Source organism: Anabaena cylindrica UHCC 0172 (assembly GCF_034931625.1).
Taxonomy (GTDB): Bacteria; Cyanobacteriota; Cyanobacteriia; order Cyanobacteriales; family Nostocaceae; genus Anabaena; species Anabaena cylindrica_A.
Map to the genome: position 1 here is coordinate 1 of NZ_JAYGGY010000089.1, position 57,671 is coordinate 57,671.

Annotated in this window: 44 protein-coding genes and 5 tRNA genes (1 of these 49 running past the window's edge); 27 read left to right on the forward strand and 22 right to left on the reverse strand. The window is 40.1% G+C overall.

The features are described from left to right. The first annotated feature begins 191 nt into the window (after positions 1-191). The 3 genes from hflX to gshB all read left to right on the forward strand — a co-directional run bounded on the left by hflX (position 192) and on the right by gshB (position 3,381). Positions 192-1,928 carry a GTPase HflX gene (hflX, locus tag VB713_RS19165; protein WP_323313163.1) on the forward strand — a complete coding sequence of 579 codons (1,737 nt, stop codon included), beginning with the start codon at positions 192-194 and terminating at the stop codon, positions 1,926-1,928. A 170-nt stretch (positions 1,929-2,098) separates the two neighbouring features. Beyond that, positions 2,099-2,362, forward strand: a complete 264-nt coding sequence (gene grxC, locus VB713_RS19170) for a glutaredoxin 3 (protein ID WP_323313105.1) — start codon at positions 2,099-2,101, stop codon at positions 2,360-2,362. A 38-nt stretch (positions 2,363-2,400) separates the two neighbouring features. After that, positions 2,401-3,381 (forward strand): glutathione synthase, encoded by a 981-nt coding sequence (gshB, locus tag VB713_RS19175; RefSeq protein WP_323313106.1) that lies wholly within the window; start codon positions 2,401-2,403, stop codon positions 3,379-3,381. 134 nt (positions 3,382-3,515) lie between these two features. Here the strand turns inward: gshB and ftsZ are convergent, their stop codons facing one another. From ftsZ to VB713_RS19190, 3 genes are all read right to left on the reverse strand, one after another. Beyond that, positions 3,516-4,805 carry a cell division protein FtsZ gene (ftsZ, locus tag VB713_RS19180; protein WP_323313107.1) on the reverse strand — a complete coding sequence of 430 codons (1,290 nt, stop codon included), beginning with the start codon at positions 4,803-4,805 and terminating at the stop codon, positions 3,516-3,518. A gap of 1,050 nt (positions 4,806-5,855) precedes the next feature. Then, a complete protein-coding gene (locus VB713_RS19185) occupies positions 5,856-6,773 on the reverse strand; it encodes a cell division protein FtsQ/DivIB (RefSeq protein ID WP_323313108.1) in 918 nt (305 codons plus the stop codon). Positions 6,774-7,183: 410 nt separating this feature from the next. Next, the gene (locus VB713_RS19190) at positions 7,184-7,492 is read right to left on the reverse strand and encodes a hypothetical protein (RefSeq protein ID WP_323313109.1); all 309 of its coding nucleotides are present in this window, start codon (positions 7,490-7,492) and stop codon (positions 7,184-7,186) included. A 413-nt stretch (positions 7,493-7,905) separates the two neighbouring features. Here VB713_RS19190 and VB713_RS19195 point away from each other — a divergent pair, with 413 nt between their 5' ends. From VB713_RS19195 to VB713_RS19215, 5 genes are all read left to right on the forward strand, one after another. Further along, entirely contained in the window at positions 7,906-8,736 is an 831-nt protein-coding gene (locus VB713_RS19195) for a photosystem II manganese-stabilizing polypeptide (protein ID WP_323313110.1), read from the forward strand. Positions 8,737-9,345: 609 nt separating this feature from the next. Continuing rightward, positions 9,346-10,122 carry an RNA polymerase sigma factor SigF gene (locus tag VB713_RS19200; RefSeq protein WP_323313164.1) on the forward strand — a complete coding sequence of 259 codons (777 nt, stop codon included), beginning with the start codon at positions 9,346-9,348 and terminating at the stop codon, positions 10,120-10,122. Positions 10,123-10,287: 165 nt separating this feature from the next. After that, the gene (locus VB713_RS19205) at positions 10,288-11,148 is read left to right on the forward strand and encodes a hypothetical protein (RefSeq protein ID WP_323313111.1); all 861 of its coding nucleotides are present in this window, start codon (positions 10,288-10,290) and stop codon (positions 11,146-11,148) included. A gap of 166 nt (positions 11,149-11,314) precedes the next feature. Then, positions 11,315-11,566, forward strand: a complete 252-nt coding sequence (locus tag VB713_RS19210; protein ID WP_323313112.1) for a hypothetical protein — start codon at positions 11,315-11,317, stop codon at positions 11,564-11,566. Between the two features lie 154 nt (positions 11,567-11,720). Next, positions 11,721-13,652 (forward strand): hypothetical protein, encoded by a 1,932-nt coding sequence (locus tag VB713_RS19215; RefSeq protein WP_323313113.1) that lies wholly within the window; start codon positions 11,721-11,723, stop codon positions 13,650-13,652. A 216-nt stretch (positions 13,653-13,868) separates the two neighbouring features. Here VB713_RS19215 and VB713_RS19220 read toward each other — a convergent pair whose 3' ends face one another. The 3 genes from VB713_RS19220 to VB713_RS19230 form a co-directional block, all read right to left on the reverse strand. Beyond that, complete coding sequence (locus VB713_RS19220; protein ID WP_323313114.1) at positions 13,869-14,150, reverse strand: hypothetical protein; 282 nt, start codon at positions 14,148-14,150, stop codon at positions 13,869-13,871. A gap of 21 nt (positions 14,151-14,171) precedes the next feature. Beyond that, positions 14,172-15,218, reverse strand: a complete 1,047-nt coding sequence (locus VB713_RS19225) for an ABC transporter permease (protein WP_323313115.1) — start codon at positions 15,216-15,218, stop codon at positions 14,172-14,174. Positions 15,219-15,372: 154 nt separating this feature from the next. Continuing rightward, positions 15,373-15,891: an adenine phosphoribosyltransferase gene (locus tag VB713_RS19230; RefSeq protein WP_323313116.1), complete on the reverse strand. Its 519-nt coding sequence runs from the start codon at positions 15,889-15,891 to the stop codon at positions 15,373-15,375. Between the two features lie 418 nt (positions 15,892-16,309). Between VB713_RS19230 and VB713_RS19235 the strand changes: the two genes are divergently transcribed. Both VB713_RS19235 and VB713_RS19240 read left to right on the forward strand, forming a co-directional pair. Continuing rightward, a complete protein-coding gene (locus VB713_RS19235; protein WP_323313117.1) occupies positions 16,310-16,936 on the forward strand; it encodes a DUF3038 domain-containing protein in 627 nt (208 codons plus the stop codon). Beyond that, positions 16,933-18,366, forward strand: a complete 1,434-nt coding sequence (locus tag VB713_RS19240; RefSeq protein WP_323313118.1) for a DUF4335 domain-containing protein — start codon at positions 16,933-16,935, stop codon at positions 18,364-18,366. The genes VB713_RS19235 and VB713_RS19240 overlap by 4 nt, the downstream gene beginning before the upstream one ends. Before the next feature lie 76 nt (positions 18,367-18,442). Here VB713_RS19240 and VB713_RS19245 read toward each other — a convergent pair whose 3' ends face one another. After that, positions 18,443-20,713, reverse strand: coding sequence for a transglycosylase domain-containing protein (locus tag VB713_RS19245; RefSeq protein WP_323313119.1), 2,271 nt, complete (start codon positions 20,711-20,713; stop codon positions 18,443-18,445). Between the two features lie 442 nt (positions 20,714-21,155). On the opposite strand from VB713_RS19245, the gene VB713_RS19250 reads away from it, so the two are divergent. After that, positions 21,156-21,608, forward strand: a complete 453-nt coding sequence (locus VB713_RS19250; RefSeq protein WP_323313120.1) for a hypothetical protein — start codon at positions 21,156-21,158, stop codon at positions 21,606-21,608. Between the two features lie 221 nt (positions 21,609-21,829). Here VB713_RS19250 and lspA read toward each other — a convergent pair whose 3' ends face one another. Continuing rightward, positions 21,830-22,300 (reverse strand): signal peptidase II, encoded by a 471-nt coding sequence (lspA, locus tag VB713_RS19255; protein WP_323313121.1) that lies wholly within the window; start codon positions 22,298-22,300, stop codon positions 21,830-21,832. A 213-nt stretch (positions 22,301-22,513) separates the two neighbouring features. Continuing rightward, positions 22,514-23,101 carry a biotin transporter BioY gene (locus VB713_RS19260; protein ID WP_323313122.1) on the reverse strand — a complete coding sequence of 196 codons (588 nt, stop codon included), beginning with the start codon at positions 23,099-23,101 and terminating at the stop codon, positions 22,514-22,516. Between the two features lie 497 nt (positions 23,102-23,598). Between VB713_RS19260 and pstS the strand changes: the two genes are divergently transcribed. The 4 genes from pstS (at position 23,599) to pstB (ending at position 27,708) form a co-directional block, all read left to right on the forward strand. Further along, positions 23,599-24,777: a phosphate ABC transporter substrate-binding protein PstS gene (pstS, locus tag VB713_RS19265; RefSeq protein ID WP_323313123.1), complete on the forward strand. Its 1,179-nt coding sequence runs from the start codon at positions 23,599-23,601 to the stop codon at positions 24,775-24,777. 212 nt (positions 24,778-24,989) lie between these two features. Further along, entirely contained in the window at positions 24,990-25,940 is a 951-nt protein-coding gene (pstC, locus tag VB713_RS19270; protein ID WP_323313124.1) for a phosphate ABC transporter permease subunit PstC, read from the forward strand. Positions 25,941-25,954: 14 nt separating this feature from the next. After that, entirely contained in the window at positions 25,955-26,836 is an 882-nt protein-coding gene (gene pstA / locus VB713_RS19275; protein ID WP_323313125.1) for a phosphate ABC transporter permease PstA, read from the forward strand. A 65-nt stretch (positions 26,837-26,901) separates the two neighbouring features. Further along, on the forward strand, positions 26,902-27,708 hold the full coding sequence (gene pstB, locus VB713_RS19280; protein WP_323313126.1) for a phosphate ABC transporter ATP-binding protein PstB: 807 nt from the start codon (positions 26,902-26,904) through the stop codon (positions 27,706-27,708). Between the two features lie 167 nt (positions 27,709-27,875). On the opposite strand, the gene VB713_RS19285 is transcribed toward pstB, so the two are convergent. From VB713_RS19285 to VB713_RS19295, 3 genes are all read right to left on the reverse strand, one after another. Next, positions 27,876-27,946, reverse strand: a tRNA-Gly gene (locus VB713_RS19285). Positions 27,947-27,997: 51 nt separating this feature from the next. Continuing rightward, a complete protein-coding gene (locus VB713_RS19290) occupies positions 27,998-29,230 on the reverse strand; it encodes a hypothetical protein (RefSeq protein ID WP_323313127.1) in 1,233 nt (410 codons plus the stop codon). Between the two features lie 309 nt (positions 29,231-29,539). Next, complete coding sequence (locus tag VB713_RS19295) at positions 29,540-33,064, reverse strand: response regulator (protein WP_323313128.1); 3,525 nt, start codon at positions 33,062-33,064, stop codon at positions 29,540-29,542. 910 nt (positions 33,065-33,974) lie between these two features. Between VB713_RS19295 and VB713_RS19300 the strand changes: the two genes are divergently transcribed. Further along, positions 33,975-34,610, forward strand: a complete 636-nt coding sequence (locus VB713_RS19300; RefSeq protein ID WP_323313129.1) for an N-acetyltransferase — start codon at positions 33,975-33,977, stop codon at positions 34,608-34,610. A gap of 497 nt (positions 34,611-35,107) precedes the next feature. Beyond that, positions 35,108-35,689, forward strand: coding sequence for a hypothetical protein (locus tag VB713_RS19305; protein ID WP_323313130.1), 582 nt, complete (start codon positions 35,108-35,110; stop codon positions 35,687-35,689). A gap of 336 nt (positions 35,690-36,025) precedes the next feature. On the opposite strand, the gene VB713_RS19310 is transcribed toward VB713_RS19305, so the two are convergent. From VB713_RS19310 to VB713_RS19320, 3 genes are all read right to left on the reverse strand, one after another. Next, on the reverse strand, positions 36,026-37,177 hold the full coding sequence (locus VB713_RS19310) for a histidinol-phosphate transaminase (protein ID WP_323313131.1): 1,152 nt from the start codon (positions 37,175-37,177) through the stop codon (positions 36,026-36,028). Positions 37,178-37,262: 85 nt separating this feature from the next. Then, positions 37,263-37,913, reverse strand: coding sequence for a YqiA/YcfP family alpha/beta fold hydrolase (locus VB713_RS19315; protein WP_323313132.1), 651 nt, complete (start codon positions 37,911-37,913; stop codon positions 37,263-37,265). A 29-nt stretch (positions 37,914-37,942) separates the two neighbouring features. Then, the gene (locus VB713_RS19320) at positions 37,943-39,178 is read right to left on the reverse strand and encodes a FecR family protein (RefSeq protein WP_323313133.1); all 1,236 of its coding nucleotides are present in this window, start codon (positions 39,176-39,178) and stop codon (positions 37,943-37,945) included. Positions 39,179-39,480: 302 nt separating this feature from the next. On the opposite strand from VB713_RS19320, the gene VB713_RS19325 reads away from it, so the two are divergent. Continuing rightward, complete coding sequence (locus VB713_RS19325) at positions 39,481-40,689, forward strand: hypothetical protein (protein WP_323313134.1); 1,209 nt, start codon at positions 39,481-39,483, stop codon at positions 40,687-40,689. A 95-nt stretch (positions 40,690-40,784) separates the two neighbouring features. Here VB713_RS19325 and VB713_RS19330 read toward each other — a convergent pair whose 3' ends face one another. Then, positions 40,785-41,603, reverse strand: coding sequence for a sulfurtransferase (locus VB713_RS19330; protein ID WP_323313135.1), 819 nt, complete (start codon positions 41,601-41,603; stop codon positions 40,785-40,787). Between the two features lie 32 nt (positions 41,604-41,635). Between VB713_RS19330 and VB713_RS19335 the strand changes: the two genes are divergently transcribed. The 3 genes from VB713_RS19335 (at position 41,636) to VB713_RS19345 (ending at position 45,657) form a co-directional block, all read left to right on the forward strand. After that, a complete protein-coding gene (locus tag VB713_RS19335; RefSeq protein ID WP_323313136.1) occupies positions 41,636-42,559 on the forward strand; it encodes a tRNA (5-methylaminomethyl-2-thiouridine)(34)-methyltransferase MnmD in 924 nt (307 codons plus the stop codon). A 278-nt stretch (positions 42,560-42,837) separates the two neighbouring features. Next, on the forward strand, positions 42,838-44,193 hold the full coding sequence (gene glmU, locus VB713_RS19340; protein WP_323313137.1) for a bifunctional UDP-N-acetylglucosamine diphosphorylase/glucosamine-1-phosphate N-acetyltransferase GlmU: 1,356 nt from the start codon (positions 42,838-42,840) through the stop codon (positions 44,191-44,193). Between the two features lie 492 nt (positions 44,194-44,685). Next, entirely contained in the window at positions 44,686-45,657 is a 972-nt protein-coding gene (locus VB713_RS19345) for an orange carotenoid protein N-terminal domain-containing protein (RefSeq protein ID WP_323313138.1), read from the forward strand. 95 nt (positions 45,658-45,752) lie between these two features. Here the strand turns inward: VB713_RS19345 and VB713_RS19350 are convergent, their stop codons facing one another. From VB713_RS19350 to VB713_RS19360, 3 genes are all read right to left on the reverse strand, one after another. After that, positions 45,753-46,706 carry an isoaspartyl peptidase/L-asparaginase gene (locus VB713_RS19350; RefSeq protein ID WP_323313139.1) on the reverse strand — a complete coding sequence of 318 codons (954 nt, stop codon included), beginning with the start codon at positions 46,704-46,706 and terminating at the stop codon, positions 45,753-45,755. A 77-nt stretch (positions 46,707-46,783) separates the two neighbouring features. Then, a complete protein-coding gene (locus VB713_RS19355) occupies positions 46,784-46,945 on the reverse strand; it encodes a DUF2256 domain-containing protein (RefSeq protein ID WP_323313140.1) in 162 nt (53 codons plus the stop codon). Between the two features lie 227 nt (positions 46,946-47,172). Continuing rightward, positions 47,173-50,082 carry a GAF domain-containing protein gene (locus tag VB713_RS19360; RefSeq protein ID WP_323313141.1) on the reverse strand — a complete coding sequence of 970 codons (2,910 nt, stop codon included), beginning with the start codon at positions 50,080-50,082 and terminating at the stop codon, positions 47,173-47,175. Positions 50,083-50,201: 119 nt separating this feature from the next. Between VB713_RS19360 and VB713_RS19365 the strand changes: the two genes are divergently transcribed. After that, complete coding sequence (locus tag VB713_RS19365; protein ID WP_323313142.1) at positions 50,202-51,335, forward strand: quinone-dependent dihydroorotate dehydrogenase; 1,134 nt, start codon at positions 50,202-50,204, stop codon at positions 51,333-51,335. A gap of 145 nt (positions 51,336-51,480) precedes the next feature. Here VB713_RS19365 and VB713_RS19370 read toward each other — a convergent pair whose 3' ends face one another. Continuing rightward, entirely contained in the window at positions 51,481-52,203 is a 723-nt protein-coding gene (locus tag VB713_RS19370; protein ID WP_323313143.1) for a hypothetical protein, read from the reverse strand. Positions 52,204-52,673: 470 nt separating this feature from the next. Here VB713_RS19370 and VB713_RS19375 point away from each other — a divergent pair. The 5 genes from VB713_RS19375 (at position 52,674) to VB713_RS19395 (ending at position 54,953) form a co-directional block, all read left to right on the forward strand. Continuing rightward, a tRNA-OTHER gene (locus VB713_RS19375) sits at positions 52,674-52,811 on the forward strand. Positions 52,812-52,847: 36 nt separating this feature from the next. Then, positions 52,848-52,975, forward strand: a tRNA-OTHER gene (locus tag VB713_RS19380). A 29-nt stretch (positions 52,976-53,004) separates the two neighbouring features. Next, positions 53,005-53,146: transfer RNA gene (locus VB713_RS19385), tRNA-OTHER, on the forward strand. Positions 53,147-53,175: 29 nt separating this feature from the next. After that, positions 53,176-53,300 (forward strand) — tRNA-OTHER (locus VB713_RS19390). Between the two features lie 51 nt (positions 53,301-53,351). Then, complete coding sequence (locus VB713_RS19395) at positions 53,352-54,953, forward strand: TROVE domain-containing protein (protein ID WP_323313144.1); 1,602 nt, start codon at positions 53,352-53,354, stop codon at positions 54,951-54,953. A 231-nt stretch (positions 54,954-55,184) separates the two neighbouring features. Here the strand turns inward: VB713_RS19395 and VB713_RS19400 are convergent, their stop codons facing one another. Together VB713_RS19400 and VB713_RS19405 are read right to left on the reverse strand one after the other, a co-directional pair. Continuing rightward, positions 55,185-55,922 carry a Uma2 family endonuclease gene (locus tag VB713_RS19400; protein WP_323313145.1) on the reverse strand — a complete coding sequence of 246 codons (738 nt, stop codon included), beginning with the start codon at positions 55,920-55,922 and terminating at the stop codon, positions 55,185-55,187. Positions 55,923-56,259: 337 nt separating this feature from the next. After that, positions 56,260-57,671: the end of a type ISP restriction/modification enzyme gene (locus VB713_RS19405; protein ID WP_323313146.1), read on the reverse strand. The gene runs 1,588 nt beyond the window's last position; only the last 1,412 of its 3,000 coding nucleotides appear in the window; its start codon lies beyond the right edge, outside the window — the gene reads right to left on this strand; it ends in the stop codon at positions 56,260-56,262.

Consider the following 57,671-nt stretch of genomic DNA (forward strand, 5'->3'; position numbering starts at 1 on the left):
GTACCCTACGGGAAGCAAGCTACAGAATGACACTTTTAACCCGTTTTTAGTATATTTTAGGCGAACCTATCTATTTGGGAAACCTGGACAAAACCTTCCTCCCTCACAAGATAGAGCGTGCAACCCAAAGCTTGTTGTAAAATAGACAATAGAACAATTAGGGGGGGCCAGTTAACTGGTCATATACGTCTATAGAGACTATCTTCGGTAATCTTCAAGGTTTGAAGTCCAGCCATCTGAAACAACTACAGAGGCTGTACCACCAGCGTATATCGGGCGATCGCATTACAACATCTGAGTTCGCCCAACGTCTGGCAGCAATTAGCACAGAACTAAATCAACCTGTATGTGCCTACCTCAACCGTCGCGGACAAGTCATCCGAGTAGGGGTAGGCACTCCGCGTCAAACCCAAATTCCACCGCTAGAACTGCCTCGTTACGGTGCAGAACGTCTGAGTGGTATTCGTTGTATAGCCACCCATCTCAAGCCAGAACCACCGAATGAATCGGCATTGACGGCAATGGCACTACAGCGATTGGATGCTCTGGTAGTGTTGAATATTACTGGTACGGGATTTACAAAACGGGGTGGTGGGGCGACTGGATATGTGAAAGAAGCTTATTTAGCTCATTTAGTAGCTAGTAGCAAACAGCTAGTTTTAACTCAGTCTGCGGGAATTAGCACCCCAGACTCAACTTCCTATTCCAGCATATCGCCACCTTTGAGTTTAGATGCGATCGCTGAACAAGATTTTCTGGACTTGGTAGAAAGTCTAGAAGAGGAATTTAGTAGGGAATATACTGCTCAGGAAGTAGACGCAGATCATGATCGGGTTGTGATTGTGGGCGTAATCACTGATAGTACCACTGGTCAACAATTCCAGGACACCATCGCCGAATTAGTGCGGTTAGTGGATACAGCGGGTGGAGATGTTTTGCAAATACTACAACAAAAGCGATCGCGCATTCATCCCCAAACCGTCATTGGTGAAGGTAAAGTCCAAGAAGTCGCCCTCACAGCCCAAACCTTAGGCGCTAACCTTGTCGTCTTTGACCGCGACCTCTCACCGGCTCAAATCCGCAACCTAGAAGCACAAATTGGTGTTAGAGTCATTGACCGTACAGAAGTAATTTTAGATATCTTTGCCCAACGCGCCCAATCTGGTGCTGGTAAATTACAAGTAGAACTAGCACAGCTAGAATATATGCTGCCACGACTCACCGGTCGGGGTAAATCCATGTCCCGACTAGGGGGTGGGATTGGGACACGGGGTCCTGGTGAAACAAAACTAGAAACAGAAAAACGGGCTATTCAAAAGCGGATATCCCGACTACAACAAGAAGTTAACCAGTTGCAAGCACATCGTTGTCGGTTACGTCAAAGACGACAACATCGGCAAGTTCCTTCTGTTGCTGTTGTGGGTTATACAAACGCTGGCAAGTCTACCTTGCTCAACGCCCTCACTAATGCCGAAGTTTACGCAGCCGACCAACTTTTTGCCACCCTCGACCCCACCACACGCCGCTTAATTATTCCTAATGCGGATACCAATGAACCCCAAGAAACCCTCATTACAGATACAGTAGGGTTTATTCATAAATTACCACCCTCCTTAATGGATGCCTTTCGCGCCACTTTAGAGGAAGTTACAGAAGCTGATGCCCTATTACACTTAGTGGATTTGTCCCATCCTGCCTGGTTGAGTCATATTCGCGCAGTTAGGGAAATTCTCGCCCAAATGCCCATAACTCCCGGCCCGGCGTTGGTTGCTTTTAACAAAATTGACCAAGTTAGTAGCGAGGCACTAGCTTTAGCTAAAGAAGAGTTTCCTCTAGCAATATTTATCTCCGCTAGTCAGCGTTTAGGTTTAGAGAACCTCCGCTATCGCCTATCCCAGTTAATTGCATATGCCGTTGATGATGGGTAAATAGTTTTACCTAAGTTTCATCAGCCTTAAACCTGGGTGGGGAAGTTGATTATGACTGATCTACTCAGGTTTAATGATGAATTATGGAGTTTTCCTCTCACCTCAACGTCTTCTCACTCTCAGTGGTAACGGTCTAAAATTAAAGAGTATTTGATTAAATTGAGAAGTTTATGACTGCAAAAGTAGAAATTTACACTTGGGCTACCTGTCCGTTTTGTATACGGGCTAAAAACTTACTGAAAAATAAGGGTGTTGATTTTATTGAATACTCTGTTGATGGAGATGAAGCCGCAAGAACGATAATGGCTGAGAAAGCAAATGGCAGACGTTCTGTACCCCAAATTTTTATTAATGATGATCACATTGGTGGTTGTGATGATATTTATGCTTTAGAGAATCAAGGCAAATTGGATGATTTGCTAACTGCGGGGTAGATGCAGTTACGCAAAATTTAGTGATTGAGGTATAAAGGGTGAAACTGGCTTTTATTATTGATCCCATCCATCAACTTGACCCATGCCATGATACAAGTGTTGCGCTCATGGAAGCAGCGCAAATTCTCGGTCATGAGGTGTGGATAACTCAAGCCAATTTACTGAATGTTGTGGATAGCAAGGCTTGGGCTGTTCTACAGCGGGTAGAACTTGTACCAATAGAATTGGTCGAGGGACGTTGGGTAGCAGCGAGTTCTTGGTATAAGTTAGATCCTAGCATCTTAACTCCCTTGGAATCAATGGATGCTGTTTTCATGCGGACAGATCCACCTGTGAATGATTCCTATCTCTATGCGACCTACATTTTGGATTATATTGACCAAAATAAAACTTTAGTGGTTAACAGTCCCAATGGTATCCGCAGTGCAAATGAAAAAATGTATGCACTTCAATTTACCGAATGTATTCCCGAAACAATTGTCAGTGCTAACAAACAAGTTATTCGCCAATTTGTAGAAGCCAAGGGAGCAACAGTTCTCAAACCACTGGGAAATAAAGCTGGGGAGGGTATTTTATTTTTGCAATCAGGCGATCGCAATTTTAACTCTATTGTTGAACTCAGTACCCTCCAAGGTCGAGTCCCAGTCATGGTACAAAACTATTTACCAGCAGCGAAGGAGGGAGATAAACGGATTATCTTGCTCAATGGTGAACCGATTGGGGCGCTTAACCGCCTTTCCAGTGGTAGTGATTTTCGCAATAATATGGCCACAGGCGGTACAGTCGCTCAAACCGAAATTACCCCCAGAGAGCAGGAAATTTGCGCCCTTGTAGCCGATAAACTACGTCAAGACGGCTTAATTTTTGTCGGTATTGACGTGATTGGTGGCTATTTAACAGAAGTCAATGTCACCAGTCCGACAGGAATTCGGGAAATTGACCGTTTAGATGGCACTCGTCTTGGTCATCAGGTCATTCAATGGCTGGAGCATTCACTGCAAACAAAACAAATCCAATAAAGCTTGGGGTAGCAACCAAATTGCTTACCCCTATCCTAGTGAAATAAACCCTAAAACTAACCCAGAAATCGTATACAGTACTCAGTCGAAACTGAGACTGCAAATTTAATCTAAAATCTCAAATCTACAATCACTTAATTTTTGGGTGGAGTCCTCCGTCTTTGAAGAAAATCAGGAATATCTAACGAGGGTTTTTCTTTCGGTTCGGGAGTTGGGTTGGGTTGATTTACAGTTGGTTGTGGTGCAGGTTTCCTGGAAGTTGTGGTAGGAGTTACTACCCTGGTGTTAGCTACAGTTTGTTGTGCCGTGGCTTGGATTTCACCAGTAAAACCAGTAGCAATAACGGTAATTCTCACTTCTCCTTGGAGTCTGTCATCAATTACTGCTCCAAAAATAATATTGGCATTGGGATCAACCACTTCATAGATTGTTTCCGCCGCAGCATTCACCTCATGTAACGTCAAGTCGCTACCACCAGTGATATTGAAGACAACTCCTCTAGCTCCTTCAATAGAACATTCTAGCAATGGAGAGGAAATTGCTGCGATCGCAGCTTCTCTAGCTCTAGATTTGCCAGAACTAACACCAATCCCCATTAGAGCCGATCCTGCATCTGCCATTACTGCCCGGACATCGGCAAAGTCAACGTTAACCAAACCAGGAATCGTAATGATATCAGAAATACCTTGTACCCCTTGACGCAACACATCATCCGCGTAGCGAAATGCTTCTTGTACAGGTGTTTGTTCAGGAATCACCTCTAACAGCTTGTTGTTGGGGATAATGATCAGGGTATCAACTCGACTTTTTAATCCTTCTACCCCTTGCTCTGCTTGGCTGGTGCGTCTTCGTCCCTCGAACACAAATGGCCGGGTAACTACACCCACAGTTAGAGCGCCCATTTCTTTAGCTATTTCGGCGACAATTGGAGCTGCACCAGTACCAGTTCCGCCCCCCATACCGGCAGTAATAAATACTAAATCCGCACCTTCTAAAGCCGTAGCAATCTCATCACGAGATTCTTCTGCCGCCTTTTGACCAATGGCAGGATTACCCCCTGCACCTAAACCCCTTGTTAGCTTTTGTCCAATTTGTAACCGACTAGGAGCGCCCGCTAAGGTAAGAGCTTGGGCATCGGTATTAATTGACCAAAACTCCACCCCAGAGACATCAGACTCTATCATGCGGTTAACAGCATTGCCGCCGCCACCACCCACACCAATCACTTTAATATTGGCAACTCGGCCGGGAACAATTTCACCAATGCGGTTATTTTCCGTCATCTTCCTACTATCATGATTTTGTCCGAAGTTCAGCCCAGCGCTATTAAAGGGATTGTTGGAGTTAACTGCTAAAGATAATCCTGGTTGTCCCATAGCTTGGGCATTTTTATAGGTAAGTTCTTGGTTATTATCAAGTGTCATTGGATTTATAAAGAGGTAGATAAACGACTTTTTCCGGTGTTATTCACCTAAGAGTCAACTATGGTTTCATACTGCCACAATCTCTGGAAATGTTTTTATTGTTCCCACTGCTGCCAAACCGAATCGGATTGGAAGTGCGATAATTAGCTATGGGAAAAGCTTTAAGCACAAGAGATTTGCTAAAATCAGCAATGCTCTTTACATGAAAAGCTTTCTCACAGGAGCAAGCTATGCTGCGGACGGCGTAGCCATCGTGCAACTAATTTTTAGAGAAGTATAACTACATTGTCAGAAGATCAATCTATATAACTTGATCTAGAAATATTTTTCAACTAAATCCGACAGGGCTAGTCATCTTTTACCAGAGCAAGGTAATTCTTGCAAGCCTACACTAACCTGAAAATAGTTACAGTGTAAGCAGTTGACTGCTATGTTGCTGATTTTCGTCCCGGTATGTCCTTAGTCTGCTCAATATCCTCCCAGTGTTTCTACTAAAATTTTTTATTAGTAATCAATTTTACAACTTTCGTTGCATCTTTCTTAGTTAATTACTAAATTTTCTTTCGTGAAATGAATGTATATCTTTACCCCCGGTACTAATTAAAATACGTAAAAAAGCTATTCTATCTGATTTTAGAGTTGATTTACTAAAGATTATAAAGTAGTTGTTATACACCTTAGCAGAGGAAAAGCAACTCCACACTCAAAATGATCAGCAGACCAAAAGAGTTGTCAGGATAGACGATAGGACAGATGATCTGCGTTAATCAGATGGTATCAATTGAGTATCTGTTACTCTCCAACGTTTGTCTATCATTTATCCTGCTATTTTTATCAAAATTTAATACCAATTTTTGTTTCGGTGGCGCGGACTGTGAAAATAACAAATATCTTTAGGTATAGAAAAGTAGTTGATTTCTAAATAGTAGTTGCTCAATCACATGGTCTAGTGCAGGATGGCGAAAATAACTATCCAGTGAAAAAAGTTTAAAAAGCTGATAAAACTTGCTTTCTTTGCTCCTACCTTATGCCTCCTTGCACTAAAGCTACTTAGGGATTTTGGGGATTGATTTTCGTTTTTTGGTTCACTTGTACTAATGGGTAGTCAGGATTTTTGAGATCAATGTAAGCTATTTGTCCAGGATTGAATTTTGTAGGTAAATGCTGCATTTGAACAAGGACTTTGATTTTTTCAGATAATTGGGCATTGGGAAGACCGAAATGTACATTTCCTAGTTCTGTTTTCAAAATCAAATTTGTGGGATCTTGACAATCAATTTCTGTTACCTTCACAGAACTTTGACTGACAGCTTGATAAAGTTGAGTCCAATAGGGACGGTATTGTTCTGGTAAACCAATAACTTTGAGACTAGGCAATTTGGCAGTGGGATTAAGTGAAGTGTATTTTTCCAAAGGCATCCAAACACCAGTGGCATCTAGTAAACCCACATCACCTTGTTGGTTCTGCTTACTGCTATTTTGCAGACATGGTTGTGGTGGGATTTCGTCCGATTTTCCCGAAGTTCTAGACTGAGGATCGCAACTGGTTGTTCTTTGTCCTGGGAAGGTGTAAGTCATTGCTACTGGCAATCTTTCCTGAATTTCGATCATCAACCCAGGAGGAAATAAACGACGGCTGACAGTTGCTTGTGCGATCGCTGGTTGTTGCTTCAAAGTTTCGGCAATTGCAGACGGTTCAAGTCGCCATAAAGATTGGGGGTAGGATAGGGCTAAAAGTGACTGAATTTTCTGCTCCGTCAATAATTGCTTACCTGATGTCATAACTATTTGTGTAGGAGCTTTTAACACCCACATGGGCTGGATTGTTACCCAGAGCAATCCACCTGCTAGACCACTAGCGGCTAATGTTCGCCAGATGGTTTGGATAATTTTCATCCGCCGCTGCCGACGTAATTTTTGACGGCGCTGGGCTAAATCCTTACGGGAAACTGAGACTATACCGGCCATTAAAACCCCTTTCTGGTTTCAGTCCAATTCGTTTAGATGCGCTCGGCTGATCAACTAATTTTATTGAGAATTTTATTGAGAAAATATCTGGAAACCTTTGATACTCTATCAGGTTTAGGCAATGCTTAATGGCATTCTCATAATCATCATGATTGTGCGATTGCGCGGAGCGCTGTTTCGTTAGATGCCCAGAGAGCTTTTGTCCGTTCACTTCGTTATTTTCTCTACGAGATGCTACCGTCTTGCTTCCTTGGAGGGTGACACCGCAGTCATCGCCTTAATGATGGCATCAACCTCAAGCATTCCCTTGAGAGTTGATTGTAGCCATAAGTTTAGTAACTTCCACCTCAAAACTGATTTTTAATTTACCATTCCCAGGATTTATCCCTATCCTGCGGGTTCTCAGTGTTTTAAATCACAGGATTTTCTTCCTCAATTTTCAGTAAAAATGCTTGTAGTCGCATCCGTTCAATATAAGGCCAACCACCTTCCGACTCAATATCTTTGAGAAGAGAGTAAAGTCTTTGACGGTTATCAGGCAAACTATCTTGAAAAATGCCATCACGAATCTCTCTATGTAGCTTTTCTAACTGTCGCAGCAAAGCTAACAGTGCAGTAACATCTCCTTGACAAGCTTGGGCTGAATCTTGCACAGCAGCGGTAATTACCTGTAATTTCTCGGTAAATTGCTCTGATTCAGAATTCTTATTGTTGCTCATGCAAATCTCTCCATGTATACAAGGTAAACTCAAATTTACCCAAGATTTTGGGTTTTCTATTGTTTGTCGGTCTTAATTTAGTCAGCTGCCACTCTAGACCGAAAGTGAAAGCCCTGCGTTGAGAGTTCTGGTTCAGATCACAGAATCAAGCGGAAAGCCGAGAAGCCACTTGGCTTTTAGACAGTGGAGGAACGGCGACACTAGCGATTTTATAGAGCATCCAGCAAACGTGCCAAAGGAAAGCGATCGCTTCTAAAACAAAGCAATGAAGTGTAGCACAACCTCTACTGCAACTAAATGGGATCGATAAATTATTACTTCCAATTAGAGTGCTTTGATTTTGAGTTAAAAAAAATCGTATGATCTGGCTGAGTTGACAACTTTAGATATTAATTTTCACATTGAGGTTGACCATGAGGTATCGCGCTTTAATTATTGCATTCTTGGCTTTATGCTTAGGGCTAATCACTGCTTGCAGTGACGCTCCCTCCTCTAGCACCAGAGATTTACTTACTTACGAACAAATTCGCGGCACTGGCTTGGCGAACAAATGCCCCCAACTGTCAGAAACAAGCCGTGGTTCGATTCCTCTGGATACCAGCCAGTCCTACACCATTAAAGAACTGTGCTTAGAACCAACTAGTTACTTGGTCAAAGAAGAACCTGCTAACAAACGACAAGAAGCAGAATTTGTACCGGGCAAATTGTTAACTAGATATACCTCCACCATTGACCAAGTACAAGGTGACATCAAAATCAACCCAGATAATAGTCTCACCTTTGTAGAAACAGATGGTCTTGACTTCCAAGCTATCACTGTCAAACTTCCTGGTGGTGAACTGGTTCCTTTCTTGTTTACAATCAAAGACTTGGTTGCACAAACACAACCCAATTTGACCAGTATTAACACTTCGACGGACTTTGAAGGCACTTTCAAGGTTCCTTCTTATCGTGGTGCAGCTTTCCTAGATCCCAAAGGTCGTGGTGTCGTTTCTGGATATGATAATGCTGTGGCTCTCCCCGCCCAAGCGGATGCTGACGATTTGACCCGCACTAACGTTAAGCGTGCGGAAATCCTCAGTGGCAAAATTTCTCTACAAGTCGCCAAAATAGATAGCTCTACTGGCGAAATCGCTGGTACTTTCGTGAGTGAACAGCCCTCTGATACAGATTTAGGTGCTGGTGAACCCAAAGAAGTGAAGATTCGTGGTTTATTCTACGGTCGAGTTGAAAATCGCGGCTAAATTCTCTTGATTACAAGAGTTAACATTATAAAATTTAACCCAATTGCCCTCCTTTTTTCAGAGGACAGTTGGGTTTTTTAACGGAGACAAAAACTCCCATCTGCTTCCCAACACCTCTAGTTTCCTCAGTAAATCAACATAAATTAACTAGAATTGTTTAAAAATTCAATAAATTGAATGGAATGAATTACGTACTATTACAGAGAAATAACTTTTGCTGATTGAGAATAACAATGCTGATGATGCATGGATACTTACAAGTAAATATAATATTGTATTTGCTAAATTAAGTACGATCTCGGTTTGACATTAAGGGCAGAATTGTATAGTTTGATTCTAGAGGTTCATTATTTAATACGATACACCACATACAAAATTTCATTGAAGAATAACAAAAAACCAATTCAGCTATAAATCACACTAAATTTTCAACCCATCCTAGATATGACTGAATCGCCAAACATTGTTACTTCTGTTTCTTGCCAGAGGATTGTTGATCTGGACAGAGGGCGATATTCTGCTTACCGCAGGCATCGCTAATACAAAACGCTACAGCCATGTTTGAGAACAATTACTCAACTTAACCATTTATTGAATCCCCAATGTGCCATGCCTACCACAGCCACGAACGAACTGAAACATGAAATTTCACAGTTGTTGAGAGAGTATCAGACATCTCCCTCAGAACGCCTCCGCAATCAACTAGTGAAACTAAATTTTGGACTAGTGAGAAAAGAAGCTCACTACTGGATCAATCAATGTCAAGAGAGCTATGACGATTTGCTCCAGGTTGGCTGTTTGGGTTTAATTAGAGCTATTGAAAAATTTGAACTTTCTAAAGGAAACGCTTTTAGTTCTTACGCCATTCCGTATATTAGAGGGGAAATTCAACACTACCTTAGAGATAAAGGTGTGACTATGCGGATACCCCGACGGTGGTTGGCTCTACAACAGCAAGCAATTGGGGTTTCCCGTTCTTTACGTGAAAAATACAACCGCCAACCTACAGACGCGGAAGTAGCAGCAGGATTAGAAATTTCCCACAGCGAATGGCAAGAAATTAAATTAGCCTGGGTTAATCGCTCTCCTTTAAGCCTAGATGTACCTGTGTTGGATGGAGAAGAGGGTGCTACTTGTTTAGGTGAGTTAGTTCCAGATCCTCGTTACCGGAGTTTTCAACTAGCCCAAGAAGACCAAATGCGTCTGCACCAAGCACTAATACAGCTAGAAAACCGGACTCGTGAAGTTGTAGAGTGCGTATTTTTGCAGGATTTGACACAGAAACAAGTTGCTGAACATTTGGGTATTAGTGTTGTTACCGTTTCCCGGAGAGTCAAAAAAGGGCTGGACTTGCTCAAACAACTCATGGGTACAGCAGAAGATTAACTGCAAAGAAGCTTAAACTGTGGTTTTGCTGGAATGACAGTGTTAAAAACAACCCTCGAAATGTCAAAATGTAGGTTATAAAGAAACAGACTTCGCCTTTAATACTAAATTTTAGGCGTGTTGATTTCCACAAGTAAACTTTCCTATAGCTTTCGAGAACAGCTAATGGGTATAAAAACACAAATTACAACTGCGGCTATTTTAACTTTAGCGATCGCTGGATGTACTTCAGGCGAAACACCAGAAGCTACTAACACTCCTAGCCCCGCTAACCCCGCGCCAACCTCTGAAGCGACAGCGCCCAAACCACCGGCAGATTCAACCTTTGTCAATCCGGTAATACCTCCCCCAGCTAATCGAAATGCGATCGCTAATGGTGGCATTATTCAATCAACTCAAATCCAGCCACGTTTGCTGGAGATCCAAAAAGGGCGGACTGACCCCTTTGCCCAAATAGTCGCAAATCCAGCGGCTCAAATGTCTAGCAATTCAGTCCCAAAAGCAGTTCCTAAATTGCCTCCCTTACCGACTCCAATCCAACCACAAACCAATCAAAATAGAACTCCAGGTCAAACAAACAATCCAGCACAGGCAAGACAACAAGGCAACCCTAATGGCAAAGTTGCTATTCAAACAAGGCCTAAACCTATATCAGCCCCAGTTCTGCCTAAGTTGCAACCTCAAGTTATCACCAAAGCACCCATAGTGCCTGTATTACCACCCCAACCACAACCAGATTCCGCAAGAGCGGTTTTAGTAAGTGGTGTGATTTTAATTGGTAAACAACCCCAGGCAATTATCAAAGTACCAGATGAACCAACGAGTCGCTATGTACAAAGTGGACAACGCTTGGCAAATGGTGTTTTGATTAAACGCATTGAAATGAACCGAGGTTCTGATCCCGTTGTCATTTTGGAACAATACGGTATTGAAGTAGCTAAATCAGTGGGAGAAAAACCTGCCAACTCTGATCCATCAAAGACTGCTGCTGCTGGCAATCCTATTTCAATGGTTACACTGCTTTAAAATTTTGTGATCATCTAAACCCTGACGGTGAATTAAATGCGGCTATCAATCTGAAAAAACAGATTAGCTTAACCGTGTCTCCCTCATTTGGGAGTGCCGTACACGGGGTTTAAAAAACCAAAAATAAAGTTTAATTACCGGATATTTCCGGTTTTATATTATTTTTATGGAGCAGACTCAGGAAAAAATTGAATTTGCTAATTTGCCTTTAGCTGTATATCGGGAAATAGCAGCCCATTTGCGTCAGGTAGAAGGGGTAGAAGTGGATTTAATTCCCCAAACATCTTCACAATTTGATTACAATCAAAGCCAAATTAGTAGTTTGTCTATTTCGTGGACACCAAATACCAACGAGGAAAGAGTTAAGCAAATTTTAGCATATTATCAAAACCTCTATGGTGTTTCTTCTTTGTCATAGTATTAGCTGGGAATTTTAAATAATATTGATGGGGTGTTTCTCTGGAACACCCTTTTTTAGTATTGTAGTTACAGTAGAGCATTCTTTTTTCCGTAATCTTTTTTGTCTCACGCAGAGTCGCAGAGGCACGGAGAGGAGGAATTTTATTGTAGGTATGGTTATTGTAGGTATGGTTAATATGAATCCAGAATACGAAATCCGCGTTAAACATTTTGCTGTTTTGAAAGAGAAATATCAAGCAAGTAATTATGAAGATTCTTCTCCTTCTAGTCCACTTTATTTTATTCTCAGAAAGGCTGATTTAGGAGTCGAAATTCAGGATTTAGAATATATTTGGTTACAAACAGAACAACTTTCAAAAACGGTTGAATTTATTAGAAATGAACAAAAGCACAGAAGCAAAGAAAGGATAATATTAGGAGGAGATTTTACAAAGTTAAAGTCAAAATATCAAGTTATTAACTCCAATATTGAATGGACAGCAAGCCCTTTATATTTTATACTCTGTAAAATTGACTCAGGTGATTTTTTAAATGAGAAAGAATCTAATTGGTTAATATCGCACGGGTTTAACAAAACAAAATCAATTGCTATTGAAACTCGAAGATTTTTTAATCTCAAATCTAAATATAAAGCTAATCAATATCAAGATTCTTCTCCTGATAGTCCACTTTTCCCTATTCTCAAAAAAATAGACATTCTAGAACGTTTAACAGAGTCAGAATATAAATGGTTGCAAGATAAACAACTTTTAGACACTTTGGGGTTTGTTGAAAAACAAGAAGCACAAAGAAGAGATGAGTTTATTGAGTTAAAGGAAAAGTATCAAGCTACTAAATATGAAAATAAATCTGTATCCAGCCCATTATATCCAATTCTCAACAAATTAGCAGGAGACGAAAAACTAATTGATACGGAAATTGCTTGGCTAAAGGAACAAGAACTAATTGAAACTATTGCTATTGCTGAAGAACAGGAAAAAACACGAGAATTTGCAGCTTTGAAGTTTAAGTATAAAGCGACAAAATGTGAGGACTTATCACCAAACTGCCATCTTTATAAAGTTCTAAAAATAATTGATTCAGGTATTTTATTAGCAGAACAAGATGTTAATTTTCTCAAAAAGCGTAATTTGCTGGAAACACTTAAAATTTCTAATGATAAATATGTTGATTTCCTAAAAACAAAAATAGGAGATTTAGATTTTTTCGTAGATGCAAATATAACATGGTTACAGAATAATGGATATGGGCATATTATTAACATTGCTTACGACGAATATGCTGATAAGCTACAGTCAAAAGTAGCGGCATTAAAATTATTGAAGGATACGGAAATAGATTGGCTAAAAACGAATGGTTATCAAGATGTTATCATTTTGATGGAAGCAAAACATTTTGATGCACTCAAATCAAAGTATCATCTTTCAAATTATCAAAATAAATTATTAAATAGTCCTTTGTATGCTATTTTGCAAAAATTAGAAAAAGCTGAGAGAATAGAACCTAAAGATGTTGCTTGGTTACAAGAAAATGGCATTTTTTATGATAAGATCTGGACTAAATACCACAGTATCGAAGCAGATTTTTATCAACAAGAGTTTAAACGCACTAGTAATAAATGGAATTTAGCAAATGCTAGTAGTCATTTACGCAAAGTAGATAAACCAGAATTAGCATTACAGTTAACAAATAACTTACTACTAGAGCAGATTTCAGATAATAAACTCAAGTCAGCTTTATTAACTACTAGAGGTGGAGCATTTAGAGATGTTGATAAATTAGATGCTGCGGAAACTTGCGCTCGTCAAGCTATGAAGTTTCAGCCAGATAGTCATCATCCCTATACATTAATGGGAGCTATTTGTTATCAACAAGGTAAATATCTTGAAGGTGATAACTGGTTTAAAGAAGCAATTAAACGTGGTGCTAATCCAAGAGATACTGATTCAGAAATTAAGTCAGTTTTGAAAAAGACGAAGGACGAAAAACAGCGTCATGAGCTAGTTTATTATCTCTTGAGAAAAGATTCAAAACGATATGCTTGGGCTAAAGATTATCTAAAAAAACAGAAGGATAAGAAATAACAATTTTCAATTTAATTTTTGTAGTAGAGACGTTTTATATAGCGTTTCCTAGTACCGTGCGGCGTAAGTGAATGAACCATTTTTAAGCCTTGTAATTAATCAAACTTTCGTAGCTTTTAATGGTCATCTTATTTACGCCGTGTTGTACTAGTCTCATGAAGTACAAAATCATCTGCGTTCCATTCTTACTAATTGCTCCCTTGTTTACCTAAAAAATTAACTATGCTGCAAAAATTCAATCTTAGGTAATAAAGGATCACTCACAATTCCTGTACCAGCAAAACCCCACCGTTTTACTAAACTTCCTACTTGTGTACCTGTAACTGATTCGACAGCTAAACGATTGGCTAAATCAGCTGCATGGGTGTTCAAATAACTGAGAGCATCAAAATCTTCTTTAAACAATAATAAATATCCTGATGTGTTATCATCAACACGCGCTGTAAGATATTTGCCATCTGTTCTTGACCGAATAATATAATAAACTTCAGAAAGCATAATTCTGGTGATTGGTGATTACTAATTCAAATCTTCTAATTTGATTCTTGGATCTGCTGCTTTTAACATTAAGTCAGCAATTAAATTACCGATAATCAATAAAACTGCGCTCATTACTAAGCTGGCCATGACTAAATATTGATCTTTCGCTAAAACGGCTTGTAAAGTTAATTTACCTAAACCTGGCCAATTGAAGAAGTTTTCTGTAATAAATGCACCGCTTAATAAACCTGCTAGTTCAAACCCTAATAAAGTAATTAAGGGGTTAATTGCATTCCGCAACGCATGAACATAAATAACGCGGTTTTCTGGTAATCCTTTAGCGCGTGCTGTTTGGATATAATCTTGACGCAATACATCCAATAATTGACCACGCATGATGCGTTGTAACCCGGCAAAACTGGTGATACTTAGGGCAATTAACGGTAAAATCATATGCCAACTAATATCTAAGATTTTACCAAATCCTGTGAGTTCAGCGTGATCGATGCTGGTCATGTTACCCACTGGGAATAATGGGGTGGTTATTTGGGCGAAGAATAATAGAAATAAGGCAGTGATAAAACTAGGGAATCCTTGTCCAGCATAGCTTAACACCTGCAAAATCTTGTCTGTGGGGCGATTTTGCTTAACAGCAGCGAGTGTACCCAAGGGAATAGCGATCGCCCAAGTTATAATTAAAGATGCGATCGCTAACAACAACGTCGCTGGTACTCTTTCCCATAACAACGACGATACAGAACGTTGGTAAACAAAACTTGTCCCAAAATCACCCTGAGTAATAATTTGTTTTAACCAAAATACAAATTGTTCTGGCCAAGACTTATCTAACCCAAATTGTTGCCGTATTTCCTCAATCCGTTCTGGTGAAATTTTGGGGTTTTGTCTCAGTGTATCTACATAATCCCCTGGTGACAACTTCATGATAAAAAACGACAAAGCCGACGCTAAAAAAATAGTTAATAGCGCTTGCAATAATCTTTTAATTACATAAATAAATGTCTCATTTGTCACTAGTCTCACTAGTGCATTCCGAGTTGTCTCCAAGGAAATTTTCGTAGATGTCATAATTTGCCAGTTATCACTTATTGAAAACCAATAATTAACAATCAAGAATTCAGGAGTCAGGAATCAGAATTCAATTCTGTGCAAATGCTTGCTTCTTCGCAGGAGTATAAACGGGTTTAAATCCTCCACTAATTTATTCTGACTCCTTCTCATTTCAATATTCAACCAAGGAAATAATCGGCACATCAGGCAGATGTTTCCGCCCTTGTAAATCCCGTAGCTCGATAATAAACCCAAACCCCACAAGTTCGCAGCCAATCTTCTGTACCAACTTAGCCGTTGCGCTTGCAGTTCCACCCGTAGCAATCAAATCGTCTACAATCAAAACCCTACTACCTGGATGTAAAGCATCCTGATGTACTTCCAAGCTGTCTGTACCATACTCTAGTTCATAATCAATACTATGAACTGCCGCTGGTAACTTTCCTTTTTTGCGGACAGGAATAAAACCAGATCCTAATTTATAAGCTAAAGGTGCGCCGAAAATGAACCCCCGCGACTCCATTCCCACAACACAATCAATCTGAAATTCAGATTCAATACATTTTTGTGTTAAAAGGTCAATAGTATAGCGCAAACCCTCTGGATCACGCAGTAAGGTGGTAATATCCCTAAATAAAATTCCTGGTTGAGGAAAATCTGGTATGTCACGAATCAGAGACTTTAAATCCATAAAACAGTGATTAGGTAATTGGTAATGGGTAATTGGTAATGGGTAATTGGTTAGGAGTGTTTTCTAGCCTCTACTTTTGAGTTCCCAGTCCCTAGTCCCCAATCCCCGATTCCAGATACCTGGAAAATCGTACACTATAATGTCATACGCTGGAGATTGAGGCTTGTGTTTCGTCACTTGTTGACAATAACTTAAAATTTCATCCCAGCTGATGTATCTTGGCTACTAAACCTTAAGCAAGTAGGTGATCTGATGGTTTAAAACTTTCATTACAGTATAGGGAAATATTTGAGTAACGAAAGTAAGTATTGTATATATTGAGATGTTCATGTCATCACCAGCCTAAGTGCTGGTTTGACTATCTATCTTAAATTTTGTTTCACTCAGTTTGTTGGCAGCGCACAAGGTATTTTAGAGAATGAATGTTTCCGCAAGTTTAACGCCGTTTGATAGTCCAACTCCTGAGGCAATGCCCATGATTTTGGATACTTTACCAGATCCTGCGATCGCAGGACAGGGATGCCCCCGAAGAACTGCTTTGCAAATAGACCTCATGTTACTGGCAATTGAAGCCTTAGAGCTTGGCGGTTCTGAAGCTATCCTCGCTTTTGCCCAAGAGTTAGACCTGACAGGAATTATTAAAAATCGGGTAAACTTATGGCGAATGAGAGCTTCTAATCCCTTACGAAGAGCGCATATCCGCCGCCCGTTAAGTATCATAGAAGCGAAAGCTTTAGTAGTGATTGCTTGCTACATAGCCCGACGATTAACAGTTGTCATCCGTCAGTTACTAATGATATATCAGCAATTGTCTGAAAAACAGATTCCACTAGAACAAAATCTACGTCTAGCTAATTACCTAGAACGATTTAGAGCGCATTTTAAAAGCCGGATGAATTCCAGACGGTCTGTTTTATTAACCCTAGATTCTGATGAAAAATTAGATGAACTGGCTATAGATTTATTAGGAAAATTACTATTCTGCACAGGTACAGCTGGAATGCAGCGGTTCTGGATTTCTCTTTTTGACGGTGAAGTAGAATGAATATTCAACGTAAATACAGTTTACCTAATTGCACGCTGCTCTTAGAAGGGTTAAGTGATGTCACACTATCTGGACACTTTCAAGAACTGCGCCCAGAGCTATCTATATTGGTCAATGCAGAATGCTATTTATCTAGTTATACTCAGCCCATAGCCGGAGGGCGGGAATTTTTTGAAAGCTTGGTGAGAGCAGTAAGTGCCTATGCTCAAGAATTTTTAAGTAGTGTACCCAACCCCCAAGCACATAACCATGAGTCAGAGTTAGTAGAGTTGCAAAAAATTGATAGCAATCGACATAAGTTGATTGTGCATTCAGAAATTCCTGCCGAAGGTTTTGAGTCTAAATCAAATGATCTTAAACAGCCATTTATTCAAGTTGATTTGAATACTGTGCAGTTGTTTGATTTAGTTGAAGCGGTAGATCAGTTTTTTGCTGACACCCAAACTTTACCAGAATTATCACTGGAACTACAACCTGTCACCAGACGTTATGGTGGTGCTAGTCAAGCGGTATTAAAACAAGCAGTACCAGCGACTGTAGGATTATCAACTTTAGCAGTAGCTGCGATCGCTTTCAGCCTAATTCCTCCTCCCCAAGTACGTCCACCAGAACCAAAGCCAGAGGAACAGTCTAGTACCACAACACCCACAGCTTCACCTACAACCACAGCCACAACCACACCTACAACCACACCAACTACAACACCAACATCCTCACCCTCGCCGACAGCAGCGGTTATTAAAGATTTAGAAGCACTTCTCAATTCAGTTCCAGAGATTACAGATCCTTCCCAGCTACGTGCATTGAATCGCCGGGTTTATAACCAAATTCACCCAGCTTGGAAAAATCGTTCTGAATTGACAGAGAATTTAATCTATCGTTTGGGTGTAGCTGCTGATGGCAGTATCGTCGGTTATAAAGCTGTCAACAAAGGATCAAATGAAGCCGTAGACAAAACCCCACTGCCAAATCTACTATACAATCCTGCTAACCGTAATATTGCTAACGAACGCATCGCCCAATTCCGAGTAGTCTTTACTAAACAAGGCATCTTAGAAGTTAGTCCTTGGCTGGGATATGCGAGAAAACCAGAGGTAATCGGCGAAAAAATCACTGACGCAAATACAGTCAAAGATTTAAACCAAAAGCTTTATAATACAATTCGCCAAAATTGGAGCGTTACACCCACTTTTAACAAAGATTTGAGATATCGGGTAGCAGTAAACAAAATTGGTGTAATTGCTGACTATGAACCACTCAATCAAGTCGCCTTTGACTTTTTTAGAGAAACACCATTACCACAGATGTTCCAATCCGAATACGGATCAAATACTGCTGCTCCTAATAACAAAGACCCCCTAGCTCACTTCCAAGTAGTATTCAAATCTAACGGAACATTGGAAGTTAATCCTTGGCAGGGATATAAGTAATTGGGGACTGGGGACTGAGGACTGGGGACTGGGGACTGGGGACTAGAAAAACTCTCTCTAATCACCAATCACCAATTTATTTAGTAATTCTCCCCATATAATTTCCCCATAACTGAGCGGCTTGAGCGCTGCTACCAGATGTGGGGGAATTATTGTCATTACCTAACCAAATACCAGTTACAAGTTGCCGACTGGGAATAAAACCAATAAACCATAAGTCCACGTTTTTATCAGTTGTACCGGTTTTACCCCCTTCACCCAGTCCTAGGGAAGCACTGCGACCAGTACCTCTAGTGATGACACCACGCATTAATCTCACCATCTCATCAGCAACTCCTGGCTTCAGGACTCGCCTGTTGCCATCTGGATCTTGGTCGAAGGAATAGATAACACGACAGGTTTTTAAATCCTGACGATCTTCACAATCGCTGCTGTCTAAAATCCTGCTGATAGCATGAGGAGGATTCCACACACCACGATTGCTAATAGCACCAAAAGCTCCAGTCATTTCTAAAACATTGACGACACTTTGACCTAGAACTAAACCAGGAACTGGATCAAGTGACGATTTTACCCCTAGACGCTTGGCCATATCCACTACTTTATTTAATCCAACTTCTCTGGCAACTCTTAACGCAATGGGGTTTTCAGAGAGAGCCAAACCGGTGGCTATATCTAAACTACCACCAGCACCAGACCGGCATGGTCTGTAGGTAAAACCTTGCCAAGTTAAAGGAGCGCAAGAATAACTTCTTGATGATGATATTCCTTGTTCAATTGCAGCAGTGTAAGCAAAAATCTTGAAAGTGGAACCAGGTTGTCTTTGAGCTTGAGTAGCACGATTAAACTGACTTGTTCTGTAATCAACTCCCCCTACCATTGCCAAAATACTGCCACTTCTAGAGTCTAGAGTTACCATCCCACCTTGTGAAAACCGAAAACTTGAACCTGCGTTACTAACTGAATTTCGTAGCGCTGATTCTGCCTGGGCTTGAATGGCTGGATCTAACTGGGTTTCGATGATATAGTTGCCCTCTCTTGCGGCTCCTTCCCCTAAAATTGATTCCAGTTCTTGAAAAACGTAATTATAAAAGTAAGGAGCAATTGTCTGAGCTTGCCTTTCGCAGACTTTGGGACTAACTTGGACGGTAGATCGTCTGGCGCGATTGGCTTCTTCAGGGCTAATTTTGCCCATTTCCAGCATTCGTTTAATCACACGATTGCGATAATCAGCTGCTCCTAGTTTCTTTGGTCCATCTCCACAAAAATCGAAGGCGTTGGGAGCAGGTAAGATACCTACCAGCGTTGCTGCTTCTGAGAGAGTTAATTCTTTAGCTGACTTCTCAAAGTAATATTTAGCCGCATCTTCAAAGCCGGAAGTATCTGCACCTAAAAATACCCGATTTAAGTAAGTAAGTAAGATTTCATCTTTACTGTAAAAGGTTTCTAGTTTAAGTGAGACAATTGCTTCCCGCACTTTACGTCCTAAGGAATCTTGTCTACCTACATAATCGCGGAATAAACTACGGGCAGTTTGCTGGGTAACAGTACTAGCTCCTTGTTGGACATCACCTGTGCGGCTATTGATAAGTACGGCTCGCAAAATTCCTAAAGGGTCAACCCCAAAGTGCCAATAATAACGACTATCTTCAGAAGCGACGACAGCGGCAGGTAAATAAGGGCCAAACTCTGACAACTTTTTCAGGTCTACGTGAGCAATATTCCGAGGCTCTCGGAGTGGGGTAGAGCCATCACGAGCATAAACAATTACAGGGGCTTGAGTAGCTGTTGGTAGGGGTCTGACGGTGAATTGAGTCCATTCAACACCAATTCCTAGCGCCAATAAGGCGCTGACACTGCCAACACCATAAAGACCCCAGGTCGCTGCTTTGATATACCAGGCTGGAGGATAGACGTATTGCAATCGGACAGAGGCAGCAAGTTCTGGTGGACCCAACGTAAAAACATCACCATGACGCAGTTCGAGAGAAGTGACTCGTCGCTTACCAATATAAATGCCATTGGTGGAATTTTCGTCTTTGATGGTGAAAGTTGGGGTTCTTTGACTGGAATCGCGGGACAGGGACAGGTGAATTTGACTAACTACTGGATTGCGGACAACGATATCGGAGGATTTGGAGCTACGACCGAGAATATAGCGATCGCCCAAAAGGGGGTATATTTCCGCTTTATCCGCTCCCGCATCCTGCACCCAGAGTTCCGGTACTTTGGCATTAGGCTTGAGCGCCAGTTTGGAAAAATCAACCCTAGCTTGAATGGTATTTACTGCTTGAGTCAGTTGACCAAGTAAAGTTTGTGGCTTTTGAGGAGGTTGCGGGGAACTCATCGGCTATATCACATCACATCTATATAGTGAAGACAAAATTGTAGGGATCGCAATTTTAATGCTAGTCTGACACCATTTTACTCACAAGCCAAAAATAAATTGTTTGTACTGAATTTTTATGTAACTTATTATACAAACTTATTCATGACTGACAAAATTAACTGGTGATTTTTTGCACTAGTCTAAATATATATATATTCTTGCTACTCCAATCAAATGCTTATTTTATCTGAAAAAGCTATTTGCATACATTCAACTACTATATTTATTTTTGTATTGATAAAAACTACCATGAAATTAACAAAAGTTTTAAATATTACCTCTACTCAAGATGACTACCACATTACCCCATATTTTACATCTTCATTTAGACAGATTTTGTCCAATAAATTGTCTGATTTAATTAGCGAAGTGTTCCGTTGACCTTGAGGTTAATTTCAGAATGAAGGGAAAATCTCTGACCTTAATTGGTACAGCCATAACTTTGGCATTTACCAGCAATGTTGCTATGGCTGAATCCAGTAAATCCCTGTTCACCGAATCAAGTAACTCATCTATTAGTTCGCCAACGGAAATTAAAATGTCACCAGAAGGGATGAAAATTCTCTGTGAATATTTCCCTCTGAATTCCCGTTGTCCAGGTGGTATACCGCTTAATGCGAATGTTCCTTCTTTTGTTCCAGCAGTAGAAACTAGTCCTGGAGAAAACAACGTCAATCCTGATACAAATATAGTACCAGAAACACCAACTTCCCCAGAGTCTAATAATTCTAGTCAATCAACTCCTGCACCAGAAAGCCCTTCTGCACTTGAATTTGGTAATTCAGGTAGCACTACTGAACAAACAGAAGGTGTCTCTAAGCAAGTACCCGCATCTGATATTCGCACTCCTTAATGAACAAGTTTCGCTACGTTAATTTGTTCAACTAAGGGATTGTTAAAACACTTGTATTAAAAAATAATCTCTATCACTAAATCAACGGATTTTTGAATGTCAAAAATGCAATGGGATTAGCGATAGAGATTTAAATTATTGAGTCAGAAGTGGGATATGAAATTTGTAAGAAAGTTTAATCAACTTGAGGATGTTTGATTTGAGATTAGTTCCTGTTAGGTTCATCTCCGCTGAGAAGTTGATGTTTGTGGCAATGAGGCAATTAACAAACAAACAATACCAATACTAATAAAAGAATCTGCCATATTAAATACAGCAAAGTTAATGAGGCGAAAGTCGAGAAAATCAACTACGTAGCCTAAGAAAAATCTATCAATACCATTACCCATAGCTCCACCTAAAATTAAACCATAACCTAATTGCTCCCAAAGAGTTAAGACTGGGCCTAGCGATGCGATCGCAATCAATACTAAACTTACTCCTAAGGATAGCCAGCGCAACCACTCTACTCTTCCACTTAACAGACTAAAGGCTGCACCAGTGTTTGTGACATAAGTGAAGTGAAAGATCCCTGGAATTAATGGTAGTGTTTGTCCTAAAGCAAAGGTTTTCACTACCCAGTATTTTGTCAGTTGGTCTAGAGAAAAAGCGAACAAGGCAGAAATCCAAAAGAGGCGATTTTTTAAACGCATGGTGAATTAGTCATTAGTCATTAGTCATTAGTCATTAGTTATTGGTCATTAGTCATTAGTCATTAGTCATTAGTCATTAGTCATTAGTTATTGGTCATTTGACAGACCACTAGTACCACCGTGAAGTCAAAAGTCAAAAGTCAAAACGAATACAGCGTAAGTTTTTCAGAGATTTAGAATGGTTGGTTTATTTACGCCGTGCTGTACTAGTGACTAATAAAACATTATATGTCTTAGCACATAAGCTACTATAGTGACGGCACAAACTACAACTAATTGTCCTGGTAGTGAAAACCAGGAATATTTTAGAATCGCTTGTATTAAAGGTAAATTTTCTGCACCTCTGCCCGGAAAAAGATAGCTGATCATCAAATAAGCAATACCGCAGATGTGTACTGTTAATAATCCACACAAGCAACTAAAAGCCAGTGTTTCTAAACGAGGTCTAGCTTTAAAGGCAAAATAACCACAAATCCAAGCACCTGGAATAAAGCCCAGTAGATAGCCAAATTGAGATAGCTTCACATAACCGATACCGCCTCCTTCGGCAAATACAGGCAATAAGGTTAATCCCATGACTAAATAAGCAATTTGCGAAAGCGCACCAGCATTTTTGCCTCCTAAACAACCTACCAACAGCACTGCGCCAATTTGATAGCTAACACCTAATGAAAAAGTTTTGATTCCTTGCTGACTCCAACTCCAAGGAAAGGTAGTACCATAGGCTTCTAGGAACGTGCCACCCATTGTCAGGAGTAAGCCAATCATGGACCAAAGTAATTGATTGGAAGCAGCAAACATTTATCAGGCAACAGGGAAAAAGGCCAAAGAAAAAACTAACAGCTATCAGTATAAGCGAACGTTACTAATCTGTAAGAATTCAGGAGTCAGGAAGAACAAAGAAGGAAAAAGGAAGAAGAAAATTTTTCCCTCTGACCGTTTCTTGTTTCCTGCGCTATCAAATATCCTGAATCCTTACACTAATCTAGGTTTTAAATATCCTAACTGCTTAAAAGCATAAACCTATCACGTTTTGCAAGTAATTTAGATATATTTAACGTAACTTGATTAAAAAAATAAATATTGCCGAAGAATTACCAGTAATTATCACGAAAAATTTACATTAAACCAGTATAATATATGTCACATATTAATCAGGTAAATCTTCATTATTCATTTACGAAAACAAAGACTTATTAACTTATTAACCTTTTGTTTACCTTTTGTTTACCTTGAGGCGAAACATTTAGAGGTATCTTAGAGGCGCTCATCCGGCAATTTACGAAATTTTGACACTTATGCTATTGCGTCTAATTCCAGTAAAAAATAATTGTTTTACAGCTTCAATAACCGTATTAGCACTGACATTAGGTCTAGCGGCTTGTGGCGGAGATTCAACTCCAGATAATGCAGCTAACACTGAAAATTCGGGGACTACTCAAAACACTACTGCTTCTAGTCCAGCAAAACTGGATCTTGGTGGAGAAGTTACCCTGACTGGCGCTGGTGCATCTTTCCCTGCACCACTTTATCAAACCTGGTTTGCTGATTTAAACAAAAAATATCCGAATTTAAAAGTTAATTATCAATCTGTGGGTAGCGGTGCTGGTGTTGAGCAATTTACCGCAGGTACGGTAGATTTTGGTGCTAGTGATGTGGCAATGAAAGATGAAGAAATCGCCAAAATCCCCCAGGATAAGGGTGTGATGTTGTTACCTGTGACTGCTGGAAGTATTGTCCTAGCGTACAATCTACCAGATGTGGCTGAACTTAAATTACCACGAACAGTTTATACTGATATCCTCCTAGGTAAAATTAAGTCATGGGATGATCCAGCGATCGCTAAAGCTAACCCTGATGCCAAGCTGCCAAAACAACCAATCGCCGTTATTTATCGTGCTGATGGTAGTGGAACTACAGGTGTATTTACCAAGCATTTAAGTGCCATTAGCCCAGAATGGAAAACCAAAGTCGGCGAAGGTAAAAGTGTAAAATGGCCTGTGGGTGTAGGTGGTAAAGGTAATGAAGGTGTTACCGCCCAAATCAATCAAACTCAAGGATCAATTGGTTACATAGAATATGGTTACGCTAAACAAAGTGGACTAAAGTTTGCGGCTTTGGAAAATAAGAGTGGCCAATTTATTGTAGCCAGCGAAGATTCAGCTTCTAAAACCCTGGGAGCTGTAGCCCTTCCAGAAAATCTCCGTGCTTTTATTTCTGACCCAGAGGGTGCAGAATCCTATCCCATTGTGACGTATACATGGCTTCTTGCTTACAAGAAATATACTGATGCAGCTAAAGCCAAAGCAATGGAAGCAACCATTGAATATGCATTAACTGATGGTCAAAAGCTGGCTGGAAAATTGGGCTATGTTCCTCTCCCTGCCAATGTGATTGCTAAAGTGGCTGCTGTTGCTGATCAAATCAGCCCTGACTACAAAATTGCTGTTGGTGGTTCTACCAGTGCAAGTAAGTAGTATCACTCTACCGTTTTAGCCTCAAATACCAATTTAATTGATTAGTCAGTTGGGAACCCTGATTAGAAACAGTAATTTGCAGTAGTCCTACATTCTCGACAATTTGGAGACAGACTCCGATCTGGAAAACCAGATCAAATCTTAGTTACGAATTGTTGCAAGTATGGTTCCCGCTCACATTCTTTCTGATTTTATTTTTACAGTCGGTATTCATGACTACCAACTCTCAGAATCTCCCATTAGCAATGAAACAACGCTCAGAGATAGATAAATCTCTAGATCGGGGTTTTGTTTGGTTGACAAAGATTTTTGCCCTAGCGATCGCAGCTACTCTACTATGGATTGCTGCACAAGTCGCTATTGAAGCTTGGCCTGCTATTCAAGAATTCGGTGTCGGTTTCTTATTTAAGAGCAGTTGGAACCCTGTTAATAATGAATATGGGGTTTTACCCGCAGTTTATGGAACTATCATCAGTTCCTTAATTGGACTACTAATAGCTATTCCCATCGGTGTTGGTACGGCTATTTTATTAAGTGAGAATTTTTTACCGTCTCAGGTGCGTCTAGTACTAGTTTTTTTAGTAGAACTACTAGCAGCTATTCCCAGCGTTGTTTACGGAGTCTGGGGCATTTTTGTCCTCATTCCCATTATCACTAACGTAGGCAAATGGTTACACACCTATCTGGGCTGGATACCACTTTTTAGCACCCCACCCACAGGGCCAGGGATGTTACCAGCAGCAATGATATTAGCAATTATGACATTGCCAATTATCACTGCTATCTCCCGCGATGCCTTAATTTCCCTTCCCCCTAGTTTACGTCAAGCCGCAATTGGACTTGGTGCAACTCGTTGGGAAACAATAGTGCAAGTTTTAGTTCCGGCTGCCTTCTCTGGCATTGTCAGTGCTGTCATGTTAGCACTTGGTCGGGCTATGGGTGAAACAATGGCTGTGACAATGTTGATTGGTAATTCTAACAACATTAGTATTTCTTTGTTAGCACCATCGAACACGATTTCGTCTCTATTAGCGAATCAATTTTCTGAAGCTAGTGGTTTGCAAGTTGCAGCTTTAATGTATGCAGCTTTAGTTCTCTTTGTCTTGACACTAGTAGTGAATATTCTGGCAGAGTTTATTGTTGTCCGGGTTCAGCGGCTTTAGTTGTAGGTGAAATTATGACTTCGAGTTTTCCCGAAAGGAGCCTAATTCGCTCCCCTTCGTCTACCCGAACATTGTTTAATACGGTGATGACCGTAGTGGCATTTGTTTGTGGAGCATTGGCGCTGTTACCTCTATTGGCTGTACTCTCTTATGTAGTAATTAAAGGATTTAGTAGTTTAAGCCTCAATGTATTTACCCAACTACCACCAGCACCTTTTGGAGAAGAGGGAGGATTTGGTAACGCCATTTTAGGAACACTAATGATGGTAGGCATTGGTGCTATAATTAGCATACCCTTTGGGATATTAGCAGCAATTTATTTAACAGAATTTAGCTCTGGTAATTTGGCTAAATGGATACGTTTTGCGACAAACGTATTGAGTGGAGTTCCTTCAATTATTGCCGGCGTATTTGCCTACGGAATTGTAGTTTTGACATTAGTAAAACTGAACTTAGGATCTTATTCTGCTCTTGGTGGTGGTTTTGCGTTAGCAATTTTGATGTTACCAATTATTGTTCGCACCACAGATGAAGCTTTACAGTTAGTATCCCAAGATTTACGACAAGCATCCGTAGGATTAGGAGCAACTAAGTTTCAAACAGTTATACAAGTAGTTTTACCAGCAGCTTTACCGGCAATTGTAACTGGTTCTACTTTATCTATAGCTAGAGCATCTGGAGAAACAGCACCATTACTATTTACGGCGCTGTTTTCTTCCTTTTGGCCAAGCGGTTTATTGCAACCAACAGCTTCTCTGGCTGTTTTAGTCTATAACTTCGCAATTTCACCATTTCCAAATTGGCAGTCATTAGCTTGGGCTGCTTCACTAATCTTGGTTTTGATGGTTCTGATTACAAGCATCATTGCTCGCTGGGCTACCAGGCAAAAAGCCTAACAAAATTCCATCAATCCATCAATTAGGATGCAAAATCATCCTTCAAAATTATCCCTAAACTATTTATGGCTACTAACACTAGTACGATGAATGGAACTGACTCGGTTTTACGTACAGAAGACCTGAATATTTATTACGGTAACTTTCTGGCTGTACAAAATGTTTGGATAGATATCCCCAAAAATAAGGCGACAGCTTTTATTGGTCCTTCTGGTTGTGGTAAGAGTACATTACTCCGCTGCTATAACCGTCTTAACGATCTCATTGAATCGTTTCGAGCAGAAGGTAAGGTTTATTTTGGTGATAAGAATTTGTATGCACCAGAGATAGATCCGGTCGAAGTACGTCGTCGCATTGGCATGGTCTTTCAAAGACCAAATCCTTTTCCCAAATCAATTTTTGACAATATTACTTTTGGAGCTAAAATCAACGGCTACAAAGGTGATCTCAATGAATTGGTAGAACGCAGTTTGCGACAAGCTGCTTTGTGGGATGAAGTCAAAGATAAACTTAAACAAAGTGGTTTATCTCTATCAGGTGGACAACAACAACGTTTATGTATTGCTAGAGCGATCGCAGTTCAACCAGAAGTTATACTCATGGATGAACCTTGTTCGGCTCTTGACCCCATTTCTACTTTGCGGGTTGAAGAACTAATTCATGAACTTAAAGAACATTACACAATTGTGATCGTTACTCACAATATGCAGCAAGCAGCACGAGTTGCTGATAAAACAGCCTTCTTTAATGTTAAAACTTCCGATAAAGGTGGTCGCACCGGCTATTTAGTCGAATATGAAACCACAGAATTAATTTTCAATAACCCACAACAAGAAGATACTAAAGCTTACATTAGCGGTAGATTTGGTTAAATATTTATTACAGTTCTGGCACAATTACTTTGAGTGATTATTAATTGTGCAGAACTACTTGTATCCATCTATCACTGGGAATCGTGACAGTGATATTTTTTATTGCAAAAACTTACTTCTCAACAAATCCGAAGATCAGTGCTGTTTTTAAGTTCTAATTTTGACAAAGCGGGTGGCGGGAATCGAACCCGCATTATTAGCTTGGAAGGCTAAAGTTTTACCACTAAACTACACCCGCATATCTCCAGCTAAATAACTCTAGCATAGCTTTTCTAAAATTGCAAGTCATTTATGGGGAATCTGTCGGCTCAATCTTGATCCGCATATATAAATTACTCAAACCTGGTTTTGAACCATCTAGGTTATGTGCGGAGAGAAAGCTTTCTTGCTGAAAGAGATCGTTAAGTGCTTGCTCATAGGTGCTTTTTTCACTGTTGAGTGTCGTTGGTTCAATTTCGATGACTCTCGCTCCCTGAAAGTTGCCATTATCATCAATGATTAAACTAGCTAGTATATTTGCTGGCTTCAGTCCAGAATCACCAGGTGAAAGACTGATTTCCAATTCTTTGTTGCGACTACCTTGGTATGCTGCCAGAACATCAGGTAAAACATCACGACTTATTCGTTGTTGTTGTCTTAATTGAATAACTTCATCTTTCATTATAGGAACAAAGTAAGCGATAGCGATTCCTGCTTTTGGAATTGGTGAAGTTTCTGGAGTCGGAATTGGTGAAGTTTCTGGAGTTGGAGTTGGTGAAGTTTCTGGAGTTGGAGTTGGTGAATCTTCTGGAGTGGGAGTTGGTGAAGTTTCTGGAGTTGGAATTGGTGAATCTTCTGGAGTGGGAGTTGAGGAATCTTCTGGAGTTGGAGTTGGTGAATCTGAGGGAAAATCGTTTGGTAATAGAGTTCCCTGACCGAGTTTAACTTCTTGACGGCGATTCCAGGGAAGGTCATTTAATGGAATTGTCTCGCTAGGTGTAGGTGTAGGTATGGCTTGTGTTGTAGGACTCGGTGATGGAATTGTCTCAGTGGGTGTAGCTGTAGGGGTGACTTGTGCTGTGGGATTCGGTGTAGGCGTAACTGTAGGATTTACTGGTTGCGGAACTGATTGATTATTAACTTCAGTATTTTTGCTCTCACCTTGCTGCGGGAGATTAAAATCAGGATTTATAACACCATCATCGGGATTATTAGGGGTAGTTGGCGCGATTTTTGGTAAAGATGCTGTGACAGACTTTTGAGGTAAGGAAGAAAATTTTGATGTAACTGTTTTAGGTGTTGAATCAGGTTTAGTGGTTGATTGTACTTGAGGCGAAATATCTATCAAATCAACCGGAATTTCAGCTTGACTAGATTGGGGACTCCAAGGTTTAAATTCATTAGATGAACGTAACAACCAAAAAATTAACAGGTGTAGCGAAACTGAACTTATAAATAAAACAATCCACAACAAAGGTGGATCAGTATGTCTCCTCCAGCTTGTCGTAGAAATTGGAGATTTATCTGTAACTGATGGTATCATAGTTAACTTAAAACTGGATTTGACGTTTCCATTCTAAAAAGACGGCGATTCCCAAGAGCAATTTATTCTTCAGATACGTGTGTGTCAAACAGCTGCTAGACACATTGCTTTCAGCATTGCGCTTACTTTTTTTCATGCAATGGTTGATAAGAGAAATCCACAAAAAAGATGTACTGCTTGCAGCAGCGCCTCGCTATCCAATTTCACCAAATCAAAGCGACTTTTCTTCCCCCTGCCCCCTGCCCCCTGCTGTCACAACGACGGAATATTTTTTTAGTTGGAAGTCTCTAACATAATCCAGATGAAAATCTATGGTTCTGGTGTCACTACAAATGTGAGAACTGTTTCATCTATACCTTTAAGTTCCAATGGACTACCTTTAGTGATTTCTTCTTCCTGTAAATAATCTGCGACGGCGGCAGAAACAAGGATGTTCCCAGGAACAGCGGCAGCTTGCAATCTAGCAGCAATATTCACACTTGGTCCAATTGCTGTATAGTCTGCACGTTCAGCGCTTCCAAACATTCCCACAACTGCTGTACCTTGGTGGATGCCACAGCGAAATTGTACTCCATTCCTACCGTCAGTCTCGAAGATACCTTGTTCTAGCCAACGATTATTTAAATGAATCAGAGCTTGTTGCATTTCTCTGGCTGTGTTTATAGCCCGACGTACCTGTTCATTAGGTGTTAGGTCTTCTGGCGCTCCATACAAGGCTAAGATAGCATCTCCCATAAATTTATCTACAGTGCCACCATTCTTAAAAACAACTTTGGTCATGATTTCTAAATATTCATTCAGCACCTCTGCTACTTTTCGGGATCTGAGGGTATTGGAGAGTTGAGTGAAACCAACAATGTCACTAAACAATACTGTAACCAAGCGGGGTTCGGGTCGCAAATCTAGAGATAAAGTTCCAGCGGCAGCTTTTTTTACTAGTGCAGATGGCAAAAAGCGTTTGAGAACAGATTCTGTGAGGTAGGTGTTTAATTCCAACACCCGTTTTTCATTTTCCTTCAGGGCTAAAAGATTCTTCACTGATGCCAGAAGTTCCCGGTCATTGAATGGTTTAGCTAAATAGGCATCCGCACCATATTCTGTGCCTTCAATGCGAGTTTCTTCATTAACCTTTGCTGTCAGCAAAACTATGGGTGTACCTCGCATCTGCTCTTCATTGCGGATCATTTGAATCATTTCTAGTCCAGTCACTAAGGGCATCATTAAGTCAGTGATGATTAAGTTAGGCTGATTCTCTTGTGCTGAACTAAACCCTTCGTAGCCGTTGCGAGCGGTAAGTACTTGATAGCCACTGTGACTGAGGATGTCGGCTACATAGAACCGCATATCTCGGTTGTCATCTACGACTAAGATTGATTGCTCATTATTGTGGGCTTGAATTTGTCTGTTAGAGTCTGGAGTTTCTAACCTGGGTGATAGATTTTTGGTAATCAGTTCTGGGTTATCTCTGACTGACTCTACCTGTTCTAAGTCTGCCAATTCTACACTGGCACGGTTATTATTTAGTTCAGCTGGTGCTTCTATTACTTGTTCTGGGGGTAAGTGTTCTGAACCAGTCAACAGTCTTAAGCTAAATTGAGTACCTTGCCCATAAACTGATTGTACTGTGACTTGGCCACCGTGTAGTTCCACTAGTTCTTTAACTAAGGATAAACCTAATCCACTTCCTTCATAGGTGCGGTTTTCAGAGCCTTCAGCTTGACGGAATCGCTCGAATAGGTGGGGAATTTGTTCGGAAAGAATACCAATTCCTGTGTCTTGGATTTGGAGTATGCAGCTATCGCCCTCATTGTATAATCTGACGGTGATGATACCTCCATCAGGTGTAAATTTCATGGCATTTGACAGCAGGTTGTAAACTACTTTGTCAAATTTTTCCATATCTAAGTAGACTGTCGGACATTCTAGTAAATCGGTGAGGACTTGCAGCCCTTTTTTCTCGCAGTAGAGTCGAAATGATTCCACAATTTGGGTGATGAATTCGACCATATTGCAAGGGCGGAAAGTAGGCTGCATTCTGCCAGCATCTAGACGTTGTAAATCTAGTAGTTGATTTACCAAGCGCAGGAGACGGCGAGAATTGCGGAGTGCGATCGCACTTTGAGCATAGGATAAACCTTCATTATTTTCCACTGCCGACTCTAGCGGACCTTGAATCAAGGTGATAGGAGTCCGAAATTCATGGGAGATATTTTGGAAAAATTCGGTTTTTTGTCTATCTAGTTCTATTAAGCGTTCAGCTTGGTCACGAGTTTTTTGGTACAACCGTGATTGCTGTACTGCGATCGCAGCTTGGGCTGCTACTGATTTAGATAGTTCAATTTCTGATGTCAACCATTTACGAACTTTATTTCCTTCCCTCAGAGTAATACTACCAATGCATTTACCCTCAATCAATAGAGGCACAACCATTAGCGATCGCGGTCGCATTTTTAAAGGTAAATCAAAAGCCTGGACATCTGATGAAGAATGGGTAATGTCAGTAATTACCACTGGTTCTTGTGTCTGTAATATCTCTTGCAGAATCGGATTCTTGCGAATAGGGGCTTGGGAAATCGGTAATTGTGGAGTTAAAGAGCGATGCTTACTATTGAGATGATTCTCCTGATGATTTTCTAAATTTTGAGAACTGTCATACAAACCCACACATTGCACAAATTCATCTTCCTCTGTCCATAAAGACAGAACACACCCATCCACTTGTAAAGCTTGTCCCAATCGTTGGGTTATTGCTGAAAAGATATCTTGTGGGTCTAAACTAGAACGAATCTCTCTAGTAATTGTATTAATCAAAGCTTCTCTCTTTGCTAAAGCTTCTACTTCCTCATAAGCATAAGCCTGAGATAAAGCCAAGGCAGCTTGATCAGCCACAATTGACACCAGTTGCACCTCTTCATCTCCCCAATTCCGGGATTGGGAACACTGATGTAGAGCTAATATGGCTCTAACTTCTTGTTGACAAATCAGCGGCACAACTAAGCTAGAACAAATATTAGCATCTCTAAAAGCCGCAGCGCGTTCTGCATTTCCTTGGATGCGCTCATCATTAAGCACATCGTAAATTACCTGTACTTCACTAGTTTCCCATACTGTCTGAACTAATAGAGGTAAGGGGATAATAGGGTTTAGATGCTCATTTGGTAACTTTCTGTCAGGTTGGTGTTGAAGTAAAGAAGAATCACTCTCTCCATGATCTTGGGCTGGCGGTTGAGCAGATTTTTGGTAAGTAAATCCTTCATCTGCCAACTGCTGATCTTGGAAGGGACGTAAGAGGCAAACATCCACCTCTAACATATGTCCCACCGTATCAACAATGGTTTGTAAAATTTGCCGATAGTCTAGAGCGCTACGAATTGTATTAGTAACAGTATTAAGTAGCGATTCTCTACGAAGTGTGCGAGTGAGTTCACGGGTTCTGGCTTTCAGGACATTATGTGTGTCCAAAGCTTGGCGTACAACTGCTTTAAGTTCTTCAGCTTCCCAAGGTTTAGTAACATATTTAAATACTTTGCCAGAGTTAATGGCTTCCACCAAATCTTCGACATCAGTGTAGCCAGTTAAAATAATTCGGATAATATCTGGGTATTGAGTTGCTGTCAGACTTAAAAATTCTGTACCGCTCATCATTGGCATCCGTTGATCTGAGATGATCACGGATACGTCACCTTCTTGTGCCAGCAGTTCCAGCGCTGCAGGCCCAGAGTTAGCCCTCAGTACCTGATACTCGCGATAGAAACTGCGGTAAAGCAAGTCAAGGTTGTCTGGTTCATCATCGACAACTAAAATTTTCGGCTTACTGTTTGCTTGTGATGTCATGCACCGCTTTCCTGCTGCAACGGCAGTCGGATAAAGAATAGTCTGATCAGGTCAAGATATTTCTGAGTCAGGTAAGGTTCGAGCATTTCGACCAAAAAACTGTTAGGCCACATGACTACTAAGTATAAGAGTGTTTATTCACAATAATTGTAAATAGCTGGTATTAACTGGTTAAAAAGGTAAAATACAGTTGATTCCAGCGTCATTTTTGATTCATCATGTTAGTCTTCTCTGAGAGAATCTTTCCTCATCTCCTTTTATAACCTCCTTGGACTGCATAAGGCGCTTCCATCTGGATAAAAAACCACCATAAAGCCCGGTATATTAAGTCTTCCCATTCCAGCAGTTGCACTAACACTTGGCAGTCAATTTTATTTATGATAGTCATCATATAGCCATAAATATTACAATAGTCATATTTAAAGTTAAAGTATACTATTAAACAAGTACTTGTTTCCAACTTAGCACTCAGACAGCTGCTAGAGTTAGGTAAATTGAGAACCGAAGATGCCGAGAACCTGATTTTACGCTAATAGTAGTTTCTCAACTATGAGAGTAAGTATTCACACTAGCCTAATCACTGTCAACTAGTTGTTTACTAAAGATACCACTCATCTCTTATAAAAATGCAGGCTGAAAACCCTGTAGGTTTAGTCTAGAGATGTAAGCTTCCCATAGAGTAAGCATCCTTAGAGACATTAGTTTCTCCAGTGACACTTTGTTTTTCTACCACCCATAGCTGAAAGACGGCAGGTGGCAGGTGATTCAATTACAGAGGCATTCAGATCCCCCAGTCATTGTAAACCGTTAAATCATCATATATTTAACGAGGGTCTTGAACCCGATTGAGCAAAACAAAAGAGCATAATTAAGATAATTATCGTTTAATCAAATTAATCCTAAACTCGTTTTGAAATCCTGGTTTTTTCACCCACACTACCAAAAGTCAGTTACAGATGCTCCCATTGCCAATTCCTGGCAACTCCAAATTCGTGCGGCTACATCCGCTGATTTGCCTGGTATTGCCCAAATAATTTCTGAAAGTTTCCACTCCCAAAAAGGTTTATGGGGATGGGCTTTTCCATTATTTCGGTTGGGAATTTATGAAGACTTAAGATATCGTTTAGCTTCAATGACACCTCATCACGTTTGTTTGGTGGCTGTTGACAGTAGTATTAGTGGCACTAATCAAATACTGGGAACGGTAGAACTGGGTATACGCTTCAGCGATTCCTGGGCAAATGTTCACAAATCTTTTCCCTACTTATCTAATTTAGCTGTTGATCCCAAATACCGTAGATATGGTTTGGCTTCCAGTTTACTGATTAGCTGTGAACAAGTCTGCCAAGATTGGGGATTTCAAGATTTATATCTCCATGTTTTGGAAAATAACTATCAAGCCAGGCAACTTTATTTTAAGCTGGGATATCGGGTACATAAGGTTGAATCTCATTGGAATACCTTTTTCCTCAACTCCTCGCGGCAGATTTTTTTGCATAAACGCCTTATCAGCAATACTTCTCAACAAAACGCTACACGAATATAAGCAGGAGCGGAATAGAACTTGTTTTTTACGTTATCCGCATTCTATCTGTATAAATCCAAATTAGCTTGGTTTCGCAAGCTAAGTATATTCGACTAATTTTTGTATAAATTTAATAGATACGTAAATCAACATGATCATGATGATCATAGTGTCAGAGATTTATGGCAGAAAATTGATAACAAGGAAAGGCTCACAAAACAGTGGTCTCATAGATTAATATTTCTGGAAATCCTCATACTAACTTTGCATTGCCAATTTAATCTTTATAAAAACTTTAAAAAAGTCTCCTGCTGTTAGAGACAAATTCAGTTAGATTCCATTATATGGGTATATAATTTTGAACAATACCAATTTATTCATTAAATAATCCACTTAGGCATTACCAAAAAATTTTTGAACATACACACAGAATCAGAATCTTAATTTAATTAAACAGCTAGTTCATGGAAGTCTAGAAGTGCAGAATCCTACTACCTTTATCAAAAGTTTGAGAAAACATGGATAGCGAACAACGCCGACGCTATCAAACTGTGATGCTATCAACATATTGCCCTGAAACTAGTTTCCTGGACAAGTTTGTTATGCGAGATGGAACTGAGAGATGGCGATGTTCGCAGCAAGCATCGCATGGATCTAATATTCTTGCGTCTCTGCATAGTGGAAAAGTATTTATTGTTAATAGTCGTAAGCGGAATGGGTTAATAATATTTAAACGCTATCATGCAGAGTTTGCTGGGCCAGGAGCAGTGGTAGGGGGCGATTATGATAGTGATTGTCAATTTGTACTACCTATAGGCAATCTATCGTTATTAGATGCCGAATCTCATGAAGATCGACAGAAAGCTTACTTGATTAGGCGACAATGGATTCGTTTGATCAAACAAATTACAGAAAACTCTGTTTCTAGTCAGAGAGTACAGAAAATTCTCGATCAATTTGAACAGTATTTCCCTGCTGAAGTAGTTGCTGATCTGCCGGATTTGGCTTTTGCTCGGTTAGTGGGTGTGCTGCCGCAAACGGTAGCAATCGTGAGACGTTTGGGCGGTGATTTAGATGACTATGTTAATCATCACGAATAGTTAGGGCTAGGAGTCAGGAGTCAGGAGTCAGGAGTCAGGAGTCAGGAGGAAGAATTAGAAGAAGAGAAGAATAGTCTTGAATCTGGGTTTTTGGTAGTTTCAACGCTTATTCCTTGCATCTAATTCACCTTTTTAACCTTCAAATTCTGGATATATACTGCAAACGGTTCATACTTTAACCAAATATGGAACCCCTCTCCAAACCTCTCCCCGCAAGCGGGGAGAGGCTTTGAACTTGTTCTTTATATTATAAAAAAGTCCAGGTTTTAGCCGTTTTGAGTATATCTAAGTTTTAGATTTATATGCCTAACGGCACGCTCTATCAGTAAACCCTAGTTAGTAATATTCCAGATTGGCCAAAGCAGTTTGTAGTCGGTTGAGGGTACGGGTATTTTCGGCGGGTGTGCCTACAGTGATTCGCAAGCCACCAGGAAGTAGGCGCACAAGAGTTCCTTGGTTCCTAAGTGTTTGGTTGAGATTTTTTAAAGTGGTGTCTGCTGGGGGAGAAGAATTTGGTTGGAGACGCAGGTAAATAAAGTTGGTATCGCTGGCTGTAATTGCTAATGCTGGGTGTGAGGATAAAGCTGTGATGAGTTTGCTGCGTTCATTTAGGGTTTGGGAAATTGATGCGAGTAACAGTTGGCGATTTTGTAAAGCTACTAGGGCGGAAGCGATGGAAAAACTGGGGAGATTGTAGGGGAGACGAACTTTTTCTAAAATAGCGATCGCATCTGGATTACCTACACAATAGCCTACCCGCATTGCTGCTAATCGGAAAGCTTTGGAAAATGTTCGCAGCACTACCCAATTAGGACGCTGTGCTAATTCCCTAACTAAAGTAGTTTGGCTAAATTCAAAATAAGCTTCATCAATAACTACCAAAATTTCTTCTGGTAAACTTCTTAACCAGTTTAACTCTGCCGCAGTTAAGCAATTGGCGGTTGGGGAATTGGGATGAACAACAAAAACTACCCGAATAGGAGGTTTTTGTGTGGCTTCCAGGGCAGATTTTGCCGCTTTTAAGTCCATTGCAAAATTAGTTTCATCTCTACCCACCGTTACCACAGGAATGCCCAAGGTTTGCGCCAAAATCGCGTACATGGAAAAAGTGGGGTTAGCCACTAAAATAGAACCTTCACCGCCTAAACAGGTGGCAATCAGTAAAGAACGGATGAGTTCATCTGAACCATTACCGACGGAAATATTAGCAGCAGTCACAAAAGAGGATGAAAGATTAGCTGACTCATTCACATATTGTGCGATCGCATCTTTGAGCGTTTCATGTCCACCATCAGGATAACGATTGCTTTCAATGACTTGCCCAAAATGCCACGCCAACTTTTCTTTTATTTCCACTGGCAAATCATAGGGACTTTCATTAGTATCCAGCCGATCAAAGAGAGTCGCAACGGGTTCGGCTGTAGTACTGCTAGGGTGGGGTTTATAAGCGGTAAATTGGGCTAAATCTGAACGAATAAATGGCAGCATAATTGGTAATGGTAATTGGTGATGGGTAATTGGTAATGGGTAATGGGTAATTGGTAATTATCCCATCTCCCAAAATTCCCAGTACCTAATTCTTAATTTCCCAGCGACAGAATGAGCAAATGGCTTGCCAAATTTCGTCTGGAACATTGCCCAAAGCATGATCGCTATCAAGTTCTATTAATTCTACCCAAGGACGGGAACTGGCAAATTCACGACTAGAGGTAATCGGAATCACATCATCTTGTTTACCATGCAGGATTAAGGTGGGAATGGGACGTTGGAAATTTTTTTCTTGGTATTGGGCAGCATCGGTGAGGAAATTATAACTTAGGGGTAGCGATCGCTCCTCTCCATAGTGATGTACTAAGAGATATTGTTCTTGTTGCCAACGTTGCAGCGCTTCATCTCCTAACTTGGGCAACCAATGGGATAAAAACCCAAAAGCTGGTGCTAATAAAACCAGGCGTTTTACCTGTGGGAAATTTTCCCCTAAATGAGCAGATGTCAAACCACCCAAACTAGAACCAATCAGAGTTACAGGTACGGAATCATCTTCAGGAAATTCAGCAGCGACTTGATTTATCTGACGGGTAATTGTCAGATGAGAAAAATCGCCGGCATTTAAATCGGGAATTTTCAGCTTGATGTGAATTTGGGAAAAGCGATCGCTTATATCTTGGGCTTTTGTTGATTTAGGACTAGAAGCAAAGCCGTGAAGATAGATGAATGAATTCAAATTGATTTCCCCGACCTAATATTACATTACTAATTATTGCCATTGCCCTGACCATTGCCTTGACCTTGACCATTGCCATTGCCTTGACCATTGCCCTGACCATTGCCCTGACCATTACCCTGACCTTCACCATTGCCATTGCCCTGACCTTCACCATTGCCATTGCCCTGACCATTGCCTTGACCATTGCCATTGCCATTGCCTTGACCATTGCCTTGACCATTGCCCTGACCATTACCTTGACCATTGCCTTGACCATTGCCTTGACCATTGCCTTGACCATTGCCTTGACCATTGCCCTGACCATTGCCCTGACCATTCTCCTTGAGAACCTCTCCTGTTTGGATAAAAGTATCTTTGAAACCACCAGGATTGTTTCTAATAGAGTCTCTTTCTACATTGCTTCTCGAAGGACGGTTATTTCGTTGATCACGCCCAACACCATTATTGTTATTTAACCGTTGATCACGCCCAACACCATTATTACCAGATGAATTACGAGCATTAAAATTTTTATGTAAAAAAGATGGATTATCAATTAATCCCTGACCTGTAATTGGTTTTTGTGCCGCTAAAGCTGCCGTAGTTTCAGCTTGAACACTAGCTAATGCGGGATCTGGTATAGGTGTAGAATTTTGCCTATTCAAATCGAATCCGCGCACTAAATCACTCTTTTCATAAAAATCTCTGAGGTCAAAATCGTATAATCCTTGAAATTCACCTTGGAATACAACCATTAATTGTCCTGCTTGCAGAACAATATTTTGCGAAGCTTCCTTGTTCGCAACTTCAATACCGCTATTTGTTAACGCACCAATAATCGTCGTATCGGATTCCTTGTTATAGCGAACAAATAATGCTGAACCGCGAATTGCTGCTGCTGCATTTGGTGTCTTAATACGTGTTTGTCCTCTTCCAGGTGGAATGAGTAGTAAGACAGTGCCGTTAGTTAGTGTAAAGTCTCGTGTTTGGGGTAAAAATTGAAATACCGCTTGTTCCCCAACCCTAGCTACAGAACCATCATTAAAGCGTAAATCAGCTAGAGACGCTCGACCCGTAGATATACCATCACCAGGAGTTATGGTATCTAATTTCCGTGCAGGACGGGTCGGAGAATTATTTTTAGGGATCAGCTGCACCAAATTACGGAGTTGCTGAATCTCTGCTTGTGTCAGAGGAGTGATAGCTTTAGCTAGATGTGCAAAAGGTAAGACTGTAACTACCCATAACCCCAGCACCAACTGCGGTAAAAATTTAGTAAACATAATTGGGAATCTTTCCAGACTTAACTAGTAATAACTTGGTTAATTTTTATATAATATGTCTAAACATCTGATAATATTTATAGCAAGATTACTTAAGATAAACCCAGTTAGCTAAATTTACTTAAAAATTAGTTAAATTTAAGTCAAGTACCAAAAAAACAGCATGGCTATATACAAAATTGAAGCCACCAAAAAATTAAGAATCTGACGATTTATATCCTGCACCAAGAGCTTGTTAAGTAGATAATTTGGATCAACCGAATATCTAAATATTTGCTAAATACGATTAATACCATATTAAGATGCAACCCAAATTAGAAAAAAATTTGTTTTTGGCAATTTTGTTAGCTTCTAGTGCTGGACAATGGTGTTACATGGGTATAAATAGAGCTTTATCTGCCCAAACAGAGACAAGATTTCAGCAAACAAGTGAGTTACCAATTATTTACTTAGATAAACATTCATATATAGAATCACTAACGGCTGAAATCAAGCAAGCGCAAAGGGAAGAATCAGAGAATACTCAACAGTCACTTAACTCAGTCCAACCAAACAATCAAACTGATAATGTTCCTCAATTATCTCCTGAATTAGCAACGCAACTGTTAGATCCACCTCTAATAGATGATATGGGGAATACACAGACACTTTCCCAGTCTCTAGAAGAGCAACAACCGTCTTCTGGGGAAGCAAATGAAGAACAGGAATTAATATTAAGGGTGAGGCCAAGACCTCTAGAAGAAATACCACCTCCACAGCCAGATAAACCCGCAGATCAATTTCAACCCATAGGTTATTTAAGAGGTAATGTTGGATATTTCCAGACAAGTAATATTTTTTCTACTAATGAAGATCAAATAAAGGATGGTTTAATTTTTTCCGGACTGACACTAGCTTCAGCGTATTTTCCCATAGGAGCTAATACTTATTTAAACGGCTCAATTAGTGGCAGTTTAATTCGTTATCTAGATCAATCACAATTCAACTATCATCAGGTAAGATTCAATCTGGGTCTTTATCAAGAAATATCGCGGGAAATGTATGCGGAATTTAATTTGAGTAATCAACAGTTATTCTATTCTAATAATAGTGATTTCTTCACATCTGGAGATAGGTTTTTAAATGAAAACTCTGTACAGCTATCTTTGGGAAGACGGGAGACACTCACAGATAAGTTGACATTAGATGGCCTTTATGAATTGAGTGTAAACTTTTCTGATCCAGACAGGCGAAGTCGTTTAGTAAATTCTTTATGGCTTTCTTTAAGCTATTACTTGAAAAAACCTTTACAAGTTGGTCTGAACTACCAATATAGCTTATCAAACTTTACTCAGCGAGAGAGAGAAGACCAATTTCATCGTTTATTTGGACATTTAAATTATCGCGTATCTGACGCAAGTAGTTTGAATTTGCAAGGTGGTGTTAACTTTGGTGGTTCTACAACCCCCAATATTGATTTTTCCAGTTGGTTTTTTAGTATCAATTACGGTTTTGAATTAGGAAGATTCTAAATAATTTGTAATTTGTAATTTGTAATAGTCCCTCCGATAGGCTAACTAAGTCAACGTAATTTTTGAGCTTAAAATTTATCACCAATGACTAATGACTAATGACTAATCCAATCACTCCAACTCCCCGCGTAGAGTTTACCTGTGGGAATTCCAGCTATTTCCAAAGAAAGTAAATTCACACAAGCTGTTACACCAGAACCACAATAGACTAAAATTTCTTTAGCCGTTTCTAGCTGTTTCCACCTTTGACGCTGTTCTGACTGGGGAAGTAAACAGCCATTTGCGTCGGTGACTTCTTGCCAGGGATAGTTTACTGCACCGGGAATATGACCGGCAATTTTATCAATGGGTTCTCGTTCTCCGCGATAGCGATCGCTCTCTCTTGCATCTACCAAAACTACATCTGGACGATCTTTGCGATTTTTAAGATAAGTATAATCTACAACTTTGTATGCTTGTGGTTGCGGTACAAATTTACCTGTTTGAGATGCTGGAATCACATCTGAGACAGGATAGCCAGCTTTTTGCCAACCAGCGAAACCCCCATCTAAAACGGCTACTTGCTCATGTCCCAAATACCGTAATAACCACCATAAACGAGACGCAAACGCCAAGCGAGAATCATCATAGGCAACTACCAAAGTCTTTTGGTAATTAACCCCAATTTTTGCTAATTTATCAGCTAAATCACTGATATTAGGTAAAGGATGTCTTCCCCCATGTTCTCCCACCGGACTCGATAAATCTTGATTTAAATCTAAATAGTAAGATCCTGTTATATGGCTTGTTTGATATTGCTTTTGTCCCAGTTGCGAATCAGCGAGAGAAAAGCGACAATCGACAATTACAACTTGGGAATCGTTAAGATGTTCAAATAACCATTTAGGAGAGACAACAACTGTTTGAGGATTCATGAGTTATTAGTTAGTTTAGTATTATAAACAAAATGTCAGATAGAGATAATTTTACACCCCAACAAACACAAGATGGTTCTTTTACCTTCTTTTCGGAAGAGTTTGACGAGGCTTTTCATAGCCATTATGGAGCTAGACAAGAGACTTATTTGAAGTTTGTACTTCCTAGTCAAGTGAAGAAAGCAGCCGGAAATGGCATGGTCAGGATCTTAGATGTTTGTTATGGTCTAGGATACAACACAGCCGCCGCTTTACAAGTAATTTGGGAAGCAAATCCTATTTGTTATGTTGAAGTCATTGGTTTAGAACTAAATCCAGCAGTCCCAAAAGCAGCCATTAATCAGCGTATATTTTATGATTGGGACTACGAGTTTAGACAAATTTTAACCGAATTAGCTTTTGGGCATCAATCTTATACAGAACGCTTGAAAGCAAAGTTACTCATAGGTGATGCTAGAGAATCAATTCAGCTATTACATCAGTCAGGTTTCCAAGCTGATGCTATTTTTCTTGACCCCTTTTCACCACCGCAATGTCCACAGTTATGGACTGTGGAATTTATACAAAAACTCGCTTTGTGTTTAAATCAAAATGGCTTACTAGCGACTTATTCCTGTGCTGCGGCTGTACGCACGGCACTTTTAGCAGCTGGCTTGGTGATAGGTTCTACGATACCCATAGGAAGGCATACACCTGGTACTATAGCAGCATATCCCAGAGATGAGTCGGTGGATAGTTGGGGAGATGAGGAGGAAAAAATTATCCCAATTCCCCCTCTTTCGGAAGAGGAAAAAGAACATTTACAAACTCGTGCGGCTATTCCTTATCGTGATCCTCAATTGCGAGATTCTGCTGAAGTTATCATCATGCGACGACAACAAGAGCAAAAAGCTTCTGTTTTAGAAACTACTTCTCGGTGGAAAAAAAGGTGGGTATGGAAAGGAGGTAGGAGGTAGGAGGTAGGGGGCAGAAGGCAGGGGGCAGGGGGCAGAAGGCAGGGGGCAGGGGGCAGAAGGCAGAAGGCAGGGGGCAGGGGGCAGGGAGAATTAATCAATACTCAGAACTCAGAACTCAGCACTCAGCACTCAGCACTCAGAACTCAGCACTCAGAACTCAGCACTCAGAACTCAGAACTCAGCACTCAATACTCAGCACTCAGCACTCAGATATGATTTGAGTTTGAATTCGGAAGATACTAAAAACATTAATTCTTGTAATTTAGCGATAGTTAATTATGGTTGTTGTAGCAATTCTCGCAGCAGGAAAAGGAACAAGAATGAAATCAAATCTGCCTAAAGTTTTACATTCTTTGGGTGGAAAATCACTAGTCGAGCGTGTTATTGAAAGCGTCGAACCTCTTTCACCTGAACGCAAGCTAGTAATTGTTGGATATCAGTCCCAGGAAGTGAAAACTGCTGTGATTTCAATTTCTGAATTGGAGTTTGTGGAACAGACTGTACAATTAGGAACAGGTCACGCTATTCAGCAATTACTTCCCCATTTAGAAGGTTATACTGGCGATTTGTTGATTTTGAATGGTGATGTACCTTTGTTACGGACAGAGACTTTAAAAAATCTTTTACAAACTCACCAAGAAAACAAAAATTCCTGTACTATTCTGACTGCACAGTTATCAAATCCTCAAGGCTATGGCAGGGTTTTTTGTGATAGCGATGGTGTTGTACAACAAATGGTTGAAGATAAAGATTGCAGTCCTATCCAAAAAGAAAATAGCCGCGTTAATGCTGGAATTTATTGTTTTCGTTGGCCAGATTTAGCAAAGTTTCTACCTAAATTAGAAGCCAATAATGCCCAGAAAGAATATTATCTCACAGATGCTGTTACCCAAGTTGGTAAAGTGATGGCTGTAGATGTGAAAGATAATCAAGAAATTTTAGGGATTAATGATAGATTGCAGTTAGCCACAGCTAACGATATTCTGCAAAGACGTATTAAGGAAAAATGGTTGTTAGCAGGTGTGACGCTGATTGATCCTGCAAGTATTACCATTGATGAAACGGTGGAATTACAGCCAGATGTGATTATTGAACCTCAAACCCACCTGCGAGGTAAGACGGTGATTCAGTCCGGTAGTCGCATTGGCCCTGGGAGTTTAATTGAAAATAGCGATTTGGGTCAAAATGTGACTGTTCAGTATTCTGTAGTCACGGATAGCTTTGTCCAGGGGGGAACTAAGATTGGTCCTTATGCTCATTTGCGGGGTCATGCAGAAGTGGGTGCTAATTGCCGAATTGGTAATTTTGTGGAGTTGAAAAATACGCAATTGGGCGATCGCACTAATGTAGCTCATTTATCCTATTTAGGCGATACTACAGCCGGAACTCAAGTCAATATCGGTGCGGGGACAATTACTGCAAACTACGACGGTGTGAAGAAACATCGGACAAGAATAGGCGATCGCACCAAAACCGGTTCTAATAGTGTTTTAGTTGCACCTATTACTGTGGGCAATGATGTCTACATAGCCGCAGGTTCAACGGTGACTGAAGATGTTGCTAACGATTCTTTGGTAATTGCGCGGAGTCGCCAAGTCGTGAAACCAGGTTGGCGGAAAAAAACTGAAAGTTGAAGTTTCGTAGGGTGCGTTCCTAACGCACCTTTTTACCTCTACATCAGAACCAACGCTTTCATCAAACCTCCTGTTTCCTCTGCGTTGTCCTTTGCGCCCCTCTGCGTTCAAAAAAATTCACCACTGCTAACATAAAATTTTTATACAAATATCTAAATTCACATTTAGGTATTTTTGTCAACTCGTAATATCAGTAACTTTACAAAAATTCGTGGTATTGTTACAGTTCTTTACAGATAAAGATAAATCGCTAATCAAAGAACTGCATAAATTAAGTGCAGTTTAATTATGACCCGGCAAAGGTAAACCTAATACCTTAGGGTTAAACTAAATATTGATGTGCATAACAGTCCCTAGTGTAGCTGCTGCTTCTATGTAAATAAACTTAGTGCGCGTCAGCAGTTTTGATCAGAACGGTATCAGCTTAAAGATTCTGTGTGGGAATTTTGAAAGCTAGAAACAAATTAACAAACATTATTGGAGATTTTGATTATGACCTTGACTATCCAATCTGCTCAAAGTATCTTTTCTAACACTCAAGTTCCTAGCTTGATTCCAGCAACGATCGCCTTATTCGATCAACTCAATGTAGATGATCAACTGGCATATCTCTGGTATGCGTACACCGAAATGGGTAAAACAATTACCCCCGCAGCACCTGGAGCCGCACGTCTGCAACTAGCAGAAAGTTTGCTCACCCAGATTAAGCTGATGTCTCCTGAAGAGCAAACAAAAGTGATGCGCGATCTTGCTAGTCGTGCTGACACTCCTATCAGTCGTTCTTACGGATTCTTCAGTGTTAATACCAAACTGGCTTTCTGGTATGAGTTAGGAGAATTGATGAAAAAGGGTCTTGTCACTCCTATTCCAGTTGGTTATCAAATGTCTCCTGGTGTGAAAGTAGTCCTAGAAGCAACCCAGAAACTTGATCAAGGTCAACAAATCACAGTACTGCGTAATACCGTAGTCAATATGGGATTTGATACTTCTGAACTAGCTCCTAGTAGTTATCCAAAAGCAGATGCAGAACCTGCTTTCCAACGTACTGCTCCTGCTATTTCTTCAGTCAAGATTGAGGGTATTACAGAGCCAGCAGTATTGGGCTACATTGAAGCGATGAATTCAGATAACTTTGATGCTGCGATCGCTTTATTCACTCCTGATGGTGCGCTACAACCACCATTCCAAAAGCCAATTGTTGGTACTCAGGCGATCGCTAAATATATGCGTGAAGAAGCCCAAGGACTAAACATGATGCCACAACAAGGTATTTGTGAAGTTCGAGGAGATGGCTCTAAACAGCTAAAAATCACAGGTGTAGTGCAAACACCTTGGTTTGGTGTCACCGTGGGTATGAATATTGCGTGGCGCTTCCTCATCAATCCCGAAGGAAAAATCTTCTTTGTAGCGATCGATATGCTGGCATCTCCCCAAGAGTTGTTACAACTGACTCGCGTTCAATAACATATACATAGGATTAAAACCCTTGTAGAGACGTTCCACCGGAACGTCTCTCTCATGTCTAAACGTCTCTCCCATGTCTAATGGTTGTAGAAAAATCAACAATAACCAATCAATTGGCCATCATTCCATTCCAAAGTATCGCCAATTGTTTCGCCATTGTGGTAGGCAGCCAGTAATATTTCGCTGGTTTTACCATAGGATATCATTCCAGTCGCATCAAGAGCGATCGCACCCAAATCTCTATCATTCTTACTAGCTTCAGTAAATGAGCGCAACATCGCCTCTGGCAAAGACATACCATCACTAACCCGAATCACAATCTTGGCAGCTAAACACTCATCAATAATGTCTTCGCCAATTCCAGTACAGCTAACCCCAGCATATTTAGTCGCATAATTCCCCGCAGGCATAGCAGAATCACTGACTCTGCCAATGCGTTCAAAGCCCTTACCACCTGTGGAAGTCCCAGCCGCTAACCTACCATAACTATCTAAAGCCACTACACCAATCGTACCCCTTCCCGCATTACTACTTTCCGCTATTTCCGGTTCTGCAACCACCCCAGCCATAGTCCTTTTAAAATTATCTTGACGTTCTTCCATCCATTCTTTCAGCCGCAAATCAGTTAACGCGTTGTAACTGGGAACTTGTAGCTCTCGCGCCAACTCCGCTGAACCATAATCAGACAATACCCGATCTGGTGAATTTTGCAGAAATAGTGCCATTTCAATGGGGTTTTTCACCCGTGAGACATTAATCACACCACTAAAATGCCCTGATGTACCATCCATCAACGAAGCACTCATGCGGATTTGACCATCAGATTGTAATACCGAACCTGTACCAGCATTAAATCGAGGATTATCCTCTAACATTTGGCAACCACGGACTACAGCTTCTGAAGCATTTGCACCCTGAACCAATAGAGAGTAGACTTCGGCGATGATTGTGGAGAGTGAGTTGCGTACAGCCTCCAATCCTCCCTTACCTTGGAGAGAACTACCAGCCCCACCATGAATAATTAATTTAGGTTGTACTTGTAATATCATTTATTTGCATTTGAATAGCTTTAATAATTAACAATTAACAGTTATCAGTTATCAATTGTCAATTATCTTCCCACCATTTACCTATCTCCTTTAGCCTCAGAACGGCGACGACGACAACGTTCCGAGCAATATTTAACTTCATCCCAACAATCTTCCCATTTTTTGCGCCAAGTAAAGGGACGTTGACAGACTGCACAGATTTTTTCCGGTAAATCAGATTTAGAACGAACACGTCCCATTTAAAAATCCCTCGACTACTGGCGTATTAAATAGAACGACTTGAAAAAGGCACAAATCGAAAATAAAGGATTACAAATAACAATATCTGACCGTAGATTAAATAAACCTCAATTATACGTAACCACAACCGTTACAACCAATAACTCAAGTGATGTCAACATTAATGAATTCACTACCAAAAACAAAGCTTGGTAATTCCTCATCGATCAAAATTTATCCCATCCTTCTAAGAGTGAGAGATGGGGCTTGTCTGGTTTTCCGCTAAAGTATATCCTTCAGAATGCTGAGAAGCCACAGGTAAGACTAAACGACTGGCTACTCGATTATCTGGTAATTGATATATATGCAATTCTCCTCCCAATTGCTGCATCAGGTTTTGACAAATTAGCAGATGTAAACCTGGTGGTTGGTTGAGGTTTGAGGAAACGAGTAGATCCTGGGATTTATTGTGATGTAATTCTGCTAATAAATGTGGATCAATGATGCCATTATCTGTAATAGATACTTCTAGTAAGCGCTCATCTAATCGACGACACCAGATATCAATTCTGTCACCAATCGGAGAACGTTTACAGGCAGCAACTAATAATTCGTAGATAACTAATTCAATCTTGACAATATCGCCAGATGTAGCCAATGGAGGTGGATTACTAGCAGTAATCAGCTCTCCAGATAATAATGAACCGCTTTTGGGTGATTCCCCATCTTCAATTGGTTTTCCCAAACCATGCAAACCGATCCATAACTGTTGCTGTTTAACTAAACTGTCTACTCTTTCAACAGATCGCTTTAATAAACTAGAAATTGACATCGTTTCCCAACTCAGGTGCAACTGCCATTGCTCTTGTTTAATGATTCCTGTCATGGAGTTAGCAATGTAATTTAATTGCCGCAGCAGGAGCTTGTAACGCATTTGAGTCAGTTCATTACTCGGAATACCCAAATCACGAATTTGAGCCAGTACTATGGCTGACATTCGATGGATTTCTTCTAGACGACGATGTTTGTACCAGTTAAGTTCTTGTAATTCATCAGTTTTGGACTTGAGCTTTTGGGTGATTTGCTGTTGATTATGCCACCAAGCTAATTGAGTAATGAGGGTAGCAGTTGCATTCAGGTTGAGTTCTGACCAAGGTTGTTCTCCATAATCTGCCAGCAACACTATACCTCTAGGTTGAGTATCATCTGTGGTACGCAATGCCATTACTAAGACTCGACCCTGATCAGGAATAGTTAACCATTGTCTGGTTTCTGGTGGTAAATCATCAGCTTTAAAAATCAAGTAACTATTATGTGCTAAGGCCAATTCGATGAGAACATCTCTCTTAATTAAAATAGGTACATCTGCAACAATCCCAAATATATGATTGCTAATTATGCCTTGAATAATTTCTGCCCGATTTTGGCCAGGAGTCCAGGCTAGGATTAGAGCTAGACGACATTCCAAAACACTTGCTATATATTTTAGGGCTGTTGATTGGGTAGTTTCACTTTCTGTTTGGATGAGTATGTTTGGGTATTGTTTGAATATTTTGGCAATTTTTTGTTGTTCTTGACTGATGACATTTAATTTGCGATTACGGACGATGACACCAAGAGACTGACTAACCACCCATGACAATTCTTTTTCTAAAATTGTCCAAGCACGATGGCTGTCATTGGTCAGCATTAGCAGTATTTCTGGTTGATGTCCTTGAATGCAGTTGCAAATTAAGAGCGATCGCACTCCGCTTTCTAACAACTGGGGATGCCAGCTATATAAACGCAAATCTTGGTCTAAGGTTTCAATTTCTATCGCTTGCTTGGTATTTTGCAAAAGCTGAGAATCCATTTCCGCCAGAGGGGTGGGAATAAATTTCCACAATCGGCGACTACTCAGCACATTTTGGTAAATAATTTGATAAATATTTTGCTGAGGATTGTACTCTAAAAGTAAAAAGCGCGTAGCTCCTAGTCGCTCTAAAAGTTCCGTGGCATACCGTTGTAAAATTTGTTCTAAGTCTTGTTCTTGATGGACTGCTTGGGAAAATTTGACAGACAGTTGGTAGTTTTGTTGAACTTGTTTGACTGTGCTGTCGATGCTGTCATTGGGAGCCGCTAAGGAGAGTAGGCCAGATGCACCTTGAATGAATGTTTTATCTGCTTGAGTCCAAATTCGTGGTTCAGTACTTTCTACTGCCAGAAAGCCTAGTAAGTCTTTTTGCCAGATAATAGGAGATGCTAAAAGCGATCGCACTCCCAGGCGTTTTAACAACTTATCTTGAACATGGCTTTTCAGGGAACTATTTGACTCACCAAGCCAAACAAGTTGGTTAACCGCTAAAGAATAATAAACATCCCCCAATTCTTGTACTTTTATACCTGCTGATGCGGGCTGCTCGCTCCAATCCCTACCCATACTTACTAGCTGACTACTCATTCGACACCAAAAGTAGTGTCCTTCTCGTTCAAACCAGTAGATATTTGTCCGCGAAGGAGCAACAAATTCATGGGTTTCATTAACTACAGCTTCTAGCCTTTTATTCAGGTTACTGGTGGAGCGTACATTTTCCAGGAGTTTTAATAATGATTCAGTCGGAGAATTATTCGGGTTATTTTGCCAATTTCCTTCTTTTTGATGGTGATCAAGTACTACTCCTAATTCACCTATCACTATCATTAGTTTGGCTCTTGCTTCTCCGCCCAGTAAATAACCCCAACGTTGTGAAGCTAGTAATACCACACCCAAACAATTATCTTTATAGCGAATTGGTAAAATTATTGTTCCTTGAATATTATATTTAGCCGCAATTTCTTGCCATTCTGGAGCGCGGACTTCTCCCTGTAAATTAGCTACGCCCACAGGACACAGTTCAGTCACTACTTGCGCTAATAAGTTGCCAGGATTTACTAAAATCGATCTTGTTAAAATATTTGTCTCTCCATCTGGGGTTGTACCCCCTTGACCATGTAATTTTTTACTCACCTGATCGTAAAGGGCAAGCCAAATAAATTGGTAGTCAAACTGTTCTCTGAGATAAGCAATAGTCATTGTGATCAGAACATCAACATGATCTTCATCTCTGAGATTTTGGAGAATTCTCCCCACAGATAGAATTTGTGGTTCGGCGGGTATAGGCTTTTTTGAATGCCCCATCTGATTATCCGTGGACATAGGTTGTAGTAATATGTTGAGGATGCCCTGAAAATAATTCGGATTAATCCTGGATTTGGTATCTGATAATAATAGTAATAATTGGTAGATGTTACCCTAGTTTGGATATTTATAAAGCAGTAATTAGTCCTTTTTTATTCACTCTGGTGAAAACCGATCCAGAGTGGTTACACCAAAACACAATTCATAGTTTTATTTGGCTGTCACAAGCAAGCAATTATACGCTTGGTAACTGGTTAATTTCTCGTGTAGAACAGTCTTTATGCTTATATGATACACGTCTAGAACAAAATTTGTTTGGGCTAAAATTCCCTAACCCTGTAGGGTTGGCTGCTGGATTTGATAAAGATGGAGTTGCTGCTAGTATCTGGCCTAGTTTTGGTTTTGGCTTTGCCGAACTGGGTACTGTTACTTATCATGGACAACCAGGTAATCCTCGTCCCCGATTGTTTCGTTTACCTTTAGATAAAGCTGCACTTAACCGCATGGGCTTTAATAACTCTGGTGCGGAGGCAATGGGGACACGATTGATTATACTTAAGCAAGAAGAATCTTGGCAAATACCCATAGGGATAAATTTGGGTAAATCTAAAATAACACCTTTAGAAGTAGCAGCACAGGATTATTTGGAGAGCTTTCGCTTACTTCAAGATTTGGGGGATTATTTTGTTGTTAATGTTTCTTCTCCCAATACACCAGGATTGCGATCGCTCCAAGATGCCTCCATGCTCAGTCAGATATTGGATGTATTACAAACAGAAAACAAATCACAAAAGCCAATTTTTGTGAAGATAGCACCAGATTTAGAATGGGAAGCGATCGCTGACATTATTACTCTGGCTAAAACCTACAAACTAGCAGGAATCATTGCCACCAACACCACCATCAGCCGTGAAGGACTGAAAACCCAGTTAATAAAACAAACTGGAAAATCCCCCCAAGAAGAAGCCGGGGGAATTAGTGGCAAGCCATTGTGCGATCGCTCCACAGCCGTAATTCGCTTTATTTACCAGCAAACCCAAGGCGAAATCCCCATCATTGGCGTAGGTGGCATTTTCACCTCAGAAGATGCTTGGGAAAAAATCACAGCCGGAGCCAGCCTTATCCAAGTTTATACAGGCTGGATTTATGAAGGGCCAATGATGGTACGCCGCATTCTGTCCGGTTTATTAGCCAAACTAGAAGAAAACGGCTTAACCTCCATCAGTGAAGCTGTAGGGATTGGTAATAGGTAATGGGTAATGGGTAATGGGTAATGGGTAATTGGTAATTGGTAAACATCTTCTCCCTTACACCCTGCCCCCTGCCCTCTGCCCTCTGCCCTCTGCCCTCTGCCCTCTGCCCTCTGCCCTCTGCCCCCTGCCCCCTGCCCCCTGCCTCTTATTCTTCCACAGGAAAAAACTCCTTAGACTTACGAGAATAAGACCAAGCAATCCCATCTGGATCACGGCTACGACTCCATTCTGGGAAATCTGGGTCATTGCGACGTTTGTAAACAGTACTGGAATATACACTTAGACGTTTTGCTAGTTCAGATTGGATGAGAGAGCCAAAAACTAACTGTTCTTCCAAAGGTTTTTTAACTTCCTCATGGTTGACTTGAGGTAATGATTCCGATTCTGGTTCTTCCTGCTGGGGAATAGTTTCTGGTGGTGCTAAGAGCGATCGCGCCTCTTTAGTCACAGGTTGAGCAGGACGTTTTTCCTCAGCCTCACTACTATCAAGTATATTTCCCAGAATACTTGCATTTATAAAGTAGTAAGATTGGTTCTCATTTTCAGAATCTAGTACACTAGAACCAAATTCCTTAGCCTTTCCATCTAAGTAGCGTTTTGCTTCATTTCCAGAAAAATTACCTCGAATCGCCAAATCAATCGATGTAATTTTGCCCTGGTTTTCCCGAATTAACTGATAAAAAAGTGGGTTAACTTGTTCACACCACTTTTCCCATTTATATTGCTGCCAAAGGTTTAAGGCCATCAGCAGCAGCAAAACAATCAACAAAATTCTCCAAGTAGAAACCAGGAAAATAATCAAAAACGAGATTGGCAAAAGTAGAACGAGAAAGGTTTTCCCGTTGTTTTCTATTGTTTTTTCACTCATGCTGATTCACGCCAAGTGAATTGTTGCGAAATAATATATCATCTTGGCAAAAATTGTGACATTTTTTTGTATCGTTTGGCAAACTTATGGCAAAATATTCGGCAAAAGTTAACATTTGCAGGTGTTATAGACTTCACATTCGGCAAAATATCTACCCTTAGTCTGAGAATCATCAAGATTTCACTGCGGCTACTTTGTCGCAAAATCAGTATTTTTTCGATCAAAGCGAGTTTTTGCGTAAATCTTTAAAAATTAACCAACCACTTGACAGTCAGAAATTTACATACTACATTAATACTACAAGCGACATTCCCAAGGAAGTTGAGCTTTTAACTGTAGCGGATAGCTCAAATGCTAGAGCGTCCACCTTGCCTTTTTAGGCTGACTTACTGAGGATTATCGTTAATTCACCGGTCGCGGGTATGCCTTCGGCACTCTACGCGAACAAATCCTAGATTTTGAATTTTTCTGTAGTGGGTGGCGAAATTGGTAAACGCACCAGAGTAAATCCTTAATTTATCAACTTGCCTAAACAGGCCGAAAAGTTGAGGGTTATCGGGTTCTGGCGATGAAAATCTTGCAGGTTCAACTCCTGTCCCGCTACACCAAACCTCTATTCAATCTAAAATCTAAAATTCATCATGTGGTGGGTAGCCAAGAGGTTCAAGGCGCTTAACATCCTTATTCATACCTTGCCTGCAAAGGCCGACGAATTGAGGGTTATCGTTTTCAGAACGAGCATTCGCGGGTTCAAATCCCGCTCCACCACCCAATTAATTTTGATTTTTGACTTATTTACGTGCGGGAATAGCTCAGTTTGGATAGAGCAGTGAACGGGGTAAAACCCATATTCCTTGGTTGACAAACTTGCCTGAAAAGGCCGATTAACTGAGGGTTATCGTTAATTCATCGGTCGCAGGTTCAAATCCTGTTTCCCGCGCCAAACTTCAATTTAATCCAAAATTCATCATGTGGCAGGTAGTTCAAATGGTAGAACGCCTAGAACATCCTTATTCACAACTTGCCTGCAAAGGCCGACGAACGAGGGTTATCGCCTTTTAAGCGGGAAGTTGCGGGTTCAAATCCTGCCCTGCCACCTTCCACTTTGTGGAATCTTAAAATTGCCTGAAAAGGCCGGGAGAAGAAGCATGAATTACAACTTCTTTACTAAAAACAAAAATACTACACCCCAAAATCAGCCTATTCCTGGACGGGAAGCAGAGATGATCAAAGGGCGTAGTGGCGGCTATATGTTCGATGCTGGTATTTGGAAAATGCTGCGTCGGTGTTTATTGATAGGCACAGCAAAAAGCACGTACTACGCTGGTAAACAAGAATTAACAGAAGATTTTGCTAATGTTGTCACCCAAGCCGTTGCCGAAAATCCTGGACGAGTAGCCGAAGACATTCTCTATGCAAGTGATGGACGGGCGATTAATAACAGTGCGCCTATTCTCGCTTTAGTATTGCTATCAATGGGGGAAACACCAGAAGCTAAAAAAGCATTTGCTGAAATTTTCCCCCAAGTTGTTCGCACTGGTAGCCATTTTTATGAATGGTTGAACTACACCAAATCTCTGCGGGGTTTCGGTAAAGTTATCCGAGAAGCGGGTAAAAATTGGTTATCACGGGAAGATGTCAAAGGTTTGGCTTATCAACTTTTGAAATATCAACAACGTCAAGGTTTTACTCACCGTGATGCTTTGCGGTTATTTCACGTTAACCCACCCACAGAAAATCACCGTCGATTATTTGAGTGGGTTGTCAAAGGTTGGGAAGATTTACCAGCAGATATACCCTCGGATGCTTTAGCGCAGATTTGGTGGTATGAATGGCTAAAGCGCAATCCTAGCGAAACTCATACAGCTATTTCTCAAGGACGCTTAACCCATGAAATGGCTGCACCTGTGGGCAAAATGGACAAGCAAGCTTGGAATTTGCTCTTTCAAGAAATGCCGATTGGGGCAATGTTGCGGAATTTAGGTTCTTTAACTCAATTGGAGGTTTTACGGGCTGATGAAACCGCGAATTTGCAGCGTGTGGAAGCAGTTCTCAATAACCAAGAACATCTGCGAAAAGGTCGAATTCATCCTATTGATGTTTTAAAAGCCCTCAAAACCTATCAGTCTGGAGGTAGTTTAGGACGCAGTAAGAAGACTTGGAAACCAGTTTCCCGCATTGTGGACATTTTGGAAAAGGCGGTGGAACTATCTTTTGAAGTGGTAGAACCCACTGGGAAAGTATTCATGCACGCCGTAGACATTTCTGGTTCTATGGGTAGCTTAGTTGCAGATATGGGTTTAAGTTGCTGTGAAATTGCCACAACAATGGCTTTGGTGACAGCAAAAGCTGAAAAAAACTATGAAATTCGCGGTTTTTCAACTCAGTTTAAAGACTTAAATATTACTGCAAAAGATAGTTTTAGTTCTGCGGTTCGCAAAGCTAGTAACCAAAACTTTGGCGGAACTGATGCTTCTGTAGCTTATGACTGGATGATTAAGAATAAGTTTAAGGCTGATGTTGTCTGCTTTTGGACTGATTCAGAAAGCTGGGCGGGTAATAAACATCCTAGTCAAGCTTTGCAGGAATACCGCAAAAAGGTAAATCCTCATGTCAAAGCGGTTTATGTGACTTTGACACCTTACCGGATTTCTTTAGTAGATCCTCAAGATTCTTTATCTTGGGATTTGGGAGGATTTGATCCTGGTATTCCACGCATCATCCAGATGTTAGCTAATGATGAATTGTAAGTGTTGCTGTAAATTGTCTGATGAAGGATAAAATTATTTTTTATCCTTTATCTTTCCTGGCGGGTTTCCCTCGTTCACAACTTGTCTTGTAGGCCGATGAATGTAGGGTTATTGGTTGATATCTCGAAAGAGGTTAGCGGGTTCAAACCCCGCACCCGCCATTTTTTATTTGATATTGGGATGTTGGGTTTCCTTGCGTCAACCCAACCTACGTTTTCAGTTAGTTTTGGGTTAAATTGTATCGGGATCAATATTTAATTCCCGCAATTTTGCTGCTAACCGTTCTGCTCTTTGTGCTTCACGTTCTGCTTTTTCTGCTCTTTGTGCTTCACGTTCTGCTCTTTCTGCTTCACGTTCTGCACTTTCTTCTGGTGTAGGTACTAGTTCTCCTTGTGCTGTGAAATAGCGTAAAAAACCTTCATGAATTCCTAAATATAAACCCAGTTGTTCACTCCATAAATGTCCTTTTTCATTTACTTCTAGGGGTTGATATTTACCATCTAATAAATGAAAACCTGCAAATTCTAAAGTATAGGGATCAAACCAAAAATAGTCGGGTGTACGGAATTTATTTTGATAAAGTTCTTTTTTTAATCCTCTATCACTTTTCGCTGTTGTTGGTGAAAGAATTTCTACTATTACATGAGGATATTGTCCGTCTTCGTCCCAGACTACCCAACTTTTACGGGTTTTTCTGTCAGTTCCTAAAACTACAAAAAAATCAGGTCCTCGATAATCTTCTGATTTTTTCTGATTAGGACTATAATAAATACTCAGATTTCCCGCAGCATAAAAATCTGTTCTATCTTTCCATAACCATTCTAAACATTTGAACAGCAAGATAATTTGTCGTAAATGGAGTTCTGTTTCCACTGGTGGTTCATCACTATATAAGTCACTGGGAGGAAAAATGATCTCTTCATCTTCAGAGATACTTTTTTCTGCTGTTATTTCTTGAGTAATCATCATGATATGATACCAAGTAGTTATTTGTGTATTTTAGCATTAATTGTCTGATAGCGTAGCGTGGCGCAAGCCATATAAGGATTAACAGGATGTTTTTTATTGAAAGTCTTTTTGTCTGAATCAGGATGTCCAGGATTTAGGGATTAACAGGATATTGTCTTTATTAAAAATCTTTCTGTTTGAATCAGGATTTAGACGATTTAAGGATTAAAACAATGTTATATTGTGACTTTTATTAAAAATATTGAATCCTGTACATCCTATCATCCTGGTTATCCTGATTCAGACATTAATCTTTTATCCTGTACATCCTTTAATCCTGGTTATCCTGATTCTGACATTATTCCATTTCTTTAATTATTTTCATCGTGTCTACACTTACGGTACACACTCTCATTAATAAGTCTATTACCTGTTCTTTATAATCTGCAAAACGATAGGTATTGAATTTTTCTGCAATTGTGGGATCTTTTGGTTTCTTTTCTTTATATTGATCTAATATCCATTCTAAAGCACAACGATTACCTAGCATATATTCCCAAGCCATGTTAGGAATACCTTCTAATGTAGTGACATCATCTAAGATAATGCTATTTTTGGTTTTATCGGCTTTTAGTTTGGGTTTTGGTGTTTTTTGGTTGTCTTTTAAGGGAATATCAACACGGGTTAAGTTATAAGGTGTGACTGTTTCATAATTAATATGAATTTCCATGAGTTGCTTACCCCAGTTAACCCATTGTTGGAAGTTTTCATAATATGGTAAACGGGGAAATTCGCGTTTGAGGTTGAGTTCATATTTGCTGCGATATGCTGGGTTGTGTAAGACTGCGTAGGTATAATGAAAGATGTCTATTTTGGTAATTGTTGGATTTTGATAATGCGTTTGAATTTGTTTTAGTCCCCAGTCGGTTATATTATCAATGTGTTTTCCTTCTTTGTTGTAGCGGTAAAGGGGGAGACATTGAGAATCACCTGTTAAATGTAAATCAATTATTGTATTACTACCTAAACAATGAAAAGGTTTAGTATTTCCTAAAGCTGCAAAAGCTATATATTGATTTTCTGTGTCGGTTTCATTTAAAATATCAAACCATTGGTAAGTCATTCCGTTAAAATGCTCATCAAAATAAAAATATTGTTGATTATAAGGACGGTATAAACTTTTGATTATTTTCTCAGATTCAAAATTTTTATTAATTTTTCTATCTAAATATTTAGCTAATTCTCTATCCCATTTGATTTTATCCTTATCTTGATACTTTGAATCTTTCAATGTTTCTTGATAAACTGTTATTAAGAATCTTACCTTCTCTTTTAACGCAATTTCAGATAAATCATAAACCCATTCATCTCTCTGTGTTTTCAAACCTGAAGAAAATAACTTAAATACAGCTTCTTCTCCTTTACCTGCTTTCACATCTTTATCAACTAAAGGTAAAAGACTGTCAAAATCATTATCAGATTGATTTATCCAATTATGTTTTTCATCTGGTATAATATGTTCAAAAGGAATTTGATTAAATTTAGTTTGAGATAAGAACTTTAATTTCTCACTTGCTGTATCAAAATCTGGACGACGAATATGAAATATTTGACAACTATTAAAATCACTGTTCTGTTTTTTCACCATAAACATAATAGCGACACCAGTTTGAATCCCAAAAACATTATGAGTTGTTCCTGAAAGTTTGGGATTTTTCCTGACATCACCATGTAAATCTATGATATAGATATAATTAAAATCATCACTTA

Coding starts and splice junctions, on each gene's coding strand:
- VB713_RS19360 (WP_323313141.1), bottom strand. CDS start 50,082: ATGGGGCATTCAAAAAAGCCTATACCCGCCGAACCACAAATTCTATCT.
- VB713_RS19185 (WP_323313108.1), bottom strand. CDS start 6,773: ATGGCCGGTATAGTCTCAGTTTCCCGTAAGGATTTAGCCCAGCGCCGT.
- VB713_RS19260 (WP_323313122.1), bottom strand. CDS start 23,101: ATGTTTGCTGCTTCCAATCAATTACTTTGGTCCATGATTGGCTTACTC.
- VB713_RS19240 (WP_323313118.1), top strand. CDS start 16,933: ATGAATATTCAACGTAAATACAGTTTACCTAATTGCACGCTGCTCTTA.
- VB713_RS19345 (WP_323313138.1), top strand. CDS start 44,686: ATGACCTTGACTATCCAATCTGCTCAAAGTATCTTTTCTAACACTCAA.
- VB713_RS19295 (WP_323313128.1), bottom strand. CDS start 33,064: ATGACATCACAAGCAAACAGTAAGCCGAAAATTTTAGTTGTCGATGAT.
- VB713_RS19195 (WP_323313110.1), top strand. CDS start 7,906: ATGAGGTATCGCGCTTTAATTATTGCATTCTTGGCTTTATGCTTAGGG.
- VB713_RS19310 (WP_323313131.1), bottom strand. CDS start 37,177: ATGCTGCCATTTATTCGTTCAGATTTAGCCCAATTTACCGCTTATAAA.
- VB713_RS19395 (WP_323313144.1), top strand. CDS start 53,352: ATGAATTACAACTTCTTTACTAAAAACAAAAATACTACACCCCAAAAT.
- ftsZ (WP_323313107.1), bottom strand. CDS start 4,805: ATGACACTTGATAATAACCAAGAACTTACCTATAAAAATGCCCAAGCT.
- VB713_RS19320 (WP_323313133.1), bottom strand. CDS start 39,178: ATGTTTACTAAATTTTTACCGCAGTTGGTGCTGGGGTTATGGGTAGTT.
- pstS (WP_323313123.1), top strand. CDS start 23,599: ATGCTATTGCGTCTAATTCCAGTAAAAAATAATTGTTTTACAGCTTCA.
- VB713_RS19215 (WP_323313113.1), top strand. CDS start 11,721: ATGGTTATTGTAGGTATGGTTAATATGAATCCAGAATACGAAATCCGC.
- VB713_RS19400 (WP_323313145.1), bottom strand. CDS start 55,922: ATGATGATTACTCAAGAAATAACAGCAGAAAAAAGTATCTCTGAAGAT.
- VB713_RS19245 (WP_323313119.1), bottom strand. CDS start 20,713: ATGAGTTCCCCGCAACCTCCTCAAAAGCCACAAACTTTACTTGGTCAA.
- VB713_RS19205 (WP_323313111.1), top strand. CDS start 10,288: ATGGGTATAAAAACACAAATTACAACTGCGGCTATTTTAACTTTAGCG.
- VB713_RS19290 (WP_323313127.1), bottom strand. CDS start 29,230: ATGATACCATCAGTTACAGATAAATCTCCAATTTCTACGACAAGCTGG.
- VB713_RS19220 (WP_323313114.1), bottom strand. CDS start 14,150: ATGCTTTCTGAAGTTTATTATATTATTCGGTCAAGAACAGATGGCAAA.
- VB713_RS19335 (WP_323313136.1), top strand. CDS start 41,636: ATGTCAGATAGAGATAATTTTACACCCCAACAAACACAAGATGGTTCT.
- VB713_RS19200 (WP_323313164.1), top strand. CDS start 9,346: ATGCCTACCACAGCCACGAACGAACTGAAACATGAAATTTCACAGTTG.
- VB713_RS19305 (WP_323313130.1), top strand. CDS start 35,108: ATGGATAGCGAACAACGCCGACGCTATCAAACTGTGATGCTATCAACA.
- pstA (WP_323313125.1), top strand. CDS start 25,955: ATGACTTCGAGTTTTCCCGAAAGGAGCCTAATTCGCTCCCCTTCGTCT.
- VB713_RS19190 (WP_323313109.1), bottom strand. CDS start 7,492: ATGAGCAACAATAAGAATTCTGAATCAGAGCAATTTACCGAGAAATTA.
- lspA (WP_323313121.1), bottom strand. CDS start 22,300: ATGCGTTTAAAAAATCGCCTCTTTTGGATTTCTGCCTTGTTCGCTTTT.
- VB713_RS19225 (WP_323313115.1), bottom strand. CDS start 15,218: ATGACATCTACGAAAATTTCCTTGGAGACAACTCGGAATGCACTAGTG.
- VB713_RS19330 (WP_323313135.1), bottom strand. CDS start 41,603: ATGAATCCTCAAACAGTTGTTGTCTCTCCTAAATGGTTATTTGAACAT.
- VB713_RS19235 (WP_323313117.1), top strand. CDS start 16,310: ATGAATGTTTCCGCAAGTTTAACGCCGTTTGATAGTCCAACTCCTGAG.
- pstC (WP_323313124.1), top strand. CDS start 24,990: ATGACTACCAACTCTCAGAATCTCCCATTAGCAATGAAACAACGCTCA.
- VB713_RS19250 (WP_323313120.1), top strand. CDS start 21,156: ATGAAGGGAAAATCTCTGACCTTAATTGGTACAGCCATAACTTTGGCA.
- VB713_RS19370 (WP_323313143.1), bottom strand. CDS start 52,203: ATGAGTGAAAAAACAATAGAAAACAACGGGAAAACCTTTCTCGTTCTA.
- grxC (WP_323313105.1), top strand. CDS start 2,099: ATGACTGCAAAAGTAGAAATTTACACTTGGGCTACCTGTCCGTTTTGT.
- VB713_RS19350 (WP_323313139.1), bottom strand. CDS start 46,706: ATGATATTACAAGTACAACCTAAATTAATTATTCATGGTGGGGCTGGT.
- VB713_RS19230 (WP_323313116.1), bottom strand. CDS start 15,891: ATGGATTTAAAGTCTCTGATTCGTGACATACCAGATTTTCCTCAACCA.
- pstB (WP_323313126.1), top strand. CDS start 26,902: ATGGCTACTAACACTAGTACGATGAATGGAACTGACTCGGTTTTACGT.
- VB713_RS19325 (WP_323313134.1), top strand. CDS start 39,481: ATGCAACCCAAATTAGAAAAAAATTTGTTTTTGGCAATTTTGTTAGCT.
- glmU (WP_323313137.1), top strand. CDS start 42,838: ATGGTTGTTGTAGCAATTCTCGCAGCAGGAAAAGGAACAAGAATGAAA.
- VB713_RS19210 (WP_323313112.1), top strand. CDS start 11,315: ATGGAGCAGACTCAGGAAAAAATTGAATTTGCTAATTTGCCTTTAGCT.
- VB713_RS19355 (WP_323313140.1), bottom strand. CDS start 46,945: ATGGGACGTGTTCGTTCTAAATCTGATTTACCGGAAAAAATCTGTGCA.